44 protein-coding genes (2 of these 44 running past the window's edge) are annotated in these 57,671 nt (G+C 52.4%); 16 read left to right on the forward strand and 28 right to left on the reverse strand.

Annotated features, from left to right (window positions below):
* From TSP01S_RS06925 to miaB, 4 genes are all read left to right on the forward strand, one after another.
* Window positions 1-124, forward strand: partial view of an SDR family oxidoreductase gene (locus tag TSP01S_RS06925; protein WP_041077376.1) — the final stretch only. It extends 701 nt beyond the left edge of the window; the window shows 124 of its 825 coding nt (coding positions 702-825); its start codon lies beyond the left edge, outside the window; it ends in the stop codon at window positions 122-124.
* Window positions 125-139: 15 nt separating this feature from the next.
* Entirely contained in the window at window positions 140-1,417 is a 1,278-nt protein-coding gene (locus tag TSP01S_RS06930; RefSeq protein ID WP_041077377.1) for a lactate racemase domain-containing protein, read from the forward strand.
* 155 nt (window positions 1,418-1,572) lie between these two features.
* Window positions 1,573-2,373, forward strand: a complete 801-nt coding sequence (gene rpsB / locus TSP01S_RS06935; RefSeq protein WP_041077378.1) for a 30S ribosomal protein S2 — start codon at window positions 1,573-1,575, stop codon at window positions 2,371-2,373.
* 27 nt (window positions 2,374-2,400) lie between these two features.
* Complete coding sequence (gene miaB, locus TSP01S_RS06940; RefSeq protein ID WP_041077379.1) at window positions 2,401-3,699, forward strand: tRNA (N6-isopentenyl adenosine(37)-C2)-methylthiotransferase MiaB; 1,299 nt, start codon at window positions 2,401-2,403, stop codon at window positions 3,697-3,699.
* A gap of 220 nt (window positions 3,700-3,919) precedes the next feature.
* On the opposite strand, the gene TSP01S_RS06945 is transcribed toward miaB, so the two are convergent.
* Window positions 3,920-5,254 (reverse strand): cyclic 2,3-diphosphoglycerate synthase, encoded by a 1,335-nt coding sequence (locus TSP01S_RS06945; protein ID WP_231848536.1) that lies wholly within the window; start codon window positions 5,252-5,254, stop codon window positions 3,920-3,922.
* A 218-nt stretch (window positions 5,255-5,472) separates the two neighbouring features.
* On the opposite strand from TSP01S_RS06945, the gene TSP01S_RS06950 reads away from it, so the two are divergent.
* The 4 genes from TSP01S_RS06950 to bgaS are packed head-to-tail and all read left to right on the forward strand — an operon-like array spanning window position 5,473 to window position 11,075.
* Window positions 5,473-6,303, forward strand: a complete 831-nt coding sequence (locus TSP01S_RS06950) for a DMT family transporter (RefSeq protein ID WP_041077381.1) — start codon at window positions 5,473-5,475, stop codon at window positions 6,301-6,303.
* 33 nt (window positions 6,304-6,336) lie between these two features.
* Window positions 6,337-8,286 carry an HD domain-containing phosphohydrolase gene (locus tag TSP01S_RS10180; protein WP_070098362.1) on the forward strand — a complete coding sequence of 650 codons (1,950 nt, stop codon included), beginning with the start codon at window positions 6,337-6,339 and terminating at the stop codon, window positions 8,284-8,286.
* 16 nt (window positions 8,287-8,302) lie between these two features.
* Window positions 8,303-9,580 (forward strand): MFS transporter, encoded by a 1,278-nt coding sequence (locus tag TSP01S_RS06960; RefSeq protein WP_041078589.1) that lies wholly within the window; start codon window positions 8,303-8,305, stop codon window positions 9,578-9,580.
* Window positions 9,581-9,593: 13 nt separating this feature from the next.
* Window positions 9,594-11,075, forward strand: coding sequence for a beta-galactosidase BgaS (gene bgaS, locus TSP01S_RS06965; protein ID WP_041077382.1), 1,482 nt, complete (start codon window positions 9,594-9,596; stop codon window positions 11,073-11,075).
* On the opposite strand, the gene TSP01S_RS06970 is transcribed toward bgaS, so the two are convergent.
* The 26 genes from TSP01S_RS06970 to TSP01S_RS07095 all read right to left on the reverse strand — a co-directional run bounded on the left by TSP01S_RS06970 (window position 11,026) and on the right by TSP01S_RS07095 (window position 45,126).
* Window positions 11,026-12,930, reverse strand: a complete 1,905-nt coding sequence (locus TSP01S_RS06970; protein WP_052463539.1) for a heavy metal translocating P-type ATPase — start codon at window positions 12,928-12,930, stop codon at window positions 11,026-11,028. The two genes, bgaS and TSP01S_RS06970, sit on opposite strands and share 50 nt — an antisense overlap.
* Before the next feature lie 7 nt (window positions 12,931-12,937).
* The gene (locus tag TSP01S_RS06975; protein WP_041077383.1) at window positions 12,938-13,285 is read right to left on the reverse strand and encodes an ArsR/SmtB family transcription factor; all 348 of its coding nucleotides are present in this window, start codon (window positions 13,283-13,285) and stop codon (window positions 12,938-12,940) included.
* 84 nt (window positions 13,286-13,369) lie between these two features.
* Window positions 13,370-15,820, reverse strand: coding sequence for a glycoside hydrolase family 38 N-terminal domain-containing protein (locus tag TSP01S_RS06980; protein ID WP_041077384.1), 2,451 nt, complete (start codon window positions 15,818-15,820; stop codon window positions 13,370-13,372).
* A complete protein-coding gene (locus tag TSP01S_RS10105; RefSeq protein ID WP_052463540.1) occupies window positions 15,817-17,067 on the reverse strand; it encodes a CehA/McbA family metallohydrolase in 1,251 nt (416 codons plus the stop codon). Before TSP01S_RS10105 ends, TSP01S_RS06980 begins: the two co-directional genes overlap by 4 nt.
* Window positions 17,064-18,137, reverse strand: a complete 1,074-nt coding sequence (locus TSP01S_RS06990) for an ABC transporter ATP-binding protein (RefSeq protein WP_041077385.1) — start codon at window positions 18,135-18,137, stop codon at window positions 17,064-17,066. The genes TSP01S_RS10105 and TSP01S_RS06990 overlap by 4 nt, the downstream gene beginning before the upstream one ends.
* A 13-nt stretch (window positions 18,138-18,150) precedes the next feature.
* Entirely contained in the window at window positions 18,151-18,972 is an 822-nt protein-coding gene (locus TSP01S_RS06995; protein ID WP_041077386.1) for a carbohydrate ABC transporter permease, read from the reverse strand.
* Window positions 18,969-19,844: a carbohydrate ABC transporter permease gene (locus tag TSP01S_RS07000; protein WP_041077387.1), complete on the reverse strand. Its 876-nt coding sequence runs from the start codon at window positions 19,842-19,844 to the stop codon at window positions 18,969-18,971. The genes TSP01S_RS06995 and TSP01S_RS07000 overlap by 4 nt, the downstream gene beginning before the upstream one ends.
* 46 nt (window positions 19,845-19,890) lie before the next feature.
* Window positions 19,891-21,216 carry an extracellular solute-binding protein gene (locus TSP01S_RS07005; protein ID WP_041077388.1) on the reverse strand — a complete coding sequence of 442 codons (1,326 nt, stop codon included), beginning with the start codon at window positions 21,214-21,216 and terminating at the stop codon, window positions 19,891-19,893.
* A 12-nt stretch (window positions 21,217-21,228) separates the two neighbouring features.
* Window positions 21,229-22,299: a GntR family transcriptional regulator gene (locus tag TSP01S_RS07010; protein ID WP_041077389.1), complete on the reverse strand. Its 1,071-nt coding sequence runs from the start codon at window positions 22,297-22,299 to the stop codon at window positions 21,229-21,231.
* Between the two features lie 139 nt (window positions 22,300-22,438).
* The gene (locus tag TSP01S_RS07015; RefSeq protein ID WP_041078595.1) at window positions 22,439-24,475 is read right to left on the reverse strand and encodes an alpha-glucuronidase family glycosyl hydrolase; all 2,037 of its coding nucleotides are present in this window, start codon (window positions 24,473-24,475) and stop codon (window positions 22,439-22,441) included.
* 10 nt (window positions 24,476-24,485) lie between these two features.
* Window positions 24,486-26,510 (reverse strand): beta-galactosidase, encoded by a 2,025-nt coding sequence (locus tag TSP01S_RS07020; RefSeq protein ID WP_041078597.1) that lies wholly within the window; start codon window positions 26,508-26,510, stop codon window positions 24,486-24,488.
* Between the two features lie 81 nt (window positions 26,511-26,591).
* Window positions 26,592-28,553: an ABC transporter substrate-binding protein gene (locus TSP01S_RS07025; RefSeq protein WP_041077390.1), complete on the reverse strand. Its 1,962-nt coding sequence runs from the start codon at window positions 28,551-28,553 to the stop codon at window positions 26,592-26,594.
* Between the two features lie 14 nt (window positions 28,554-28,567).
* Entirely contained in the window at window positions 28,568-29,593 is a 1,026-nt protein-coding gene (locus TSP01S_RS07030; protein WP_231848537.1) for an ABC transporter ATP-binding protein, read from the reverse strand.
* Window position 29,594: 1 nt separating this feature from the next.
* Window positions 29,595-30,584 (reverse strand): ABC transporter ATP-binding protein, encoded by a 990-nt coding sequence (locus tag TSP01S_RS07035; protein ID WP_041077392.1) that lies wholly within the window; start codon window positions 30,582-30,584, stop codon window positions 29,595-29,597.
* Between the two features lie 9 nt (window positions 30,585-30,593).
* A complete protein-coding gene (locus tag TSP01S_RS07040) occupies window positions 30,594-31,703 on the reverse strand; it encodes an ABC transporter permease (protein ID WP_041077393.1) in 1,110 nt (369 codons plus the stop codon).
* 10 nt (window positions 31,704-31,713) lie between these two features.
* Window positions 31,714-32,697 carry an ABC transporter permease gene (locus tag TSP01S_RS07045; RefSeq protein WP_041077394.1) on the reverse strand — a complete coding sequence of 328 codons (984 nt, stop codon included), beginning with the start codon at window positions 32,695-32,697 and terminating at the stop codon, window positions 31,714-31,716.
* Window positions 32,698-32,910: 213 nt separating this feature from the next.
* Window positions 32,911-33,291 (reverse strand): hypothetical protein, encoded by a 381-nt coding sequence (locus TSP01S_RS07050; protein WP_144380646.1) that lies wholly within the window; start codon window positions 33,289-33,291, stop codon window positions 32,911-32,913.
* A 38-nt stretch (window positions 33,292-33,329) separates the two neighbouring features.
* On the reverse strand, window positions 33,330-34,814 hold the full coding sequence (gene xylB, locus TSP01S_RS07055) for a xylulokinase (protein ID WP_041077396.1): 1,485 nt from the start codon (window positions 34,812-34,814) through the stop codon (window positions 33,330-33,332).
* A gap of 10 nt (window positions 34,815-34,824) precedes the next feature.
* Complete coding sequence (locus TSP01S_RS07060; RefSeq protein WP_041077397.1) at window positions 34,825-35,961, reverse strand: ROK family transcriptional regulator; 1,137 nt, start codon at window positions 35,959-35,961, stop codon at window positions 34,825-34,827.
* Window positions 35,962-35,964: 3 nt separating this feature from the next.
* Window positions 35,965-36,945, reverse strand: a complete 981-nt coding sequence (locus TSP01S_RS07065; protein WP_041077398.1) for an acetylxylan esterase — start codon at window positions 36,943-36,945, stop codon at window positions 35,965-35,967.
* 1 nt (window position 36,946) lies between these two features.
* Window positions 36,947-39,262, reverse strand: coding sequence for a glycoside hydrolase family 3 N-terminal domain-containing protein (locus tag TSP01S_RS07070; protein ID WP_041078598.1), 2,316 nt, complete (start codon window positions 39,260-39,262; stop codon window positions 36,947-36,949).
* An 86-nt stretch (window positions 39,263-39,348) separates the two neighbouring features.
* Entirely contained in the window at window positions 39,349-40,305 is a 957-nt protein-coding gene (locus TSP01S_RS07075) for an ABC transporter ATP-binding protein (protein ID WP_041077399.1), read from the reverse strand.
* On the reverse strand, window positions 40,302-41,291 hold the full coding sequence (locus tag TSP01S_RS07080; protein WP_041077400.1) for an ABC transporter ATP-binding protein: 990 nt from the start codon (window positions 41,289-41,291) through the stop codon (window positions 40,302-40,304). The genes TSP01S_RS07075 and TSP01S_RS07080 overlap by 4 nt, the downstream gene beginning before the upstream one ends.
* Window positions 41,292-41,301: 10 nt before the next feature.
* Window positions 41,302-42,156 carry an ABC transporter permease gene (locus tag TSP01S_RS07085; protein ID WP_041077401.1) on the reverse strand — a complete coding sequence of 285 codons (855 nt, stop codon included), beginning with the start codon at window positions 42,154-42,156 and terminating at the stop codon, window positions 41,302-41,304.
* Window positions 42,157-42,171: 15 nt separating this feature from the next.
* On the reverse strand, window positions 42,172-43,179 hold the full coding sequence (locus TSP01S_RS07090) for an ABC transporter permease (protein ID WP_041078599.1): 1,008 nt from the start codon (window positions 43,177-43,179) through the stop codon (window positions 42,172-42,174).
* A gap of 72 nt (window positions 43,180-43,251) precedes the next feature.
* A complete protein-coding gene (locus TSP01S_RS07095) occupies window positions 43,252-45,126 on the reverse strand; it encodes an ABC transporter substrate-binding protein (RefSeq protein ID WP_041077402.1) in 1,875 nt (624 codons plus the stop codon).
* 233 nt (window positions 45,127-45,359) lie between these two features.
* Here TSP01S_RS07095 and TSP01S_RS07100 point away from each other — a divergent pair, with 233 nt between their 5' ends.
* The 5 genes from TSP01S_RS07100 (at window position 45,360) to TSP01S_RS07120 (ending at window position 53,695) form a co-directional block, all read left to right on the forward strand.
* A complete protein-coding gene (locus TSP01S_RS07100; protein WP_231848539.1) occupies window positions 45,360-46,412 on the forward strand; it encodes an endo-1,4-beta-xylanase in 1,053 nt (350 codons plus the stop codon).
* A gap of 73 nt (window positions 46,413-46,485) precedes the next feature.
* A complete protein-coding gene (gene rgy, locus TSP01S_RS07105; protein ID WP_041077404.1) occupies window positions 46,486-49,812 on the forward strand; it encodes a reverse gyrase in 3,327 nt (1,108 codons plus the stop codon).
* A 50-nt stretch (window positions 49,813-49,862) separates the two neighbouring features.
* Window positions 49,863-50,786, forward strand: coding sequence for an inorganic phosphate transporter (locus tag TSP01S_RS07110; RefSeq protein WP_041077405.1), 924 nt, complete (start codon window positions 49,863-49,865; stop codon window positions 50,784-50,786).
* A 50-nt stretch (window positions 50,787-50,836) separates the two neighbouring features.
* Entirely contained in the window at window positions 50,837-51,799 is a 963-nt protein-coding gene (locus TSP01S_RS07115) for a TAXI family TRAP transporter solute-binding subunit (protein WP_041077406.1), read from the forward strand.
* Between the two features lie 45 nt (window positions 51,800-51,844).
* Window positions 51,845-53,695 carry a TRAP transporter permease gene (locus TSP01S_RS07120; RefSeq protein WP_041077407.1) on the forward strand — a complete coding sequence of 617 codons (1,851 nt, stop codon included), beginning with the start codon at window positions 51,845-51,847 and terminating at the stop codon, window positions 53,693-53,695.
* A gap of 24 nt (window positions 53,696-53,719) precedes the next feature.
* Here the strand turns inward: TSP01S_RS07120 and TSP01S_RS07125 are convergent, their stop codons facing one another.
* Window positions 53,720-54,526, reverse strand: coding sequence for a sugar phosphate isomerase/epimerase family protein (locus TSP01S_RS07125; protein WP_171816813.1), 807 nt, complete (start codon window positions 54,524-54,526; stop codon window positions 53,720-53,722).
* Window positions 54,527-54,661: 135 nt separating this feature from the next.
* On the opposite strand from TSP01S_RS07125, the gene TSP01S_RS07130 reads away from it, so the two are divergent.
* The 3 genes in view from TSP01S_RS07130 to TSP01S_RS07140 are tightly spaced (at most 31 nt apart) and all read left to right on the forward strand, a layout consistent with a single transcriptional unit that may run on beyond the window.
* Window positions 54,662-55,930 (forward strand): exopolysaccharide biosynthesis polyprenyl glycosylphosphotransferase, encoded by a 1,269-nt coding sequence (locus tag TSP01S_RS07130; RefSeq protein ID WP_041077408.1) that lies wholly within the window; start codon window positions 54,662-54,664, stop codon window positions 55,928-55,930.
* The gene (locus TSP01S_RS07135) at window positions 55,930-56,919 is read left to right on the forward strand and encodes a mannose-1-phosphate guanylyltransferase (protein ID WP_041077409.1); all 990 of its coding nucleotides are present in this window, start codon (window positions 55,930-55,932) and stop codon (window positions 56,917-56,919) included. Before TSP01S_RS07130 ends, TSP01S_RS07135 begins: the two co-directional genes overlap by 1 nt.
* A 31-nt stretch (window positions 56,920-56,950) precedes the next feature.
* Window positions 56,951-57,671: the 5' portion of a glycosyltransferase family 2 protein gene (locus TSP01S_RS07140; protein ID WP_041077410.1), read on the forward strand. Its footprint extends 98 nt past the window's final position; the window shows 721 of its 819 coding nt (coding positions 1-721); its start codon is at window positions 56,951-56,953; its stop codon lies beyond the right edge, outside the window.

A 57,671-nucleotide genomic window follows, 5' to 3' on the forward strand; every position in this document is an offset into this window, starting at 1 on the left:
TAGGTTCGGCGATCCTGAAGACCTGATCGGTGCCTGCGTGTGGCTCGCTTCGGACGCTTCCAAGTTCGTCACAGGTGCGGTCATCCCAATCGACGGAGGCTTCAACGCGTACGCCGGTGTGTGAGCAGAGGTGTTTGGAATGAAATACGTAGAAAAGTTGCAGGACAGACTCAACGAAACGGAATTGAAACAGCTCGTCGAGTCGACGCTACCTGACAGAAAGCTCGAAAAAGTCTTGCTCATCCATCCAGATTACACGCGCGTGGATTTTTCACACGTGCTCGTCCCGATCATCTACAGAGAATTGAAGAAGAGGGGATTGAAGGTCCTTCACACGCTCAACGCGAGTGGAACACACAGAGCCATGACGGAAAAGGAGATCAGAAAGAAACTGGGCCTGCTCGAAGAAGATTTGGTCATGTTCAACCACGAGTACGCGAATCCCAACGCCCTGCTTTACGTGGGCGAACTGAGCGCCGAATTCGTCAGCGAGAAAACGATGGGAGACCTTCAGCAGCCCTTCCCCGTCACGCTCAACAAACTCTTCTTCGAAAAGTACGATCTCATCATCGTGCTGAGTGGAACGTCGCCACACGAATCGACTGGCTTTTCCGGTGGGCTGAAGTCCATCATACCGGGCATCGCGGGCCCCGACGTTGTGGGACTTTTCCACTGGGCCGCGGTGCTGATCGGTATCCCCAGACTGATCGGACTCGTGGACAATCCGGCTCGAGACGTGATCAACGAGGCGAGCAAACTGGCTTTCAAAAAGGTACGATCTGACGTCATTTTCTACAACATGGTCTACGAGGAAACCGATTCGGGTGTTGTGGCGAAGGGATTGTACTCTGGAGAAGGTTTCGAAGGCGCCCTTGAGGCTTACAGACGCGCAGCTGAGGCGAGCAAGCAGGTGCACATCGTCTACATAGACAAGCCTGTCAAGCGCGCCGTGCAGGTCATAGATGAGAACTACGACGAGGTTTGGACTGCAGGTAAAGGGTCTTACAAACTGCAACGGCCCGGCGTGATAGAACCAGGTGGTGAAATCATCATCTACGCACCGCACATAAAAATATTCCATTCCAACAAACAGATGGACCAGGCCATAAGGCAGATAGGCTATCACTGCAAAGACTACGTGAAGGAATTCCTGAAAAAACACCCCAATTTCGACAGAAACGTTGCGGCACACGTGATAAACGTGCGTGGCGATGGGAAGTACGATCCGATCACTGGCAAGGAAGAGTTCCTGTTCAACGTCACGCTCGCCACGAGCATAAGCAAGGAAGATTGTGAGGCCGTGTCGCTGGGTTACAGACCGTACCAGTCGATACGGCGTGAAGATTTCATGGACGAAGATTCGCTGTGGATAGAACACGGAGGGAAATTTCTCTACGAACTCCGTAAAGGACAATGAGTTTCATTCTATGAAAACCAGCATTTAACATTGGCGCGCAATAATATCTTGGCTCAAAAAGCACGCCTTCCGATCCCGAGCCTCGGTGCCCCGTCACGGGGTCGGCGAGGGAGATGACGAAGGCGGAAGTTTCAACCAAATCAGGAGGTGTTCTGATGCCGGTTGTCACGATGAAACAGCTGCTGGAAGCAGGAGCGCACTTTGGTCACCGTACCAGACGCTGGAATCCCAAGATGGCGCCGTACATCTACGGCAGCCGAAAAGGAATCTACATAATCGATCTGCAGAAGACGCTCAAACTCATCGAAGAAGCGTGCGAGTTCGTTCGATCCAAGGCGAGCGAAGGCGGAACCATGATCATGGTCGGGACCAAGAAACAGGCACAAAAAGTCATCGAAGAAGAAGCCAAAAGGTGCGGAGCGTTCTACGTCAACAACAGGTGGCTCGGCGGTCTGCTGACGAATTTCAAGACGATCAAGTCGAGGATCGACAAGCTCGTCGAGATCGAGCAGATGGAAGAGAGCGGAGAACTGGCGAAGCTGCCAAAGAAAGAACAGAGCAGATTGAGGAAAGTGCTCGAAAAGCTTCGCAAGAACCTCGGTGGTCTCAAGGGCATGGAAAGACTGCCGGACATCGTGTTCGTGGTTGACCCGCGCAAAGAAAAGAACGCGGTGGCCGAGGCAAACATCCTTGGTATACCGGTCGTTGCGATCGTCGATACGAACTGCGATCCTGATCCCATCGACTACGTGATCCCGGCCAACGATGACGCGATAAGATCGATCAAACTGATCGTTTCGAAGATTGCGGACGCCTATCTGGAAGGTAGAGAAGGTGTCTCGTTCGCAGAACCCGAAACACAGCAGCCCAAGACGGAAGCAGCCGAAGAGAAAGAAAGCGAAATAGACATCTCGGACCTTTTCGAGGACACCGATCTCGAAGAGGAGGAAGAATGAGGGGGGATCGGTCCCCCTCTTTTCTATATGAAGGTGTACTTCAAGACTTACGGCTGCCAGATGAACGAGAACGACACAGAAGTCATGGCTGGAATACTGCTGAAAGAAGGTTTTGAAATCGTCGATCAGGTGGAACTTGCCGATGTGGTCATACTGAACACGTGTGTGGTGAGACAGAAATCTCAGGACAAATACCATTCTGCATTGGGCCAGCTCGTAAAGTTGAAGAAGGAAGGAAAGATAAAACTCGTCGGTGTGGCGGGTTGTGGTTCCAACCTCGAAGGAGAAGAATTGATAGCACTCGGTGCTGACTTCGTGATCGGCTCACGTTCCATAGTGGATATAGCCGATGTGCTGAGACGCGCCGCCGCGGGAGAAAAACCCATCCATCTGGAAGACAGAGTGCCCCTGCTGAACGCAGACTTGCCGAGGTTCCGTACCGTGAAACACCACGCATGGATAACCATCATCCACGGCTGCAACAGATTCTGCACCTACTGCATCGTACCGTACACGCGCGGTCGTGAGCGTAGCAGGCCGATGAGCGACGTGCTGAAAGAGATCGAGAAGCTGATCGCTGAAGGCACCATCGAGATCACGTTCCTCGGCCAGAACGTTGATGCGTACGGGAAAGACTTGAAAGACGGTACGAGCCTCGCGAGACTCATCGAAGAAGCGAGCAAATTCGAACAGATCAGAAGGATTTGGTTTTTGACCTCTTATCCGACCGACATCACCGACGAACTCATAGAAACCGTCGCTGAGAACCCCAAGGCTGCGAAGTCGTTCCACATACCGGTGCAGTCCGGCAGCGATCGCATCCTGAGAATGATGAACCGTCGCTACACGTCGGCACAGTTTTTGGAACTCGTGGAAAAGATACGTTCAAAGATTCCGGACGTTTCTGTGAGCAGCGACGTCATCGTTGGTTTTCCAACCGAAACCGAAGAAGACTACAGGCAAACGGTGGATCTGGTCAAGAGAGCGAAGTTCGAACGCCTCAACCTCGCCGTCTATTCTCCCCGGCCGGGCACGGTGGCCGCGAAATACTTCAAAGACGATGTGCCTAAGAGCGTGAAGATCAAAAGATTGAACGAACTTCTGGAAATTCAAAAGCAGATCAACGCAGAGCTGAACAGAGCTTACCTCGGCAGGTCTGTCGAGATCATCGTCGAAGGTAGAACTAAGGATGGTTCGTACTACGGCCGGGACATCAGGAACAAGATCGTGATCTTCACGAGTGATGAAGAACTCAGAAATGGTGAGACCGTTCGCGTCAAGGTGGAAAGAACGACGGCCGGTCCGGTCTACGGAAGGAAGGAATAGAAAATGCGGGCCCTGGTGGGCCCGCCAAAGCCGTGGGGGGTGTATCTCAAGGGGGATAGGGGGGTTCCTGTGTTCAGTTTCCAACTACATTGTAAGGGTTACAAGTTACATTATCTATCAGTTTATGTTCCTGTGTGACAACGTTTGTGTTAACAAATCTCTGACCAAACTGGTCTAGCTTTCCTTCCACTATTATCGACGTCCCAACCCTTCAAACGGTTCAAACCCTTCGAACCTTCTCTGCGATGAACCGATCGAGCACATCTTCGAGATTGGGTTTTCCTATTTCCTGCAACTCGTACCTCACCCTTACGGCAGGTTTGTTGAGTTTCATCACCCTCCGCAGATCGATCGGCGTACCGATGATCACCACATCGGCTTCGGCTCTGTTTATCGTTTCTTCCAGTTCCCTTATCTGTTTTTCTCCATAACCCATCGCCGGCAGTATCAAATCCAGGTGCGTGTACTTCTTGTAAGTCTCCAGAATGGAACCTACAGCGTAGGGTCTCGGGTCGACTATCTGTGACGCGCCGAATTTTTTCGCCGCCACGAATCCTGCCCCATAACGCATCTCACCGTGCGTTAGAGTTGGACCGTCCTCCACCACTAAAGCCCTCTTTCCTTTGATCAAACCAGGATCTTCGACGAATATCGGTGATGCCGCATCTATCACTGTGGCTCTCGGGTTCCACTTTTCGATGTTCTTTCTCACCGTTTCTATCGCCTCCGGTGCGGCGGTTTCTTCTTTGTTGATGACTATCACATCGGCCATCAGAAGGTTGGTCATTCCTGGATGGTAAGAAACCTCGTGACCAGCCCTGTGCGGGTCTGCAACCACGATCAACAGATCGGGTTTGTAGAACGGAAAGTCGTTGTTACCACCATCCCACAGAATCACGTCTGGGTTCTCAGCTTCGGCACTCTCCAGTATGGCCTGATAATCAACTCCAGCATAGATCACAGACCTTCTATCTATGTGGGGTTCGTACTCCTCCCTCTCCTCGATCGTGCACTTGTGCTTGTCCAGATCCTCGTAAGTGGCGAACCTCTGAACCTTCTGCGCCACGAGATCTCCGTACGGCATGGGATGTCTTATCGATACGACCTTCAGGCCTCTGGATCTGAGTATGTCGAGAACGCGTCGCGTCGTCTGGCTTTTACCACAGCCTGTTCTCACGGCACAGACTGCCACAACCGGCTTCTTCGACTTGAGCATCGTGTGCGTCGGACCCATGAGTTTGAAATCTGCGCCCGCTGCGAGAACGATTGCAGCCCTTTCCATCACGTACTGGTGCGACAGGTCACTGTAAGCCAAGATTACCTCGTCCACGTTGTATTTCTTGATCAGTTCGACGAGTTTGGACTCTGGCTCGATCGGTATGCCGTTCGGATAGAGCTTCCCTGCGAGTTCTGGTGGGTATACTCTGCCTTCGATGTCGGGTATCTGTGTTGCCGTGAAGGCCACAACCTCGTATTCTTCGTTGTCCCTGAAGTAAACGTTGAAGTTGTGAAAGTCTCTACCTGCTGCACCCATGATGATGACGCGTTTACGCACCTTCAACACCTCCTACCGGTTCGTGATTCCTTGTGCCTGGATTAATATACCAAGTAAGCTCACCTTTGTCACGCACGAAACTAACTGTGTATCGTCTTCGACGAGCGATTAGTTCCTGGTCAGATACCAGTTTTTTGAGTATGCTCACGTATGCGCGAGTATGCTTCGCCGTGTACTTTTTGATATACTCTGTTCAGCGAGCGAAGAGGTGATGAACGGTGCACTATCTTTATCTGCTGGTCACACTCCTGTTCTTCTCTTCCCTCGAGGTCGTCACCAAACCCATATCTGGAAGAGTCGATCCTTTCTTCCTCACCTTTTTCAGATTCATCGTTGGTGGAACTTTTTTGATCCTGCTCGCCGCCCTCTCAAAGAGAAGAACAGAGCGTAACGATTTCCCCAAACTCGCACTCGTTGGATGCCTCAACGGTGTAATATCGATGAGCCTACTCCAGTTGTCCGTGAAATATTCGAACGCCTCCACCGCAGCGACACTGGTCGCCATGAACCCTCTGTTCGTGGGTGTTTTTGCCCAGCTCCTTGGGAAGGACAGGATCAGCAAGAAGAAATGGCTCGCGATGGCGCTCGGTGCGCTGGGTGTAATCGTTCTGTCTTCTGCAAACGTTTCAGGAGACAGCACTTTCGGAATAATCTGTGGAATTCTGGCGGCGATCAGCTTCGCGCTCTACACCGTCCTGATGAAAGATTTCTCCAGCAAGTACGGTGCACTGCTCGCCACAGCTGTGTCCACCTTCTCTGCCGGTGTCGTTTATGGCGTTCTGCTCGCCATCTTTCGTAGACTTTCACTACCACACTTGACGTGGCCTGAAACTTTTATCCTGCTCTATGTAGGTATCGGCGTGACAGGTGTTGCCTACGTCACCTTCTTCAAGGCCATTCAGCGTTTCGGTCCAGTGAAGACCAGCGTGATCTTCTACCTCAAACCGGTTGTTGCGAGCCTCTTGGCGCTCCTGCTGCTGTCTGAAACGATGAATGTTCAGAAAATCGTTGGTACCGCGATCGTGGTGGTGTCTTTGTTTTTGAAATGAAAATGTGGTATCATCGTAAACGAGGTAAAATGGGTGAAACGAGCACTCCTGCTTTGCTTAATTGTTTGTTCTGTTTCCTTCGCCCTCTCCATAAAAGTGGGAATCTACGACAATCCACCGCAGGTATTCCTCAAAGACGGCCAACCTGCGGGTCTGTACATCGAAGTGCTCCAGAAGATCGCTGAGGAGAACGGCTGGAAACTGGAATACGTCTTCGCTACCTTCCCGGAACATCTTGAGAATCTGAAAGACGGCAAGATAGACCTGCTTGTCTCCATCGCCTACACACAGGAAAGGGAGAAGCTATACGATTACAACACGGAAGCACTGTTACTGAACTGGGGGGTACTGTGCGTTCACAAGAGTTTTGACTACGGGGACATAACCGACCTCGCCGGCCAGACGATCGCGATCTCGAAAGGCGACGTGTACGGCCAAGCGTTCATGAAAGAGATACAGCGTTACTCGGTGTCTGTGAACTGGCTTGAAGTACCGGATTATCCAGACGTGCTGAGAGCAGTTCAGGAAAAACGTGCCGTGGGCGGTGTGGTGAGCAGGATATACGCCGCGCAAAATCACCAGAAATTCGATGCGAAGATCACCGGAACGATCTTTTCACCCGTTGAACTGAGATTCGCTTTTCCGAAGGGAGCCGAGCTGAACAGCGTTCTGATAGAAAAAATCGACGAGTACCTGCGAAAACTCAAAAGCAACTACCAGAACTACAACGAACTGCTCGCGAAGTACCTCGGTGTGGAGAAAGGAGTCGTTCCTGCCTGGCTGGCGACACTGTTCCTGATAGTCGGTGTGGGTCTGGTACTGTTCGCCGCCTGGTCGCTGAGTCTGAGGGCTTTAGTGAAACAGCGGACCAGACAGCTACAGAAGGCGAACGAGGAGCTGAAGGAGTACAACGAAGAGATCTTCGCACAACAACAGGAACTTGCCGCGTTGAATGAACAACTTCAAAACGCGTACACCCAGCTCGAAAGTTCGATGAAGAGGTTCAGCAACATGCTGGGCTTTCTTTCAAACGTCTCGCCAGAAACACCACATGAAGACTTCTATTCGAGCTTCCTGTTCGCCGCACACAGGTTCGAACCTGTTGCCACCACGGTGCTGATCGACGATGATGAGTGTTACGTCCTCGAAGATGGCACCATCAAACGAACGAAATTGAATTGCTCGCTACAGCTCAACGATGAGGAACTCGTCGAACTGGCGAAGGAAACATTGTCACTACCCCAGACGAAGGCTGTGTGTTACAGATCGAAAGATACGGGAATTTCCCTTCTCTTCTTCTACAACGATTCTTCCTCGAAGATGGTAGAGGAAGATCTCATCAAAGCACTCTATTCGGTGCTGAACATGTACGTGAAGCTCAAGAGGCACGAAGAAACTTTAGCTTCGTTGAGTGAGGGGGTTGCGCGTGCCTTCCTTCAGGCGCTCGAGTTCCACGAGCAATACACCGCAAAGCATTCCGAAACGGTTCGAGACTACGCCGTCAAGATGGCCAGAAAACTTGGACTCACAGAGCGGGAAACCCAGCTCATCGCGTGCGCCGCTTTGGTGCACGATCTTGGCAAGCTCGCAGTTCCAAGTTCGATTCTGAACAAGCCTGCGAAACTTTCGGCAGAAGAGCTCGCGCTCGTCAGGCAGCACCCCGTAGTTGCGGCCAACATATTACAGCGCATCAAGGGTTTGGAAGAGGTTGCCAGGATAGTCCGGCATCACCACGAAAGATGGGACGGCAATGGATATCCAGACGGCCTGCTCGGTGAAGAGATTCCCATTGGCTCCAGGATCATAAGCATCGCTGACGCATTCGAAGCGATGACTTCAGACAGACCTTACAGGAAAGCACTGAGCATTGAGAAAGCAGTGTCTGAACTTCTGGACAACGTCGCTAAACAGTTCGACCCGGATTTGGTCAAAATCTTTCTTGAAATACTCGCCGAAGAAGGGGTGATCGTTCTTGAAAGGTGAAAAGTCTCGCGTGGCCCTGTCCATGTTCTTCATCGTGATACTCATCGTCCTTCTGAACGCCGATCAAATGGTGATGTCTCCGAACATAGGCAAGATCGAGGAAGAGTTCGGTGTGGACGATGCACAGATAGGGCTCGTCGGTGCGGTGTTCACCGTGATAGGTGCGGTGATCAGCCTTGTGTGGGGTTATTTCGCGGACAGATACAGTCGAAAACGCCTGCTGATCTATTCCATACTCGTTGGGGAAATTCCTTGCTTCATGACGGCGTTCTCCATGAATTTCGGACAGTTCTTCTTCTGGAGAATACTCACAGGCATCGGTGTCGGTGCGTCCTTCCCGATCGTTTTCTCCTTAATCGGTGACATGTTCGATGAAGTGAACCGCGCCAAAGTTGCGGCACTCATGGGCGCGGCGATCAGTGTCGGGAACATTCTGGGCATGATCGTGGGCGGTTTCGTGGGTCCTACCTTCGGATGGCGCATACCTTTCGTGCTGGTCTCACTGCCGAACGTGGTGCTGGCCATCGTGGCACTGTTCGTCCTTCAGGAACCTGCGAGAGGAGCCTTCGAAAAAGGCATAGGAGAGCTGGTCAGGGCGGGATACGCGTATCCCAAGATGCCGAAGCTCGAAGATTACGCCAAGCTCGTGAGGGTGAAGACGAATCTGCTTCTCTTCTTGCAAGGTATAGCTGGGACCATCCCCTGGGGTGCGATACCTTACTTTCTCGTCGAGTTCTTCAGAAGAGAAAGGGGACTCTCTGTGGAGCTCGCGACTCTCGTGTTCATCGTCTTCGGTGTCGGGAACATACTCGGTACCATCGTTGGTGGCTGGATCGGTGCGATGCTGTACAAAAGATCGAAATCCACCGTGCCTCTCTTCTGCAGTTTGACAACGGCGATCGGAGTCTGGTTGACGGTGCTGACATTCAGTTACTCGAACACCACCAACTCCGGGCTTTACGTTCTCATGCTGCTCGGATTGCTCGCCTCGCTCACCGACAGCCTCACCGGTCCAAACGTGAAGATGATGCTGCTGAACGTGAACGAGCCTCAGGATCGGGGCAGGATCTTTTCTATCTTCAACCTCACCGATTCCTTGGGTACGGGTATCGGAAGATGGATAGGTGGCTTGCTGTCCGTCGGGCTCGGGTCTCTCGGTGCAGCGATGAAGGTTTCGGCGTACTTCTGGCTGATCTGTTCTTTCTTCCTTTTCCTACTCGTTTTCAAATTCGCCAAGGACGTCGAATCGCTCGAGTCTCGCATGGAACTTCTGGCCCAACAGATGAAGGGATGAGGGGGTGTGAAAGATGTTTCCAAAGGATTTTCTCTTCGGAGCGTCGATGTCAGGTTTTCAGGTCGAGATGGGTTACGCGAAGGGCGATACCGATGCCAACACGGACTGGTTCGTGTGGGTGAGAGAACCTGAAAATCTCATCAACGGCGTCGTGAGCGGACATCTGCCCGAGTACGGCGTGGGTTACTGGTACAACTTCCCCACGATCCACAAACTCGCAAGCGATTTCGGAATGAACGTTCTTCGAACGAACATCGAGTGGTCCCGCATTTTTCCCAATCCCACGTTCGACGTGAAAGTTGGAGTCGAACGGACCGAATCTGGGATCGTGTCGGTGCGGATCGACGAACGGGCCCTAAAGCAACTGGACGAGCTCGCCAGCAGAGAAGCGGTGGAGCATTACCGTGAGATCTTCTCGGACATGAGAAAGAGAGGTTTGAAAGTTTTCGTCAATCTCATCCATTTCACGTTGCCTGTCTGGTTGCACGATCCGATCGCCGTGCACAGAAGACAACCGACCGATAAACTCGGATGGGCGAGTGAAAACAGCATCATCGAATTTGCGAAATTCGCTGCGTACGTCGTCTGGAAGTTCGACGATCTCATCGACATGTACAGTACCTTCAACGAGCCGAACGTTGTGAGTCAGATGGGCTACGTAATGAGCGTGTCCGGTTTTCCGCCTGGAATCTTCGACACAGAAAAATTCTTCAGCAGCTTCGTGAACCAGATCGTCGCGCACGCGCGTGCCTACGATGCGATGAAGAAATTGACGAAAAAGCCGATTGGCCTGATCTACTCGGCATCGGTGTACGAATCGACGAACGGCGACGTCGAACTCGAAGAGAGCGTGACCCATTTCATGAACTTCTTCTTCCTCGACGCCCTGCACAGCGGGGCCATGTTCTTCCAGACGAGGGAAGATTTGGCGGGCAGACTCGATTTCATCGGACTGAACTATTACACGCGTACCGTGATCCAGAGATCGCCACAGGAACTGAGCTTCGGTCCTGTGAGTATGAATTGGTCCATCGTGCCGGGCTACGGTTACGCGTGCCAGCCAGCTGGTTTCTCGAAAGATGCGAGGCCCGTGAGTGACTTCGGCTGGGAAACTTATCCCGAAGGTCTGCTGAAACTCCTGCGTGCTTTCAACGAACGTTACGCGCTGCCCATCTATGTGACGGAGAACGGTCTGGCCGACGCGCGGGACTGGCTCAGGCCTTACCATCTTGTGGCACACATGCACGCCGTCGAGAAGGCGATCGAGGAGGGTGTGAACGTCAAAGGGTATCTGCACTGGTCGATAGTCGACAACTACGAATGGGCGAAGGGTTACCACATGAGGTTCGGCCTGGCCGAGACGAACTACCAGACGAAGGCGTACACCCCGAGGCCTTCGATGTACATCTTCAGAGAGATCGTGAAAGATCTGTCCACGGAGAAGTTCAGAAACTATCTGCAGTCACCGTACCAGATTTGGAAACAGGACGTTTGAAGCGATCGAAGAACAATCTCAACGAGTTCAGAGCGCACAGGACCATCACACCCGTGTCGGCGAAGACACCCTGCCACATCGTGGCTTTACCCGTCGCGGCCAGTAATATGAACAACACCTTCGTACCGATCGCAAAGACGATGTTCTGAACAACGATACTCCTCGTTTTCCTTGAGATCGAAAACAGCTGCCAGACCTGGATCGGCTCTGCGTTCATCAACACAACGTCGGCGATCTCCATCACGGCGTCGTTCCCGAGCGAGTTCATCGCTACACCGACATCGCTCCGTGAGAGTGCCGGCGCATCGTTGATGCCATCACCCACGAAGACCGTGGTACCGTCTTTCATGATCCTTTCCTCCAGGAGCGTCAGCTTGTCCTCTGGTTTCAGCTCTGCGAAGTATTCAACGTGTTTCAACTCCTCCGCCACGTCCCGCACCGCACCCTTTCTATCTCCACTCATGACGTACACCTTCAAACCTGCCTTCTTCAACTTACTGACCGCTTCCTGTGCTGTTTCTTTCAACCTCTCTTTGAAAACAAGCGTACCTGCGTATTTTCTGTCGATGCACAGATTGACCATTTTCGCGTCGCTTCTGCAAACGCTCTCAGGATGATCGATGTTTTCTTCATGCAGGAACCTGTCGTTGCCGAGGTGCACGAGCCTGTCCCTCACGATCGCTCTCACTCCGAGGCCCGGAAATTCCCTGGCTTCCTTTAAAAATTCCGCGCTCACCCTGAGCTCTCCAGAAAGCGCTCTCGAAAGTGGGTGGTTCGAACCTAAACCCGCATGCGCCGCGAAAAAGAGAACTTCGTCTTTCGAGAAACCGTTGTGAGGTTCAACGCGCACAAGCTTTGGGTCAGTCTCGGTGAGTGTTCCGGTTTTGTCGAAGACGACGTTCTTGGCGCTCGCGATCGTGTCAAAATACTGTGCACCTTTCACGAATATACCCCTTCTGGAAGCTTTAGCGAGTGCCGCCACGTAGGTCAGAGGTACGCTGAGCGCCAGGGCACACGGGCAGGAAATCACGAGCAGAACGAGAGATCTGTAAAGAGATTCGGAAAAGCTGAGTCGTGCGAAGAGAAAGAGTACCACCGTCAACGCGATCGCACTCACGACCACAGCTGGTGTGTAGTACCTCGCGAACTTCGTGACGAACCTCTCCGCCTTTGCTTTCCTTTCCTGAGCTTTCTGAACCAGTTCGGTAACCTTTGCCATCGATGATTCTGAGTACTCTTTCAAAATCTGAACCTTCACGGTGCCGCTCTCCACAATGGAGCCCGCAAAAACTTTTTCGCCTTCGAACACGGACTGTGGCAGGTGTTCCCCCGTCAGGTGTGACACGTTGATCTGGGCCGTTCCTTCCACCAGAACACCGTCGCTCGGCACCTTTTCACCGGGCCTCACCAAAACGATGTCTCCAGGCTTCAACTCTTCCACACGAACTTTCTTGATCGTACCCTGCTCGATCTTCCACGCGTACCTCGGTGATTCACTGAGCAGTCTTTTCATTTCCCTGTTCGACCGCTCGAACACGTAGTGTTCTATCAACTCGCCCATTCTGTAGAGCACCATCACCGTGGCTGCCTCCGGGAACTCCTTCAGAACGATGGCGCCCACGCTCGCAACACTCATCAGGCTGTTTTCGTCGAAGAACCTCGACTTTGAAAAATTCACCAGCGCCCTCTTCAGCACTTCCCAACCTGATAAAAGATAAGCCACCACAGCGAGCCACGGTGTCTTCGCGAACACGGAGACCAGAAGGATCACACCGGAGGCGATCAACAGCACCAGATCCCGAAAATGATGTTCCTCTTCTTCGTGGTGAACGTGACAGACGCTGCAGTTGTCCAACGTACACTCACTCCTTCGCGTGCTCGAGAGCGGAAGAGATGAGCTCGAGCACGTGTTTGTCTTTCAGTCTGTAAACAACCTGCTTTCCAACACGCTGTGCATCCACGAGGTTCGACAACTTTAAAACTCTCAGCTGGTGGGATATCGCGGAAGTGGAGAGTGAAAGTATGTTCGACAGGTCACAGGTGCACAGATCGGATTTGGAAAGCGCGAGGAGTATTTTCAAACGCGTTTCGTCGGCGCACGCACGGAGCAGTTTCACCATGTTCTCGACGATCTCTTTGGGCTCGAACTCACGCTTGATTTTCTCAACGAGTTCTCTGCGTTCGTGTTTCTCGCCACAGGTGTCCTTCACAAATCCACCTCACTTTTGAACAACTGTTCAATTGTTATTGTACCACAAAAACACGCAGCGTACCACTTCTGTGGGGAACTTCTTTCAGTGGACCAACCAGGTTCTCACGTGCTCTATCTTCGTCCTTTCGCTCAACGGCCTTTCCGCGAGATCCAGCTCGATGGTCTGGCGAACTGTTTTCATCGAGGGACGAGAACCGTCTGGGCAGAACAGTCTCAGGATCACGCCCGATTCAGCGGGCTTAAAGGTGGAAACAAAACCTTTCTCGATCTGGATAGCTATCTTCTCTGGAATTTTCTCGAACCTTCCCTGGACGGCGAACGGAACAATGGTACACTGTCTGGCAGCTTCGTAGATCCTGTCGATACCGTAATCATCGTGGAGCACGATCGAAAAGCTCACCCTGTGCTCGCCCAATCCTTGTGCGTTCGGTGTTTCGAAGGCGGGCCCCGCGTGACCGGGTCGTGTGATCAGATCGTTCCTCGAAAGCCAACCCACACTCCTGAGGATCGTCAAATGCAAGCCAGACTCGTCCACGAAGACTTCTCTGAGCCCCTTCGGGACGATGGTCAATCTGTACTCCGGCACGCTCACGAACCAGTAAGTGGGAAACTGGTTTTCAGGCAGTTCCGCCCAGGAAGAACAATCTTCCTCGAACCTTTCGATCTTCCTCTCAACCGGCCCGAAGTAACCGTCCGTGATCAATTTGGTCAGACCTTTCAGAGGGAACACGACGCTCAGCCTGTGGTCCTTCGCCGCGTTGGTGAAGTGAACGTCCACATCGACCCTCTTCTCGTCTCGGTAGAAGGTGTAGACGAACCTGAACGGTATCGTGACGGTCTCTTCAGATCTGCTCCTTCTATCTTCGGCGATCCTGGCAGGAACGTTCATCGAAAAGGTCGCTTCTATTTTTTTCACGAAGGCTGAATCGAGCAAGGTGCGAACCTTCGCGACACAGTTCCTCGAGTCGTACCTCTCCCGGCACACGTAGCTGTAATTGTATTCGTCTCCCACATCTTCAACGTCTTCAACATAGCACAAACCATCGAGCAGTTCTCCACCGTGCTCGACCTTCAGCGTGGCGTTCTCCAGCACCTCGAAGATGGGTGTGAAACTGCGCGGCTTTTCATCCTTACCTGTAACGAATCTGAACTGTTTGAAAGATAGTCCTTCGAGAGATGTCTTTGCGAAGCATTTATACCAGCGACCCTGGCCTGCGAAAACACTGCTGGTCGAACGGTGAGCGTAGAACTCCACGAGCAGGTTCGTATCCATCTCGAAGCGGTCCAGAGGAACCAGGACAGATTCGACTTCGTTTCCCTCTTCATCTACCAATTTCCACTCACCTTCTGGCAAACGCACGTTCAACTCGATCACACCGTCGTACTGCCTTTCTGCAGGATTGAAAACTGTGATGCCATGTTTGTCGATCATCCTTCCACAGAGATCGAGCAGTGTCCTTATCAAGAGTGCACGGCCGTGGTTGATGGCCCTCCTCAATCTGTCCTGAACGTTGCCGTGTACCTCATCGACGCTGCAACCACAGATGCTGTCGTGTGGATGACACTGCAGAATCAGTTTCCAGCCGTACCACAAACTTTCCTGTGGCACCGCTTTTCCTTCCAGCTTCGCTACAGCAGTGAGCGGTTCCAGATAGTGCAGATACAGCTTTTCAGCCTCGAACTGTAGAAGTTTTTCCCAGATCCTCGCCGAAAGCACGTCCTTCAAAATGGGTGCGTGCCTTGGGCTCCTCAGCTCTCCGATCAACTTTTCTTCAGGCTTCTTCAAATGTGAGACGTATTCCTGGAGCGAAGCGTGAACGAACTCGAACTCTTCGTTGTGGATCTCTTTGAGGATTTTTCCCACATCGCGCCTGGGAATCTCGTGGTCCGTTCCATTCATCAAGAGCGGTGGATTCTCAGGATCGAGCTCTGCCAGATTCTTCGCTTCCTTCAGCAGCTGGGATTTGAACCTCTCTTCGTCGTGGTCCCAGTGCGCCGCGTTGGAGTAACTGTGAACGAGATAGACCGTGTCTATCGATTCGCCTGTCGGTGAACTCCACAGAAAAGTTGTACCTTTCACGTTGTTCACTCCGCGCCACACTACTGCCCAGTCCATCCCGAGGCCCTTCAGCACCGTGGGGGTGTACGCGTTGTGGCCGAACATGTCTGGCAGGTACGCGATGCTGCTCAGAGGAAGATCGAACTTCTTCGCAAGCCTCTGACTGTACAGATAGTTCCTTATCAACGATTCGCCGCTTATCAAGAACTCGTCCGGAAGTACGTACCACGGTCCGACGGAGATCTTTCCTTCACGGACGAGTTTGAAGAACTCTTCCTTGATCCCGTCGTTCTCGATGAAGTCTTCTATCACGACCGTCTGACCATCCAGATGGAAGTGCTTGAAAGAATCTTCAGACTTGAAGATGGACATGAGCTCGTTCAGGAGGATCGAAAGCCTCTGCCGGTAGATTTCAAACGTCGTGTACCATTCCCTGTCCCAGTGCGTGTGCGTCACGACAAAGACTTTTTTCATGAAGGATCACCTCGAATCAAGAAGATTGGGTTGACTATCAGGGCGGGTCTAACTTCGCTGTCGAATCCCATCAGGATCAGCACATCCTCTGGTTCTTCTACATCGATCTTCTTTTCAAAGCTTCCACACACATCGAATCGCTGTACTTCTCTCTTTCTCACAACGAGCAAGCTCAGTCTGGGCAGGTTTTCCACCCTCAACACTACTGATCCTCTATGGAAAACCGTATCACCGACACTCTTTCCGGAGACATCTATCTTTATCTCTCCAACAGAGGACAGGTACACTCTGCCAGACTTGATCGCCCACAGGATCTCCGAAAGTTCCATCCCCCTCGCCGAAACGTAATTCGACATCCAGTCGGATTCGTCCCGTTTGTGAAGATCCCTTCCTGCCGTAGCCGTTATTCTTTTCCCGCTCCTCACCGCCTTCAGCCAATTTCCAACCGCCTCGTAGTTGAGTTCAACTCTGGACAGGTCCGCGTTCCAAACTTCTACGAAGTCCAAACTGAAGGGATCAAACGCGTATGTCCATTTGCATCCCACACACACGGGGTCTCCCATCGCAAACGGATGAGCCACACCAACGAGAGCTCCCTGACCGTGTACCTCACGAACGATCGTAGAAAAATCTTTTTCCTGACCCTCTTCGTCTTTCCAGTCCACGAAGGTTTTTGCACCCAAAACGAGCGCGTGGCCTTTGAAGGTGTTCAATTCCTGACCCGGGAAACCTACAGCTCCAGCCACACTGCCCAGTTCTCGCCAGCCCGAGACGTTGCTGTGGTCGGTTAGAAAAAAGAAATCGAAACCCTTCTTCTTCAAAAATGTCGAAAGTTCTTCCACACTGAGCAATCCATCGCTGTGTCGTGAATGCGTGTGGAGTTCACCTTTGAATGTGTGGAACTCCTCGTTCCCTTCGACCACGATCTCGAGTTTGTAACGAACATCGCAGAAAAGTTGATGGTTCTCGAAAAACACCGTCCACTTTCCAGGAAGGGGTTTACCTCTGACGGCGGCTTCACTTGCATCCAGGCCTACGACGAAGTTTTTCGTACCTCTGTCGTACCTACCCATGAACCTTCCGAGCGAGTCGTGAAAGAGAAGATTCACATGGTTCTGGAGCGGACCAATAGACGTGGGGGAATATTCAAAACGTACGATGAGTTCACTTGCATTAGTGGGCACGTCGAAGATGATCTTTTTCACTGTTTTGCTTTCGCAGAGTTCTATTTTTCCTTCGAAGATCACAGTTCATCTCTCCTAAGTATCCGCACACCGTTCTCATCGAACACGTGCAACTTATCTTTCCTCAGCCTCAGGAATACTTTATCACCAGTCTTATAGGGTACATCTTCGAAAACCAAAACTTTCACGGAACAGCTGTTTATCTTCACTGTCACGATCGTTTCAAAACCGAGTGGCTCGACCACGTACACTTCACCGGCAATCTCTCCGTTCTTTGCATCCAAAAGTACGTTCTCAGGTCTTATGCCTATGAATCCCTTCCCTCTCGGAAACGCGACCAGGGATAGTTCCGAAAGGTCGATCCTTCGGCCCTCCAGAACACACGTTGAACCATCGAAGTAACATTCAATGATGTTCATCGGTGGATTACCAATAAAAGATGCCACGAAAGTGTTGATCGGTTTATCGTAAATCTCTCTCGGTGTACCTACTTGCAGCACACGGCCTTGGTTCATCACAGCTATTTTCGTTGAGAGTGCCATCGCTTCGGACTGATCGTGCGTCACGTAAACAACGCTCGTTCCAAGTTCCATACTCAATCTCTTGAGAAAACTCCTCGCTTCTATTCTCAGCTTTGCGTCGAGGTTACTCAAAGGTTCGTCGAGGAGAAAAACGTTGGGCGTCTGAATCACCGCCCGTGCCAGCGCTACTCTCTGTTGCTGACCCCCACTGATCTGTTGAGGGTATCTGTCGAGCAGTTCAGAGATCTGCAGGCTCTCCGCGACGAAGGCGACTTTCTTTCTGACTTCGTCCTTGGGAATCTTTCTCACAACGAGAGGATAAGCGATGTTTTCCCTCACCGTCATGTGAGGATAGAGCGCATAATTCTGAAAGACCATCGCCACGTTTCTGTGCTTTGGAAGCTCCATCGTCACGTCCCTACCGGCGATGTATATTCGCCCCTCGTCTGGAAACTCGAGGCCTGCGATCAACCTGAGAGTCGTCGTCTTACCGCAACCGGATGGACCGAGCAGCGTGAAAAAGTCTTGCTTTTCTATCTGTAAGCTCACACTCTGTACGGCAACGACATTCGAAAATCGCTTCGTTACATTCTCCAGCACGATCCAGGACAAGACTCTTCCCTCCTCAACCTTTGATGCCGCCGTAAAAGGAAAAACCGAACTTTCTCTCAATCAGCACGTATGTGAATATCACTGGTAACGTGTAAAGGAGCGAGTACGCTGATATCATCCCGATGTCCGGGACACCCACTTCGCTGAAGAAGGTGTATATCGCCACAGAAACGGGATATTTACTCGCGGACCTCAACAGGACAAAGGGTATGAGGAAGTTGCTCCACGATTGCGCGAACACGAGCATTGCGATGACTATTATGCCCTTGCTCGATAGCGGCAAGAAAATGCGGAACATCACCTGCATGGGAGAACTGCCATCGACGAGAGCAGCCTCTTCGTAAGTTCTCGGAATCGAGTCGAAGAAGTCCTTCAAGATGAACAACGCCGTCGGCATGATGCCCCCGGAAAGCGTGAGAATCACGCCGAGCTCTTTGTTAACAAGGCCGAGTCTGAGATTCAGCACGAATATGGGAACCATCGCAGCCGCACCGCTGACCACGCTCGAAAAAAGCACCAGTACATACAAAAGGACGTTTCTTCCCCTGAAATCGTGCCTGGAAAACACGTAAGCTGCGAACAGAGCACACGTTGTCACAAGAGCGACCACTGACACCGAAATGACCAAGCTGTTGCGGAAGGCGATGATCGCTGTCCTGTTTTGAAAGACTCTCACAAAATTGTTCAGTGTGAACCCATCGAAAGAAATGAAGAGAGAAGGTCTGACGGAAAAGGGCGTTACGAAAAGCCAGACGATCGGAGAAATGAAGAAAGCAAGTATAGGAGCAAGCAATATGTAGGAAACGATTCTACTGAACCTTCGAGGATCTTTCATGCCTTTTTCCTCCTTGAAAGACTCAGATAAAACATGGCGAGCGCGAAGTTGATCAGAAGCGCAATGGTTGCGATCGATGCACCATAACCCAGCTTGAAGTACCTGAAGGCGGTTCTGTAGATGTATATCGACAGAAGTTCTGTTCTGAACGACGGCCCCCCGCCCGTGAGCAAGTAGGGAGTGAACACGTTGAAGGTCCAGAGGGTGATGAGAATCAGATCTGTCAGGGTGTATGACTTTATGTTGGGGAATATGATGTCTTTGAACTTTCTCCAAGCAGAAACACCAATGACGTCGGCCGTTTCGAGATAAGACGGAGGAATCGTTTCCAACGCAGCTGAAAACAAGAGCATCGAATAGGCCGTACCACGCCAAATGTTGAAAGTGATGATGGTGGGCAACGGATACTCGTAAAACCAGTTCACCTTTCTCAAACCCAGAACAGAGAGCAGCATGTTCAGTGTCCCATAATCTTTGTCGAGGAAAGCGATCCAGAGGTACGCCACCACGACCTCGGGAATGATCCACGCCAGAATCACAACGCTTTGAACGAAACTTCTGAGTTTCCTTTTTCTGTAAGTCAACAGTGCGAGCGAAAGTCCGAGCCCTGCTTGACCAACGATCGCGGACCCAAGAACGAAAAGCAAGGTCACTCGCAGCGCGTTGTAGAAAAATCTATCGCTCAGAACCTTCGCGTAATTTTCAAAACCAACGAAATCAGGATTTCGTGCCTTTGCCCCGGTGAGTGTTTCGTTCGTCATGCCGATTTTCAAGACCCAGAGACCTGGCAGGATGAGAAAAATAAAGATCAGTGCGAGGGCAGGTATCAACAGAAGGACAACGACTTTCTTCCCCATCAACGATTTTCTCACTCGATCCACCTCGAAAAGGGCGGGCAATGCCCGCCCTTCGTCTTCCTCACGGTTTCTCTATGACATTTTCTTTCCCAACGATCCTCGTGACCTCTTTTGCAAATTCCTCGATGGCTTTATCAACGCTCATCTGACCCGTGACGACTCTCTCAGTCAGAAGCTGAGCCTGGAAGGAAATCTCAGGATAAACGGGGAACGCCGGTCTGAACGTTGTGTACTTGACCAGTGCACGGCTCGTCTCCGCAATGAATTTATCCTTGTTCACAGTCCAGCAGGAATCTGCGAGATCGGATCTCGGAGACACGAAAGGTTTCATTTCGAAGTAAGACAGCTGTGGCTCGATGTAAAGTAATCTCTTCAGCACTTCCGCAACCAGTTTTGGATTCTTGCAGTTGATGTTAACAGCAAAACCCGTACCGCCAGAGATAGAAACAAACTCCGGATCACCCGGCTTACCGCGGCCTGGCATCGCAGCCCATCCGATGCGCTCATCCCTATCTGGGAAGCCCCAGGACGGGTTGTTGGGATTCAACACGGACGTGTAGAACCAGGTTCCTTCAACATACATGGCGATCTTTTCCTGCCTGAACAGTTCAAACGTTTTCTCTCTCGCGCCGGCCGAAACTTGCAGAGCCGCATCCCCAAGCTTCTCGTCAACGTAGATCCGCTTGTAAAAGTTAAGGGTGTCACGCAAAGCGCTACTCTTGATGATCCACTTTCCGGTTTCCCAGTCGTACAGGTTGCCACCCGCACCGAGCAGGACCATGAAGAAACCCTGCATTGTCGTTGCTTCACCCATTTCTGTACCTGCGTTCAGCTGGATCGGTATCACACCGGGCAATTTTTCCTTGATGATCCTCGCCGTTTTGATGATGTCTTCCCAGCTCCTGGGCTGCCATGGTATGGGTATTCCAGCCTTCTTGAACAACTCCTTGTTGTAGTAGATCATCCTCACATCAGTGCTTGCGGGTATCAGATACGTTTTACCTTTGTAGCTTCCCATCGCTTTCATGGAGTCATAGTAGTACTTCCACGCCGGTATCTCGGCGAGGATGTCATCGATGGGTCTCAGATATCCCGCCTCAACGAATTCCGGGACCCAGAAACCATCGATCCAGAGTATGTCCGCTCCACCGCCACCTTTGATGTCGAGGACGATCCTTGCTTTGAAGTCTTCATCCTTTATACCGGTCTGAATCAGTTCGATGTCTATTCCGAGTTCTTTCTCGATCTCTGGTATGTACTTTTCGAACCAGTCAACCACCTGGGTGTTTTTTCCACCCTTGATCGCGTTGGCGATGATTGTTACCTTCTCACCAAAGATGAAAGCAGCCATGGCTAACACGAGGACCAGCACCAGCAACCTCTTCATAAAAACACCCCCTCACGAATGCGGGTGTTCCATGCACCCGCAAGAATTTCTCACAACCAGTTTCGTCGGAACATAATGTTTCTTGATCGGAACGTCTCCCCAGCTCAACAGTGAGAGCAGTATCGCCGCAGCCTTTTCCCCCATCCGTTCGGGGTATTGTCTGACAGTCGTTAGACTTGGGCGCACGAAATCGCTGAAGAGTAGGTCGTCGAACCCTACCACAGCGATATCTTTCGGAACATTCATTCCAAGCATCTGTAGTCCAGATATGACCTCGACGGCCAGAAGATCTGTACACGCAAAAACGGCGTCAAAACTCTTCAGCGCCTTGCATTGTTCTCTTACGCTACCTCTGCGTACTTCGATCAGTGTCAGGCTCGCGTTCGATTCGCTACAAGCTAAACTGGCTCCGCGAAATCTGTCTCTTACACTACTCACTTTCGTCGTCTCCCACGTGACGAAAGCTATCTTTTTACACCCGTGCACCTCGATCAAGTGTTTCGTAACATCGTAAGCCCCTTTCTGGTTGTCCGATTCGACCGAATATCCATCTAATCCCTCCACCGTCCTGTCTACGAAGACAATCGGTCGGCGTTCTGTGAGAAGCTGCTTGATTAGCTCGTTCTGCGACATGCTCAGGTGTGGAAACACTATGAAACCGGACACGTTCAGTTCCAGGAATTTTTTAAACTTCTCCCACTCCGAAGAGCTGTTTTCGTCTGCGAACTGAACCACGGCGTGGAAACCCAGGCTCGAGATGTGTTGTTCGATGCCTTTGAGTATCCCAATACTCAGAAGATCAGAGGCCGAACTGAGAAAAACACCGATCAGGTTCGATGTCTGTCCCATCTCTTCCTTCTTCTTCACGAAGCTTCCTATACCTTGCAACCTGTAAAGATAACCCTCTATCACCAGCTCGTCTATGGCTTTTCTGACCGTAATTCTGCTCACCTGAAACATGTCCATTAACTCTTTTTCAGACGGGATCCTGTCGTCTGGCATCAACTCTCCTGTCTTTATTTTGTTCAGCAGGTACTCCTTTACCACCCTGTACATGGGTTTCTGTCTGGCGGCACTCATCATGACATATCATATCATGTTATTGCAAAAGTGTCAACTATTTCGTCAAATATGTTCCACGTACGCTAAGATCGTGTTTCTCACGTCGTCGAAATGAGGCGGGCAAAAAGCGGCGCTCAGTTTGTCAAATTCCACCAGTACGTCACGGATAAATCTTTCTCCCTCTCTCGTCTGGTATGCCCGTTCTTCGGTAAAAGTACGTGTTGATGACGTCCCTCCATTCTTTTGCATGTTCCAGCTGCATCGTCAATCTCTCGAGCACACGTTTGTACCTGACCGGATCGATCCTGCCTTCGAGTTCCTGCCATTTCTTCACGAATTCTTCGACTTCTTCAACTCCTTCGAAGTGCAGATCGTACATCGCCTGGATCAGGGTCTTACCGGATTTCAACCTGTGATCGTAGCGGACCCGATGGAAAAACAGAAGGAGATCTTCCGGACACGTTTCTATGCTGTCGAAGATCTCGCGCCAGGGTGAGCGATACTGGAGCGTGAAACCTGTTCCTCTCGACGTTCTATCGACCCCGATCGCCTCCCAGTTTGCCCTGTGGTACGTGCCCCACTTCGAGTATTCGTAACCTTCGGGATTCGGACCGTAGTGATGGTTCGGATTCACCATCCAGCCGAGCCCGAACGGGGTCGTGTACTTCTCGTAAGTTCTGTGAGATTTCATCAGCATGTACTCGATGTTGTTCATCACTTTTTCATCGTTACCGAAAGTCAGAACAATCCATTCCCTCACGATCTTCTCCACGCGCTCATCAGGGTTCCACGCGAGTCTTCCAAAGGTGTACAGGTTGGCCTGCGCAAGGTCGTGTCCCGTCCAGTTCGGATCCGTACCAACGTTCGAAACGCCAGCCACACCGCAGAGCTTCCTTCCGAAGAGCGTACCGTCCACGATCCTCTTGACGAAGGATCCCTCTCCCTTCGCAAAGGTGTCAAAGTCGAGCACTTCCTTCCAGAACGTTCCAAGATAACACAGATGTACCTGCTGACCGGTGTACTCCTGCGTGATCTGAAGTTCGAGCATTTGGTTGGTCCGCTCCAGTGCCCCGAACAGCGGCGAAACGGGCTCCCTCACCTGAAAGTCCATCGGTCCAAACTTGGTCTGAAGGATCACGTTGTCGCTGAACTGACCATCGAGAGGCTTGAAATTGTCGTAGGCTGCCTTCGCCCTGTCAGTTGAATGGTCCCTCCAGTCCTGCAGACAGTTGTAAACGAACGTGCGCCAGATCACGACGCCCCCGAACGGCTCGAGCGCTTCGGCCAGCATGTTCGCCCCATCCACGTGCGTTCTACCGAAAAAGTGTGGACCTGGGTTGAATTCTGAATCTGCCTTGACGAGAAAACCGCCGAAGTCTGGTACGAAGCTGTAGATCTTCTTAGCCTGATTCTTCCACCAATTTCTGACTCTTCGATCCAGCGGATCTGCCGTTTCCAGACCGCCGAGGATCATCGGTGAAGCGAAATTCACACTGAGATAGATCTTTATGCCATAATCTCTGAACAGATCTGCCAGCGCTGACAGCTTCCTCAGATATCTTTCATCGTCGATCAGTTTCACAGCTTCATTTCTCACGTTCACGTTGTTCAACACCACGCCGTTGATACCGATCGAAGCGAGCAATCTGGCGTAATCCCTGGTCCTTCGGTTCATCACGATGCGACCGTTTTCGAAGAAAATCGATCTTCCAGCGTACCCTCTTTCGACCGAACCGTCCATATTGTCCCAGTGGTTGACCATCCTTAAAGGCATCGCCGGCTCAGAGATCACGTTCATCGTCTCTACGCGTTCGCCCAGCCTAACGCGCTTGATGAGTTCAAACACAGCGTGGACAAAACCTGACGATCTTTCCGCTCCAACAACGAGCGATTCCGTGCCATGAACGTTCCTGTGGAGAATGAAGAAACCTTCTTCGTGCAGCTCTGGCGTCTCAAAGAGTTCGGCGAGTTTCCCGATCCGACCGAGCACTAACGCCTTTTTCTTCTTGAAGCTGTGTTCGATCGAAGGTTCAAGATCGAGCGCACACTTGGCAAACAGTTTCAGCTCGGTGAGCGCAGTCTTCACCTCTTCACGATCGGCGAGCAGAACGATCCTTTTGAACCATTCTCTGTACCAGGAAAGTTCCTCCTCTGGCAGTTTTTTGTATTCGAGCCAGCACATTTCGTACTGATCCATCTTCATCACCTCATTGATCGATCCTTTCCAGAACCAGAACGTCCTCAGCATCCAGAACCAACTTCTCGGAGAACAGCTGACCGCTCAGAATGTCCCGCCACCTTCCTTCTTTCAAACAGATCTCTTTTCGCTCCTTACTGAAATTCATGACGAACAGATAAGTTCTTCCATCTTCGCTCCGTCTTTTGACGATCTCGAGGCCGTCGGACGGTCCATCGCAAACAGTTTCAATACCGTGCTGTTCGATCACGTAGCGCACAAAGTCGTTACAGAATTCCTGTGAGGCGCAGGACGCGATGTAGTACGCTGTGCCAGAGCCATACCCGTTCACTGTTACACAGGGCTGGTTCGCATAGATACCATCTACGTAAGTGCCAAGCACGCTTGCTCCTTCGACCTTTATCAAACTCTCGAGCAGTTTCACAACATAGCTTTTTCCCATGAAGGTCATTTTTCTTTCTTCGTCGGGTGGGAAGGCGTCGAACTCCTCGATCCGCACTCCAAAAACATCGTTCAGTGACGCCAGATAACCTCCCAGCCACGCGAGGTTGTTCTCGTCGACGATTCCACTCATCGTTGTGGCAACGAACACTCCACCAGCTTCAACGTACTCTCTGATTTTTCTGGCCGTTTTCTCGTTCAGCATGAACAGTGCCGGCGCGAAGATGGCTCTGTACTTGCTGAAATCCTGTTCTACCGAGAGGATGTCCACACCAGTGTTCATCCTCAGCAGGGCTCTGTAGTACTTCTCAACTTCCTGAAGGTAGGTGAAGTCGATGTTTGGCCCCGGACTGTCCTCCAGCGCCCACCAGCTGTTCCAGTCGAACAGAACGGCAGTCCGCGAGTGAACCCGCGTGCCAAGGATTTCTGGTTCGAGCCTGCTCAGATCCTGTCCAACACGCTTGACAGCTCTGAAGACCCGGGTCTCGTTGCTGTTGGCATGTGTTATCACGGCTCCATGGAAGCGTTCACATCCTCCCCGAGACTGGCGGATCTGAAAATAGAGTGCTCCGTCCGCACCGTGGGCGATGGTTTGAAACGTATGTAGCCTCAGAGCCGATTCAGATTTCTGGTGGTTGTACCATTTCCAGATCGCCTGCGAGGGTGATTGCTCCATGAGCAAGACAGGTTTTCCGTCTGCGGCTCCCCTCATGAGCGCGCATCTCAAAGATACCTTCGCATAGTCTTCGGTGTAATCCGGATAGCTGTCCCAGGATATCACGTCCATTTTTCTGGCCCAGAGGAAGTAATCGAGCGGTTTGAAGGTGGCCATGAGGTTCGTGGTGATCGGTACGTGCGGTGTGTGCTTTTTCAAGGCCTGGTATTCCAACTCGAAGCATTCGAGCAGGCTCTCGTTCATGAACCTTCTGTAATCCTGATAGATCGCGGGATTGATCGACTGAAATCTGTCCTTTCTGAACAGCAGAAGGTTCCGTGCTGTCGGTACAGTGATCTCTTCCCAGTCGTAGATCGTCTGACCCCAGAACTGGGTGTACCAGCTTCTGTTCAACTCTTCCAGCGAGCCGTACTTCTTTTTCAACCATTCTCTGAACTTCCGTTCGCACACTTCACAGTAACAGTAGTTCGCGTACTCGTTGTTCACATGCCAGAGGATCAAAGGTTTATAACTTTTGTACCTCTCAGCCAGTTTTTCGGCGATGTTCGCAGCGAACTGTCTGTATTTTTCGCTGTTCGGACAGAAGTTCGCCCTGCCCCCAGGAGTTCTTCTGTGACCGTTCGCATCAACCGCAAGGATCTCGGGGTACTTTCGGGTCATCCACAAAGGTGGAGCAGCCGTCGGTGTCGCCAAGCAAACGAAGAAACCTTCTTTCTCCAGAATTTCGAGTGCTCTGTCCAGAAAGGAAAAATCGTAGCTGTTCTCGTCTCTCTGTATCAAGGACCAGCAGAACACCCCTACGGTTGCGATGTTCATGTGCGCCTCTTTCATCCACTTCAAATCCTTCCTGAAGATTTCCTCGTTCCACTGTTCCGGGTAGCACTCTCCACCGTACAGAAACTCCTCTTGTCCAGGCATTATCAAGGCACATCACCACCTTCAAGATTTTAAAAAGGGCCTACCGTCCGGGTAGGCCCCCAGATTGAACACACAAAAGGATCACTTCTGCTTGATGAAGAACTGCATGGGCATGGCGTTGAGCGGGCTTCTCAGCACGTCGTCGGTCACGATCTTTTCCGGAACGTTTCTGAAGTTGTTCTTCACCACGGCTGGAGACAGATCTTCACCCACCGTGCCTATGAGCCACAGGTTCTCTCTGTGGATCTTCGTAACTTCCCTCATGTATTCTTTGATCTCTTCGTCGCTCGTGGCTGTCTGTATCTTGAGCCACAGATCCACGAGTCTTATCACATCTTCAGGCGGGACCTCCGCATCGGCTGGAGGTGTTTCACCCTTCAGATACGCCTGGATCCAGGTGGTCCATGGTGCGTACCACCAATCACTGTACACAGTCACGCCGGGGAAGGTGAGCATCGGGGAAGCGAGCGGTTGGGCTGCTCTGTCGAACGCCCACACGGCCGCATCGTATTCGCCGGTACCCATCCTGGTTTCGAGCAGGGACCTTTCGATGTTGTTCACTTCGATCCACACACCTATCTTCTTCCAGTGCTCCTTCACCATCGTCCAGATGTCTGCGTGCATCTGTCCTGTGACTTCGACCGTGAACCTCAGCGGTCTTCCATCCGGGAGCAATCTGTACTCGTGCTTTGCATCCCATTTCAAACCCATTTCATCGAGCAGTTTGTTCGCCTGGTCTGGATCGTAGTCTGCGTAGGCTTTCTCCCACTCGGGATCGTAGTAAGCTGAACCGCTGACAAACGAAGCCTGCCTCGGTTTGGCCATACCATTGAACAGCACTTCGCTGATCTCTTCCCTGTTGATCGCCAGAGACAGGGCCCTTCTGAACCTCACATCGTTGAACACCTGTCTCAAAACTGGATCGGGATGTGCCGGGTTCAACGACACCCTGCTGACGGACCCGTTGGCTGCGATCCAGTTCAGAACCCTGTAATCGCCTTTCTTCTCATTCTCCTTGAGCAGTGTGTAGTTGCCGGCTCCCGACGCGAGACCACCTATGTGCCTCCACTGCATGTCGATTTGACCGGACACCGCCCTCAACAGGATGATTTCGTTGTCTGTCACGTATTCGTGTCTGATGTAGTCGATGTACGGCAGCTGGTTACCCTCGATGTCCACCGCCCAGAAGTACGGATTTCTCTCCAGCACGTAGAAGGGTTCCGACGGATCGGTGATGGCTTTCCAGGTTCCCAGCACCGGCAGTTCCACGTTCCTCACGATGTTGTTCTTCTGGTTGAAGAGATCGACCCACGTGTTGACGCCGGCAACTTTCCGCATCTCTTCCTGAATCTTCTCCATGGGTGTGTACTTCGGATGGAACTGCTTGAGATAATGTTTCGGAGCGCCAGTGAACCCGGTGCTGTACGCTACCTGGGGCATGAACAGTGCGTAAGGCTTACCGAATTCGAATTTGATCGTGTAATCGTCGATCTTGGTGACCTTGGTTTGCACGCCACCGATCTTGAACCATTCTGGCTTGGTCGGTGTGAGCTCATCGTTCCCGACGATGTCCTCGACCCAGAAGAGGATGTCATCGGCTGTGTAAGGATGTCCATCCGACCACTTGACGCCTTTCCTCAGATAGAAGATGTATATTCTTCCGTTCTCGAGTATGTCCCACGCCTTGGCAAGACCGGGCAGGAAGGAACCACCTTCCATGTCCCAGTACACCAGGTGCGGCTCCACGATCTTGTAGATTCCCCACTGGTCTGCCAGACCCTTCCAGACTCTCCTCCACGTTCCACCGAACTGGCCAACCTCTTCGTGTGGTATGACCACCAGAGGTTCTTCCGGGAGTCTCTGCTCAACTGGTGGCAACTTTCCCTGCTTGACAAGCTCCGTCAGCATCGGAGACTCCTTGTACTGCGTGATCTTTTTGCCCGTCAACTTCTCCATCTCGGCAGGCGTCGCGTACACACCCCAACCGAAGGCCCAGACCACGGCCATTGTCAGGACTAACATCAGCAGCAGGCGAACCTTCATGAAAATCCCCCCTTCTAAAGTTGTCGCACACTCCTTAGAGAGAGTTTTTCTGCGAAGTGGCAGGCCACATAGTGTGGGACTTCCTCCGAACCAACGTTGCGGAACTCCGGTACCACGGTTCTGCAGACTTCTTCCGCGTACGGACATCTCGGATGAAAATGGCATCCGGGTGGTGGGTTGATGGGGCTCGGTACCTCTCCCTCGATAGGTTTCAACTCTCCAGCCGCATCCGGATCAGGTTTTGGAACCGACAGTAGCAAGGACTCAGTGTAAGGATGCTTCGGCGAGTTGAACAGCTCCTCCGTGTGCGCCAGTTCAACGATCCTTCCGAGGTACATCACCGCTACCCGGTCGCTCACGTGCTGGACAACGCTCAAATCGTGCGAGATGAACAGGTACGTCAGTTTGAACTTTTCCTGAAGTTCCATGAGCAAGTTGAGAATCTGAGCGCGAATCGACACATCCAATGCGGCCACTGGTTCGTCGCAGATGACGAGCTTCGGCCTGAGAGCCAGCGCCCTGGCGATGACGATCCTCTGTCTCTGACCACCGCTGAACGCGTGGGGATACCTGATCATGTATTCCGGTCTGAGGCCAACAGCTTCCAGCAACTCGGCAACTTTTTCCTCGAGTTCCTTACCCTTGGCTATTCTGTTCACGAGCAGAGGCTCTCCGACGATCTCCTTGACCTTCAAACGCGGGTTGAGGGACGTGTACGGGTTCTGAAAGATCAGCTGCATGTACCTTCTCAGAGGTTTCAGCTCTTTCTTCGACAGTTTCGCCACGTCGACCACTTTCCCATCGACGTTGAGCAGTATCTCGCCTTCAGTTGGATCGATCGCTCGCAGTATGCAGCGCGCCGTGGTCGTCTTACCGCAACCGGATTCTCCCACAAGGGCGAGCGTCTCACCTTCGAAGAGATCGAAGCTTATTCCATCGACCGCCTTGACATAACCCACAACTTTTTTGAAGAGACCCTTTTCGATCGGAAAGTACTTTTTCAGATTCCTCACTTCGAGCAACTTCTGGCCCGTTTTCAACTCACTTACCTCCATACAGGAAGCACTTCACCATGTGTTCTTCTCCAACTTCCACTTCGATCGGTTCCTGTTTATCACAGAGTCCTTCGATGAAACTGTCACACCTGTTGTGGTACCTGCAACCAGCGGGAAGGTTGTAAGGGTCCGGCACGATCCCTTTGATGGCTTCCAGCTTCGTCTTCCTTTGAGCCAGCCGCGGTATGGATTTCAAAAGTGCGCGCGTGTAAGGGTGCATTGGGTTTCGGAAAAGATCTTTCACCCTCGCCGTCTCAACTATGTGACCGAGATACATGACTGCCACCCTGTCGGCGATCTGAGCGATCACGCCCATATCGTGTGTGATCCACATGATGGCCGATCTGTACTCCTTTTGAAGCTGTTTCACCAGGTACAGAATCTGCGCCTGGATCGTCACGTCGAGCGCCGTGGTCGGCTCGTCGGCTATCAGGACCTTCGGATTCAGTGCCAGGGCCATGGCGATCATGCACCTCTGCAGCATCCCTCCCGAAAGCTGGAACGGGTACCGATCCAGAACCTGTTCCGGATTCGGTATCCTGACCTTCTCCAGCATCCTCAGAGCCAACCTTCTGGCTTCTTGCTTTGACATGTTTTCGTGCAACGTTATGGCTTCGATCATCTGGGCACCGACCGTGTACACCGGTGCGAAACACGCCGCCGGTTCCTGAAAGATCATGGCTATGTCCTTTCCCCTCATGTTTCTCATTTCTTCTCCATCGGCGTCCAGTTTCGCCAGGTCAAGAACACCCTTCTCGTTCCAGAACAGGATCTCTCCGTCCACTATCCTGGCCGACTTTGGCAGTATCCTCATGATGGAGAGTGCCGTGACGCTCTTGCCACAGCCCGATTCGCCGACGATACCGAGGACTTCTCCCTCGTTCAGCTGGAGATTGACACCGTCGACGGCTCTAACCTTGCCTTCAACCAGTTCGAAGTAAGTCCGCAGGTTCCTGACCTCTAAAACCTTCCTCATGCCATCCCCTCAAGTTTTGTAAGGATCCGCCGCGTCCCTCAAACCGTCGCCGACAAAATTGAAACACAGGACCGTCAGTATGACGAAGAACGCGGGCGAGAGAAGCCACGGATACAAAGCGACCGTTCTTATGTTCTGAGCCTCCTGGAGCAACACGCCCCAGCTTATCGCAGGAGATCTGAGACCCAGTCCAAGGAAACTCAGGCCCGTTTCACCCAGGATCATGCCAGGTATCGCGAGCGTTACAGAAGCGATGAGATGGCTGGTGAGCGCTGGCAACATGTGTTTGAAGATGACTCTGAACTCGCTGGCACCTGCGAGCCTCGCCGCAACGACGAAGTCCTCTTCCTTGAGTGCGAGGAACTTGCTCCGAACGACGCGTGCCAGTCCCGTCCAACCCACGAGAGAAAGGATCACAGTGATACCGAAATAAACCCTGATCTGTGACCAGTACCGTGGCAGTGCCGCAGCGAGTGCCATCCACAGTGGTATCGTGGGGATACTCCTGATGAACTCGATCGATCTCTGCACGAAATTGTCCACCCAGCCACCGTAATAACCCGAGATCCCACCTATGAGGATGCCCAGCAACATGCTCAGAAAGACTCCAACCAGACCTATCGTGGTCGATATCCTCGCTCCGTACAGCACGCGAGACAGAACGTCACGACCCATTCGGTCTGTCCCGAGCAAGAACATCGTTCCCCGTTCGACACCGAAGAAGTGTATGTTCGTCTTCCACACGCCCCAGAATTTGTACTCATCGCCTCTCACGAAGAACTTGATCGGGTAAACTTTGGAAGGATCTTCTTTGTATATCTTTCTGAGTGTCTGTGGGTCGCGTTCGACTTTGAACCCGTAGACGAACGGCCTTGTGAGCTTTCCATCCTTGAAGAAGTGTATCCGCTGTGGAGGGGCATACACGTACATCGAATAGATCTTCTCGGGATTGTAGGGTGCGAAGAACTCACAGAAGATTCCAAGAATGTACAGCACGAACAGAACGATGAGTCCAAAGACGGCGAGTTTGTTTTTCTTGAACCTCCACCAGATCAGTTTCCATTCAGAGGCAAGGTATATCTCTTCGGTCTTGATTTTTTCCTTTTTCTTCCCCACCATCGTCGATACCTCACTCGAACCGTATCCTGGGATCCAGCCAGGCGAGGATGATATCCGAAATGATCGTTCCAACGATAGTGAATATGCTCAAAAACATCACCAGACTCCCGGCAAGGTACATGTCCTGGGATCTGAGTGCATCGAGCAATATCACACCCACGGTCGGAAGGTTCAGGACGATCCCGGTCACGACCGCTCCAGAAACGATTTCAGGCAACACCCATCCCGCGGTGCTCGCGAACGGAATGACCGCGACACGAAGCGGGTACTTCCAGTAAAGTTCCTTCTCCGGTACACCCCTCGCTCTCGCCGCGACCACGTAAGGTTTTTCCAGCTCGTCCAGCAAATTGGCCCGCAGGATCCTTATCAAACCAGCCATGCTCCCGGTACCTATCACGATCACGGGCAACCATATGTGCTTCAACAGGTCCACGAATTTCGCCCAGCTCCACGGAGCGTTCGCGTACTCCGGTGAGAACAGACCGCCCAGGCTGACACCAAACGTCGTGTAGACAGCCCAAAGCAGTATCAGGGCGAGCAAGAAGTTTGGTGTTGCAAGCCCTATGTAACCGAGCACCGTGAAGGTATAATCGCCTATCGAGTACTGGTGTATACCAGAATAAACACCGATGAGAAAGCCGAAGGCCCACGCGAACACAGTCGACAGCACAGAGATGAGCACGGTGTACCAGAGCTTGGGACCTATGAGCTCGCTGACAGGCTTTTCCCACATGAACGAGTAGCCGAAATCGCCCTTCAGCACACCCTTGAACCAGATGAAGAACCTTACCAGGAGTGGTTTGTCGAGCCCGTAGCGAGTCCTCAGCACTTGTAGAGCTGCTTCATCGATCGCCTCACCGCTCTGTTTCAGGTTCATCACGTAGACTGTCAAATAATCTCCTGGCGGCAACTCGATGATGATGAAAGAAACCACCGCTATGACGAAAAGCAATGGTATCGCAAACAGGAGCCTTCTCAAAAGGTACGTGAGCATGGATCAACCCCCATTTTTTCTTTACCGGCCGGAATTATCTTGACACAATCGTTATGCTCATGTCAAGGTTGTTCGCGCAGATCTTTCCAACTTTAACCAGAACAACGCGGTTTATGGAATAGTTTTTTCGCTCGTTCCTCACTCTTACTCTCTTGCTTTTCCTTTTTCGCGATTTTACATGTCAATCTAACTCGATTCATTCCTGGTTAAAGCTCAGTGACTGTGCTTTGAACTGAGGCTCAACGAAGAGAGCACGAGCAGGAGACCGAGCGCAGGTTTGATGAAATATTTCACATACTCCGCCCAGCCGAGCCTGTAACCCAGTGTGAAAAAGAACGGACTCTGAAACAGGGCGATCAGGAGCAGCTGAATCCCGGAGAAGATGAAAAAGCGTGCCAGCAACTTTTTTGAACCCTTCTCAGATGCGCTCCTGTAACGATCTTCGAAGTAAACCATCATCCCTATGAGGACCACACCAAATACAACGATGAAAAACTTGCCCAGGGCGTTCATGAGCTCCGGTTTCATGCCAAACAGAGCCGCGACGGTGTAAAAAAACCTGTACGCTTCGAAAAGCGTGTAGAAGCAAAGCAACACGTTGATCAGCAGGAAAAGGTAGACCAGCGTGCGCCTCAGTTCTGCCCCTCCCTGAACATGTCCTTCAAAGTTGAATAAAGTTTTCTGAACGTCTGGTAGAACTTTTCATATCTATCGCCGTTCTTGCGATCTGGTCTGGTCGATTCCTTCAGTTTGAACCACTCTCTGGATATCTTCCTGACGTCCAGGTTGAAATAACCTGAACACGCCAGCATCGCCGCACCGTACGAAGCGCCTTCGTCCACGAAGGGCTTTTCTATCTCAACACCCAGCGCGTCCGCGATCATCTGGTTCCACACTCTGCTCTTCGATCCTCCGCCAGCGATGCGCACGCGCTTTGGATTCAACCCCAGTTCTTTGAGTATTTCGAAGGAATCCTTGATTCCAAACGCCACACCTTCGAAGATCGCCCGCACCACGTCCCATTTGGAATGGAAGGAGGAGAGTCCGAAGAACACACCCCTCGCGTGTGGATCTCTGTGCGGAGTTCTTTCACCGTTCAGATAAGGCAGAAACAGAATTCCGTTCGATCCGATCGGCACCTGCGCCACCTGTTCGTTTATCTCATCGTAGTTCTCACTCAGGAATCTCTCTTTGAACCACTCCAGCGAATACGTCGCCGTCAGCATCACACCCATGTGGTACCTCACGTTCGGCACGGTGTGCGCAAAGAAGTGAACCCTTCCTTTCGGGTCGAAAGAGCCTGTGAGCGTTGGTGCGACCACCGTCCCAGAAGTCCCCAGGCTCACCATCACGTCACCCGGTTCGATCACACCGACACCGAGCGCCGCACACGCGTTGTCCGCACCACCCGCGACGACGACTGTATCTTTCAGGTTGAGCTCTTCAGCGATCTCGCGCTTCACCTTGCCAACGATTCCGTTGGAAGGCAAAATTTCAGGAAGGATCTCTTTCTTTATTTTCAGAACCGAAAGCACATCGTCGTTCCAGCACATTTTCGAAACGTTGTACATCGTCGTGCCCGATGCGTCCGAATGCTCCGTCGTGACGTTGCCCGTGAGCATGAAATTGATGAAGTCCTTCGGAAGCATCATCTTGTGGATCTTCTCGTACACTTCGGGTTCGTTCTTTCTCAACCAGAGAAGTTTCGGCAGCGTGAAGCCCGTCAGGATCGGGTTACCCACCATCTTCAGAACCTGTTCTTCGCCTCCCAGCAGGTTCGTCGCTTCCTCGCATTCAGCGTAGGTTCTCTGATCGCACCACAGTATCGCATCCCTGAGCACACGGTTCTCTCGGTCGATGATCACAAGGCTGTGCATCTGCCCACTCGTGGCGAGGGCTCTTATCGTTCCACCGATCCTCGAAGCTTCACTCGAGAGCGCCTTCAGCACTTTCACAACCGCATTCCACCAGTCGTGAGGATCCTGCTCCGCCCAGGCTGGCCTGGGTGTCGAGAGGGACAACTTTTCACCGTGTATCGCCAGAATCTTCCCCTCAGCGTCCACCAGTAAGCCCTTAACACCCGTCGTACCGAGATCCAGACCGACGAACAGTTCCACGGCCATCACCTCACGTCACGTTCTCGATGATGTTTTCCACCGCGAGGACCGCAGCTCCAACGAGGTTCGAACTCACGGTCCCAAAGATCGAGGGCCTTATCTTCAGCTCTTTGGTTGCGTCTTTCAGCGCCCTGCGTTTGACCTCCTCCTCGATGATCCTGTAGAAATATTCGCCGAGGTCCTGAACCTCCCCACCAAGGATGACGATCTGTGGATTGAGAATGTTCACGATGTTCACCACACCGATCGCGATGTTCTCGGCGAGTTTCTCCAGAACCTTCCTGCTGTCCTGTTTCTTTTTCAAAGACGCGAACTTCTCGATCGCGTTCTTTCCTTCGAGCTTACCTTCGTAGTGCTGTATGGCCCAGTTGATCGAAGCGAACAGTTCCCAGCAACCTCTGTTCGAACAGTGACAGCGTTTGTCCGAACGCATGTCCACGGTCATGTGGCCCGCTTCACCGGCGGTGTAAGTTGGGCCGCGGTAGAGTTTTCCATCGATCAGCACTCCCGTACCGACACCTTCTCTGATCACTATGAACACTGCTTCCTTCACGTCCTTCATATCTTCTGAGTGGTACTTCTCCGCCAGTACAGAAAGGTTGGCCTCGTTGTCCGCCAGGATCGGAATGTCAAGTTTCAGAAAATCGTTTATCACCACATCGCGCCAGCCGAGGTTCGGTGCCATGAGGATCCGGTTCTCTTCCATGTCCACCATGCCGGGCACCGAAAGCGAAACGCGGTTGATCTTCTTGGTTGCAGAGTACCTGTCGAAGATCTCTTTGACTTTCTCGAAGAACTTTTCTGGGGCTTTCGGAGTCTCGAACGATCCACCGAGTGTAACGGTCCCGTCGAAGTAACCGAGACCATATGTGGTCACGTTCACGCCAACATCGAAGACGAGGCTGATGAACGCATCGCTCTTGATGTCGAGCAGGATTCGGCGCCTTCCAGGGGAATTCTTTCCCTCGGAACCGACTTCCTGTACGAAGCCTTCCTCTATCAGTTCCTTCGTGATCCTCGTGACGCTGCTCGGGGTCAAACCCGTGATTTCGGAGATCTCCGATCGCGAAAGGGGTCGGTTTTCGTGGACTATCTTCAGGACGTTTCTTTTATTGAGAACCTTGATCCACGGCGAGTTGTATTTCAAGTTCTATACCCCCTTGCGGTAAAAGATCTCTTTCAAAAATTCTATCTTCTTTTTCGTCTGGTGTGATCCCCCTCCCTCGTGACCGGCGAACGGATAGATCTCGATCCGCTTGGGACCCGCGTAATGATTGTAGGCGGCGAAGATTGTCGACGGTGGGCATATGTCGTCCATGAGGGCAACGGAGAAGAGCGCCGGACACTTCGCCCTTGCAGCGAAGTTCACACCGTCGAAGTAAGAGAGCGTCCTGAAAACAGTTTCCGTTTTATCTGGATGGATCTTGCAGTACCTGCTGATCTCGGCGTACGGTGTGGTGTCCACAAGTTTGACGGCGCGCTCGAAATGGCACAGAAACGGTACGTCGCAGACCAGTCCCTTCACCCCTTGAGAAAGAGCCGCGGCGGCGAGCGCTATGCCGCCGCCCTGGCTCATACCCCCCACGGCGATCCTTTCTGCGTCGATTTGTTCGAGATGCCGAACGGATTCAACCGCCATTACTGCGTCCGTGAATACCCTCCTGTAGTAGTAGGTCTTCGGGTCGAGTATTCCCCTCGTCATGAAACCGGGATACTGTGGCCCATAGGAAGGTTCATAATCCGGCGTATCACCTTTGAGCCAGCCACTGCCCTGTCCCCGCGTGTCCATGACGAAATGCCCGAAGTTCGCACACGCGTACAGCAACCAGTCGTACGGGTAACCCCTGCCCCCACCGTAACCGATGAACTCAACCACGCACGGCAGTTTCTCCCGGGCATTTTTCGGGAGGATCAGCCACGCCTTGATCTTCTGCCCCATGTACCCGCTGAACGTCACATCGTAAGTATCGAGAAGATCCAACCCAAAGTCCACCTTTTCCAATCGTGGTGGTTCGAAACGGCTCAGACTCTCCTCTATGGTCTGACGCCAGAAGTCATCGAAGTCTGGTTCTTCTTTTCTTTCCGGAAGGTACTGTCGCAACTGTTCTAAGGGCAGATCGTACTGAGGCATATCAGAATACCTCCACTTCGCTGAAGAACTTCCTCATGGTCGGAACCTTTCTTTCCTCACCCGTGAGCTCGACTTCACCAGAATACTTTATGTCCACAGACGAAGCCCCGACCATGAACCTGTACACACCTGGTTCGACGACGAGTTCCATGCGTTTGTTGTAGTACGCCAGCACGTCGGTGTGTACCTTGAACGTGACCGTTTTCTTCTCACCGGGCTTGAGGTGCACCCTGGCGAAGCCTTTCAGTTCCTTCACCGGCCTTGTGACCGATGCGTACTCCCGGCCAACGTAGAGCTGAACAACTTCTTCTCCTTCCACGTCACCCACGTTTTTCACATCGACCTTGATGACGATCTGATCTCCCGTTGGAACCTTGGCGGGTTGAATTTTGAAGTTGCTGTATTCGAACTTCGTGTAGGAAAGTCCGTGTCCAAACGGATAGAGCGGTTCGACAGGTTCGTCCACGTAGTCTTTGTGCCAGTGTGACCTTCCACCCGACGGTTTCACGTAATGGAAGACGGGAAGTTGACCGGCACTCCTCGGGAAACTGATCGGAAGCTTTCCAGAAGGATTCACCTTTCCGAGCAACACCTCCGCGATCGCCTGTCCTCCAGCCTCACCGGGCAACCAGGCTTCCACTATCGCGTTGACTCTGTCTACAAAATCACTCAGCGCGTAAGGCCTGCCCGTGATGAGCACCAGCACGATGGGTTTGCCCGTCTTTGCGAGTTCCGAGAGCAGCTTCTCCTGCAAGCCTGGCAGTCTCAGATTCGCGCTGTCTCTCGATTCACCAGATGTGCAATCTTTTGTCAGACCCGCTCTGTCGCCCAGCACGGCCACAACCACATCGCACCGCTCCGCCAGCTTCACCGCCTCGCGAATGTCTTGTTCAGTTCCTTCGAGCACGCCACAGCCTTCCGCCCATTCCACATCCACGCCTTCCTGTTTCAGCGCATCGTAGACGCTCATGATTCTTGAAAGCTCCTTGTTGACCATTTCCTCTACCTTCTTGAGGTTGAACCTCGGCGCGTTTATGTCCGCGAAGTTCACCGTGTCGAGCAGTCCCCTTATGTGCGTGTAGTAAGAATAATCACCGAACAGGTTGCGTACGTTCTTCGCGTTCGGTCCCACGAGTGCAACTTTGAGCCCTTTCTTCAGTGGCAACGTTCCATCGTTCTTCAGAAGGACGATCGATTTTCTCGCCGTTTCGAGCGCAAGATCGTAGTGCCTCGGGAGCGATTCACAGTCTTCCACGTAAGGATTCTCGAACAGTCCGAGCTTGAACTTCATCAAAAGCACCCTGTAGACTGCTTCGTCGAGCACAGTTTCAGAAAGTTCTCCAGTTTCGACGAGCCTCTTCAGCTCGCGGTAGCAATCGATGCCCGGAAGTTCTATATCGATGCCCGCTTCCAGGGCGAGCTTTGCCGCCTGCGCTTTGTCCTTCGCAACTCTGTGATAACTCCTGAGCACGTCCACCGCGAAATAGTCAGAAACGACTATGCCTTTGAAGCCCCACTCTTTTCTGAGCGTTTCGGTCAAAAGTTCTTCCGAACATGCGCATGGAACACCATCGATCTCGCTGTAAGCGTTCATCACGGACAGCACGTTCGCACACTTCACTGCCGCTTCGAACGGCAGCATGAACACTTCGCGCAGTTCTCGTGGACTCACGTTGCTTGGAGCCCAGTTCCTGCCGCCTTCCGAAGCACCGTAAGCCACAAAATGTTTCGTGGTGGCCACAACACCATTCTCCTGTATCCCCTGCACGTAAGCAGTCGTCATGCGCGCCACGAGATAAGGCGATTCACCGAAAGTTTCTTCCGTCCTTCCCCACCTGGGGTCTCTCACCACGTCCGCAACGGGTGCCAGACCCTGGTGAGCCCCCACCTTTCTCAGATCGCTACCGATGGCCCTCGCCACGCGGTTGACAAGTTCAGGATCCCACGTGCTCGCCATCGCTATGGGTTGCGGGAAGTTCGTTGCGCCCAGGCCCATGTACCCCGCGAGACACTCCTCGTGTATCATCGCTGGAATGCCAAGCCTGGTGTTTTCAACCAGGTACTTCTGAATCTGGTTAACGAATTTGACCACTTCCGCCGGTTCCAGGTTCGTCGCCCCACCGGGTCTGGTTATCTGTCCTATGCCGTGTTTCAGCAGCTGGTTGGCCCTCTGCTCGGAGAAGTTTCCCTTTTCGTCGAGCAACTCGTAACCCCAGACCGACCCGAGCTGTGCGATCTTTTCATCGAGAGTCATCCTCGAAAGCAGATCCTTCGCCCTCATCTCCGCCGGGACATCGGCTCTCCTGTAAAGCTCCATATTCCCAACCTCCCTGAAAGATGCCTTCAGCACTATCGATACCGTGATGATCGAAGCAATAGCAACCAAAACCACCCAGTAGCGTTTCATCTGTACAGGAAACATTTCACCTGGACCCCATTGACCTCAAAATAAGGAGGTGATTCCTTCTTGCAGATTTCCATAGCGTTCGGACACCTTCCAGCGAACTTGCACCCTGTTCTCAGATACTCTTCGTGCTCCTGATCCGCGAGGACCACCTTCGTCGTCCAGCGTCTGGATGGATCGGGCTCTGGCACCGATTCTCGGAGCAGACGCGTGTAAGGATGTTTCGGCTCCTGCAACACTTTTTCTGCAGGACCGAGCTCGACGATCTCGCCGCGGAACATTATCGCCATTCGATCGCTCACGTAGTAAGCTGTGGCGAGATCGTGTGTGATGTACAGCACGCTCAAACCGTACTTGTCTCTCAGATCTTTGAACAGGTTCACTATGGACATCCTCAGAGACGCGTCCACCATGGACACGGGCTCGTCCGCCACGAGCAGTTTCGGATTCGTGAGGAGTGCCCTCGCGATGGAGATTCTCTGGAGCTGTCCTCCGGAGAACTCGCTCGGATACTTTTCACAGAATTCCTCGAAGGCTATACCCACGGCCTCGAGCTTTTCTTCTATGATCCTTCTCGCTTCTTCTCGTTCTTGAGCCACACCGAGATTGAACAACGTGTCGTAGAAATAGCTCTCGACCTTTCTGAGCGGATTGAAAGTGGAGAACGGGTTCTGAAACACCGCCTGTATCTCTTTCAAAAGCCGTCTTCTCTCCTCCGTTTTCAGATTGTCTATCCTCTTTCCCTTGTAGTGGATCTCTCCCGATGTTGGCTCTTCAAAGCCAAGGATGATCCTCGCGGTCGTCGTCTTGCCACATCCACTCTCTCCGGCGAGCGTGAATATCTCCGCCTCGTTGATCTCGAACGTCACGTTATCAACCGCGAGAATCTTCAATCTCGAAAAAATGCTTCCTATGGTGAAAACTTTCGTCAGTCTCTTCACTTGCAACAGGCTCATCTCTTTCCCTCCTGAACGAGCCAGCAGGCTGCCATGTGGTCTTTTTCACATTCGATGAGTGCTGGCGTTTCCTCAGTGCACCTGTCGAAGACGTGTGGGCACCTCGGGTGGAACGCGCAACCGCTCGGGAGCTTCTCCAAAGAAGGAGGACTGCCTGGGACACTCTCTCTCCTCATTCTGTCTCCAAACTTCGGCAGGGAACGTATCAGATACCTGGTGTAAGGATGCGTGGGATTGTTGAAGATCGCTTCGGTGGGTCCTTCTTCGATGATCTTACCCGCGTACATGATCGCTATCCTGTCCGAAATGTTGGCGTGCACGCCCATATCGTGCGTGACCAGAATCAGCGTGTTCCTGTTGGCCTTCTGAATATCCCTCAGAAGCTGTATGACACCCCTCTGGGTCACGACGTCGAGCGCCGTCGTCGGCTCGTCTGCCATGATCACCTTAGGTGACAGGACCGTTGCCAGTGCAATGGTCACCCTCTGCCTCATGCCCCCAGAGAGCTGGTGAGGATAGGCGTCCAGCAACGTGACGGGCAATCCGAGCTCCCTTATGTGAACTTTCGCCATTTCGTATGCTTCGTCTTTCGTTTTTCCTTTCACGTGACTTTCAATGAAATCCTTGAAGGTTTCCTTTATCTTCACAACCGGATTCAGCACGCTCATGGAACCCTGTGGAACGTACGAGATGAATCTCCAGCGAAGCTTCCTCCTTTCCTCCTCGCTGAGTGAATACACGTCCACGGCCTGCCCGTCGACGAAGTAGTAAAGCCTTCCACCGAATATCTTCTGTGGTGGCTCTATCGCAGCGAAGATGGCTTTCAAAAGCGTGCTCTTACCACAGCCACTCTCCCCCGCTATGCCGTAGATCTGATTCTCATCGACGGACAAACTCACATCGTCCACAGCTTTGATGATTCTTTTCCGGCCGAAGATCTCCAGCACATAATAAGATTTGAGCTGCTCCGTCCTCAACATTTCCATCGATCTCACCTCAAGCCTGTCCTATTCTCTGTATCCTCATCCTCGGGTCGAGATACGCGCTGATACTGATCGATATCAAATACAGCGCTATGAAGAGGAACACGGACGTCACCACCGGTGTCAGCACCCACCACCAGTACCCCAGAAGAAGCGCCTGGTAGTTTATCGCCCACTGGAGCATCGTTCCGAGCGTGGGCAACATGAGGTTTGAAACTCCCAGAAACGCGAGAGTGACCTCCATACCTATCGCCCAGGACATGTTTCCTATGAGCGTGGCGAAGATGAGCGGGACCAAAAACGGAAGGTACTCTTTTGAGACAACCGAGAACGCCTTCAAACCAGAAAGAACGGCGGTGTATGTGAAATCCCTTTCTCTCAAACTCAGAACCTGGGACCTTATGACTCTTGCATCCCACGCCCAACCGAACACTCCAAGCAACAGTCCGAGCATGGGCAGGCTCATCCTTCCCTTCGTTATGGTTGCCACGAGGACGATGATGATGAACAGAGGCACCACGAGGAAAGTATCACAGAGAAACGTCAAGATCCTGTCCACGAGACCTCCTTTGTACCCGGCGATCACACCTATGATGATCGCGATGACTCTGGAAATCAAAGCGGCGATGAGGGCCATGACGAGAGAATTCCTCACCGCGAAGGTGAGCTGCCAGAAAATGTCCTGACCGAGGGAGTTGGTCCCCAGAATGTGTGGCCATTTTGGAGGTAGATCGCGCATCAACGGATTGCGTTCGTAAGGACCGTACGGGGAGAAGAACGAAAGTACGGAAAGGAACACTAGGACCAGGAGCACAGAGAAACCGAACGCAAAGCGACCGTCTCTGAGAAGGTCTTTCAGCACACGCATGCTTTCACTCCTTCCTCATCTGTATCTCACTCTCGGGTCGAAGAGTGGATAAAGCAGGTCTATCAAAAGAATGCTCGTCGTAACCAGAAGAATGGAAAGCGTGCTCGCACCCAGCAAGAGATTGTAATCGCCGGAGAAGATGGCACTGTACATGAGCATTCCGATGCCCGGATATGAGAACACTATTTCGGTGATCAAAGCACCACTGAATATCTGGCCTAAGGACAGTGCAAGACCCGTTATCTGAGGAAGCATCGCGTTCCTTATGACGTACTTGCTGACGATCCTGTTCTCCTCTATTCCACCCATCTTCGCGTACTTGACATAATCTTCCGACCTGACCCCCTGGACGATGAGTTTCATGCCCTGGAACCAGGCGAACGTGCCGATCAGCACCAGAGACAGCGCCGGGAGAAACGCGTACTTGAGAAGTATCAGCACGTTCTCCAGGGTGAAAGTGAACTTCGTGCCTATCCTGAAGCCTCCACCGATGGGGAAAACGGGGATCACGTAGGCCAGCAGGATCAGGAGCGCGAGTGCTAAGATGTAGTAAGGCATGGGTCTTATCACCATCGCGATGCCGTCGAGCACCTTACCCCAGTTTCTATCGGAATAGTACCCCGCGAGTCCTCCGAGAATGTTTCCGACGATCCAGGAAATCAGGGTGGTCACGAGGAGCAACCCAGCCGTCCACGGCAGAGATTGTTTTATGAGTACGATGACAGGTGTTGGAAATTGAAAGTACGACGGACCAAAGTTTCCCGTGAAGAGTCGCTTCCAGAATCCCACGTACTGCTCCCAGAGGGTTCCTTCAAGACCGTAGAGCTGTCTCAGAGTTCTTATCGTCTCCTGTACTGCCGCCGGGTCCCAGTAAGTACCCTGTGAAGACAGACGGTCTATAAAGCTCTGAACCGGGTCTGTAGGGAGGAAACGGGGAATGAAGAACACCATGGTGATACCCAGCCAGATGACGAGAACGTAAGTCACTAAACGAGGAAGGAGATAACGTTTGACGAAGCTCAAAACTTTCAACCTCCTTGTCTGCGTTTTTAAAAGGGCCGGGGTCGCCCCGGCCCTTCATCAAGGATCAGATCATCACTTCTTTCCTGTCGGTTTCAGGAACGGCAACATGTACTTGAAGTTCGGCCAGTGTGGATAAGGCTGTGCGTACATGTTCTCAGCACCCGGGAAGTTCGTCCAGTAGTATTCGTCCCACGCGATGACGCCAGGATAGTTGAAGGTTGGTATCGTTGGCATCTTCTCGACCAGGATCTTGAGAGCCTCGATACCGAGCTCGATCAACTTCTCAGTATCGTTCCAGTCAGTTACCTGCAGTTCTTCGATGATCTTGTCCATTCTCGGATCGGTGAAGCGTGCGTAGTTACCCCACGGTGCACCTTCACCAAGCGCTGGTACGTACGCAGAATAGTACGGCGTGAGTGTTCTGGACAGATCCGGATGACCACCCCACGGCTCTGCAGCGGGCCAATCTGTCGACACTTCGAACTCACCCTGCGCGTTCTGTGCAATTTCCAGCGACTGTGCGACAACGTCGATACCGAACTTCGTCCACGCCTGAACGGCAGCGAAGGCGTTCCTCTCAGCTGGCCCAGCAGGGTTGTTACCCGTGTTGATCGTGATCTTCCAGAGCTCGCCGTTGGGCAGGCGCCATTTTCCTTGCGCGTCTCTGTAGAAACCGTTCTTCTTGAGGAGCTTCTCCGCAACGTCGGGTGCGTACTTCCACCAGCCGGGTCCGAAGATCTTCTTGATCTGTTCAGGATCGTCGGGTACAGGATAACCTCTCTTCTTCGCGTACTCTGCGAGCCTCAGACCCGCTGTTGGATCGTAAGGTTTGAACTTTTCACCGTTTCCAAGATCGAGTTCGAAGTTCATCAGCCACTCTTCCATGCGCTTGTAGTACCACTCGTAGTATGCTGGCACGAGCGGGATGTGTATCGGTGACAGCGTGACGGCTCCGTCGAACGCATTGGCGGCGTATTCGACGATGTCGATCGCCAGCGTGAGTGCCCATCTGACCTCAGGATTGTTGAAGGGTTCTATTGCGTTGTTCAAGTGCAAACCGGTGACGCACGGATCGATGTTCACCGTCCACGGGAAGTCTTTTCTCCACGCGCGTGCGGTCTTGACCCTCCTGAGAACCACCTGCAGGGCCTCGTAGGAGAAGTCAGAGATGTCGAGGTTGTGTTGCGCCATGGCAAGCACTCTCTTTTCTGCAGCGCTGTAGAACACCATCAACACGTACTTCGGTTGTGGCATACCGTACAGCATACCGGTGGGTGTTCTCTGCCAGTCATCTCTCCTCTGCCACAGTATCCAGTATCCGCCTGGATCGTAAGAGTGGAGCACGTATGGGCCTGTACCGACTGGTGGGTTGAAGTTGAAGCTCAGAGGATCTTCAACCTTTTCGAATATGTGTTTCGGGAGTGGTCTGAACGCTCCCCATCTGTCGACGAAGTTGATGTGGAACCTCGAATTCGGTTTCTCAAGTTTGATGAGCACCGTGTAGTCGTCGATCTTGACCATCTCTTTCACCTGCTGCATCTGGGTGTGATAGCCGAAGCCACTCGTTTTCTTGGACAGTTCGATCGTGTAAATCAGATCGTCTGCGGTGAACGGCACGCCATCGCTCCAGTAGACACCCTTCCTCAACTTGATCGTCAGTTGCGTGAAGTCTGGACTGTAGATTGGAGGTTCTGCCGCCAGGGCGTTGATGACCTCTCCAACCGCGTACTCCATGCACCACAGCGGCTCGAGCAACAGGTTCTGAATTCCCCTGTCGTTCCAGACCCACGTCGCCCAGATGTTGAAGTTTCCAGGGTTCGCAGCCCTTCCCGTCAACCATTGAGCGATGAGAGTTTCGTTCCTTGGAATGCCTGGAGGCAACTCCTGCGAGAGGGAAAGACCTGCGAACAATGCCAGCACCAAACCGATGAGGAGAACCTTCTTCATCCACGCTCACCCCCTGAATGATGTGATGCTTTTTTTCCTTTCTGGAAGTATCTTAAGAAAACACCGTTTAAAAATCAAGGCGCGTTTTCCGGGATTTTCGGTGATCGCCGGGAAATATTCCCGGTTTCTGTCACTTATCTCAAGGTTTCTTGATCTTTGATGAAAAATCACGAAAAACCGCCGCTTGTTACATGGAGCTGAATAAATTATCCTTAAAGATGGGGGTGAAGAGCGTGAAAAAACTGCTGGTTGCGTTTCTGTTGTCTCTTTTGACATTGGGACTTGCATCGAACGGATTGGAGGGAGAAACTTTGAGATCCTTAGCGGAAAAGTTGGGAATCTACGTCGGTTTTGCGTCGATCAACAACTTCTGGGTCCTCGCAGATGGCAGCACGTACATGGAGGTTGCAAAGCGAGAGTTCAACATACTGACGCCTGAGAACCACATGAAGTGGGACAGCATACACCCGGAGCGTGACAGGTACGATTTTTCGAAGGCCGAAAGACACGTCAAGTTCGCGCTCGAGAACGGCATGGTCGTCCACGGTCACACCTTAGTCTGGCACAACCAGCTCCCACCCTGGTTGAACAAGGAATGGACGAAAGAAGAACTGCTCCAGGTTCTTGAAGAACATATAAAGACAGTCGTGGGATATTTCAAAGGAAAAGTCAAGATATGGGACGTTGTGAACGAGGCGGTCAGCGACGCTGGGAGGTACCGGGAAACGATCTGGTACAAAGTCATAGGCCCGGAGTACATAGAAAAGGCCTTCATCTGGGCCAGGGAAGCGGATCCAGACGCCACTCTCATATACAACGACTACAACATAGAAACGATCAATCCCAAGTCGAATTTCGTTTACCAGCTCGTGAAAGAGCTCAAAGAGAAGGGCGTACCGATCGACGGCGTGGGCTTTCAGATGCACATAGACATCAACGGGATCAACTACGAGAGCTTCAGGAACAATTTGAAGAGGTTTGCCGACCTGGGACTCAAACTCTACATCACCGAGATGGACGTGAGGATTCCCAAAAACGCCACGCAGGAGCATCTACAAAAGCAGGCCGAGATATACGCGAAAATATTCGAAATCTGCCTCGAAAATCCGGCGGTCGAAGCCATACAGTTCTGGGGCTTCACCGACAAATACTCCTGGGTGCCGGGCTTCTTCACAGGCTACGATCACGCTCTGATTTTCGACAGAGACTACAATCCCAAACCTGCGTACTTCGCGATAAAACAGGTTCTTGCGAAGAAGCTGGAAGAAAAGCTGAAGGGTAAATGAAGTGAGCTTCTCATTTTCTCGCCCCGCTCCCGGCGGGGCTTTTTTGCTACAATCGTGAGAGTGAGGTGACAACATGCCACTCGCCGTTTACGATGCGCTCTGTCCAAACTGCGGTGGCAGGATCGAAGCGGAAAGGCTCCAGGAGGGTCTGGCCTGCGAAAAGTGCCTCCCGGAAATCGAAAAGGGAGACCTGTGTGAACTTTTGAAAGAAAAAAAGTTCTACAGCTTCGTGTGCGAACTTGCAGAGAAAGAGCGACAGTTTGCGGAATTTTTTGAAGAAAGGGTGGGCAATCCTCCGTGGTCACTGCAGAGGCTCTGGGCGAAGCGCGTCTTTCAGAAACAAAGCTTCGCCATCGTTGCACCCACGGGTGTGGGAAAAACCACCTTCGGTGCGGCCATGGCGAGTTTCCTCGATGGCAAATCTTACATACTCGTTCCGACGCGGATGCTCGTTGAACAGGTGAAAAACAGATGCGAATCCTTCACGAACAAAAGGGTGGTTGCCTACACAGGCAAAGAGAACGAAAAGAAAAAGATCGAGCAGGGCGACTTCGACATCCTCATCACCACGAACATGTTCCTCGCGCAGAATTTCGACATACTCGAAGATAAAAGGTTCGAATTCATCTTCGTTGACGACACAGACTCGCTGCTGAAGTCAGGAAAGAATGTGGACAAAGTTCTGAGGCTACTCGGCTTCGATCAGTCCCACATCGAACTGGCGCTGAAGAATCAGCTCGAAAGCCCACCTGAGAACACGGCGGTGCTCGTCGTGTCTTCCGCGACCTTGAAGCCCAGGACGAACCGCGTGGTGCTGTTCAGAAAGCTTCTCGGTTTCGATGTCTCGCCCGTTCGGATCTCGGTGAGGAACGTTTTAGACAGTTTCGTCGAGGTGGAAGACGAAGAAACGGCTCGCGCGCAGCTTCTTGATTGGATCGAGAGGTTCGGAAGAGGCGGGCTCGTTTACGTGAGTTCCAGATTTGGCAAAGAAGGGGTCGAAGAACTCGTATCGTGGTTGAAAGAACACGGGGTGCGGGCGGTCAGCTACGAAGACTTCGATCCAGAAAGTTTCAGAAAAGGAGAATTCGAAGTCGCCGTAGGGATCGCCCTGCCCAACAACAGCCTGGTCAGGGGGCTCGACCTGCCAGACACGATCCGCTACGCGATATTCTTCGACGTTCCCCACCTCACCTTTCCGCTCAAACTCGAGAACGAGAACGTTCAGCGCTCACTGCTTCTCGCATTGAGAAATTTTGTGAACGACGAGCGGATCGAAAAATATCTGAAGGTCCTGTCCGGACGCGTTTCACTGGCCCAGAGACAACAGATCGAGAACTTTCTTGCAGAACTTTTGGAAAAGAACGAAACCGTCGAAAAGCTCAAGAACTCAGAGGACATATTGATAGGGGAAAGGGAAGAAGGACTGTACGTGAGCTTCGCGGACGCCGCGACGTACCTGCAGGCTTCCGGTAGAACCTCGCGCATGTTCGCCGGCGGCGTGAGCAGGGGGATAAGCCTGATCGTCCACTGGAACGAGAGACTGTTCAAGAACCTCAAAAAGAGGCTCAGACTCTTCTTCGACGATGTCGACTTCATCGACGCGAAAGAAATAGACTGGCAGCAGGAACTGAAAAGAGTCGACGAAGACCGTGCAACGATCGTGAAGGTCCTCTCATCAAAAGCTGCGACGCAGATCTCTGTGAAATCGACCCTCGTGGTTGTGGAATCGCCGAACAAGGCGAGGACCATCGCCCGCTTCTTCGGAACACCGCAGATGAGGTTCGTCGACGATGTTCCGGTCTGGGAGACGACCACGGGTGATCGGCTGATCGCCATCACCGCATCGCTCGGTCACGTTTTCGATCTGGTCGAGGATGAGGGCATCTACGGCGTGGTTGAGAAGGACGGCGAATACGTTCCCGTCTACACGAGCATAAAGGTCTGCGAAGAGTGCAACGAACAGACGACCGCACAAACCTGTTCGAAAAAGCATACCAAGATGAAGGACAAACTGAACCTGGTGAACGCCTTCAGAAAACTCGCCGTACAGTTCGACGAAATATTGATCGCCACGGACCCGGACGCGGAAGGTGAAAAGATCGCCTACGATCTGACCATGGCGCTGAAACCCTTCAACCGAAACATCAGGCGCGCCGAGTTCCACGAGGTAACCAAGCCCGCGTTCAGACGCGCCATAGATGCCCCGAGAACGATCGATCTTAATTTGGTGAAGGCTCAGCTGGCGCGCCGGATCCTGGACAGGTGGGTCGGGTTCTCACTGTCCAGCAAGCTGTGGCGCGCTTTCAAGAGGTACGATCTGTCCGCCGGCAGGGTCCAGACCCCCGTGCTTGGATGGATCATCGAACGGGACGAGCTCGCGAAACAGAAGAAGGCCATCGTCAGGCTCTTCGCGAAAGATGAGAAAAACAACGGCGTGTGGCTCAATCTCGAGCTGGAAGATGCGAGCCACGTGAAAAACCTGTTGAACAAACTCGCGGGAAAGAAGATCGAGCTCGTCGAAAGTTTTGAGGAAGAAATACACCCGCCCTTACCTTACAACACCGCGTCCCTGCTGAGCGAGCTGGGTGGAAGGCTCGGTTGCTCGACCCTCATGGACATCCTTCAGGAACTCTTCGAACAGGGTCTGATCACCTACCACAGAACCGACAGTTTCACCGTCTCGGAGATCGGGATAAAACTCGCCGAACAGATCATCCTTGAAGAATTCTCCAGAGAACTCTTTTTCCCACGAAGAAATCCATCCGCCAGGGCGCACGAGTGTATCAGGATCACGAAGCGTCTGAAACCGGAAGAGCTCAGGCTCTGGATCGAGCTTGGAAGGGTGCAACTGTCCCTTCCGAAACAGGCCCAGCTCGTTTACGGTGCGATCTACAGAAGGTTCCTCGCCTCTCAGATGAAGCCCGTCAAAGTGTTGAAGAAAAAATTCAAGCTCACACTCGGTTCACAGACCTTCGAATGGGAACTGATCGACACAGTTCTGGAACACGGCTTCGATCTGATCATGCCACTGAAGACTCAGCACACCGAAGGCGATGTGACGATAGTTTCAGCGAACGTGAGGTTCGTCCCGAAAGTCCTTCCGTTCACACAGGGAACCCTCACGAAGCAGATGCAGGAAAGAGGGCTGGGCAGGCCCTCAACCTACGCGAAGATCGTTCAAACCCTGCTCGATCGTGGCTACGTGGTTCAGAAAGGTGAGTACCTCTTCCCCACCGAGCTGGGTGTGAGGGTCTTCGCCTGGTTGAAACGGCATTATCCTGCGTTCGCCGCCGAGTCCCTGACACACGAGCTCGAAGAGAAATCCGACCTCATAGAGCGCGGTGAGATGGACTATCAGCAGCTCATCAGATCGCTCAGGAACAGTGAACTTTTCTCCTGACGCGTGCTAAAATACTATTCACACGGTTCTGAATCGAGAGGTGTTAAAAGATGCTGTACGTGGCCGCGGCAGTTTTTCTCGGCTGGATCCTCGGGGCGAACAACACCGCGTCCATCCTTGGACCCGCTATCGCCACGGGAGTGTTTCACCATAGAAAGATCACGCTGATCGCTTCCATCTTCGTCGTGCTCGGAGCGCTCGTGAACGGTCATGAAGGTTTGAGAAACGTTTCCTCGCTGGGTTCAGCTGGCCCGTACGACGGTGTGATCGTGCTTCTCTGTGCCGGTATTTCGATGTTGCTTCTGACCAGGCTCGGCTTTCCCGCCTCGGCCTCACAGACGGTTTTCGGCGGCTTGGTCGGAGTTGGCCTGGTAAGGATCGGTGCCGAAAGTATGAACTGGCACACGATCGTGAAATTCATGGTGAGCTGGATCTTGACACCCTTTTTCGCCGCCATGATCGCTTTTTTCATCTACCACGTACTCGCACTCTGGTTTCGCACGATCCACAAAACGCACCTGCAGGACCTCTTCATCTACGCCGCATCGTGGCTCGCGGGCCTGTACGATGCCTACGCGCTCGGTGCCAACAACGTTGCCAACGTGACGGGCCCCGTGCTGACTCACTTCAACTCGATCGAACTCGCGGCTTTCCTCGGAGGTTTATCCATAGCCTTCGGAGTCCTCACCAGCAGCAGGCGGGTCATCGACACGGTCGGAAAACAGATCGTTGCGCTCGATCATTTCTCCTCAGTCGTTGCGATGCTCGCGCAGGCGACCACCCTCTTCACCTTCAGCTTCATCGGAGTACCGGTGGCCGCATCCCAGGCCATCGTGGGCGGTGTGATCGGTGCAGGTTACGCGAGGGGCGTGAAACTGTCGAGTGGAAAGACCGTGCTGTGGATGGTGAGCGCGTGGCTCCTCGCCCCGATAGTTTCAGGTGTGTTCGCCGCGTCGCTGTGCAGAATTCTCTGACCGGGTTGATATAATTCTTTTGATCTTTCAACCTTTCGGGAGGTGAGCGTATGAAGAAGTTGTTGATCTTCGTACTGATGTTCAGTCTGCTGAGTTTGGTCCTGGCAGAAAAGTGGCCCGCGCAGTTGAGGTTCGTCTCTGGACCGTCCGGTGGAACGTGGTTCGCCCTCGGTGGTACACTCGCTGGAATGTGGACTCAGAACGTCATACCAACGACCAGCGGTACGGGTGGTGGAACGTCTAACATCGTCACCATCTCCAAAGGTCAGGCCGACATAGGACTGACCACGCTTTCTGTGTTCAACGCGGCTGTGAAAGGGATCGACCCGTTCAGCGAACCGATCAAGGGCACGGTGCTGTTCGCGAACCTCTACAGACAGTACGCATACTTCATCATGAGGAAAGACTACGCCACCAAGAACAACATCAAAACCCTCGGAGATGTTATCAAGAAAAAGCTGCCGATCAGGTTCGCCACCCTTACGCCCGGTACCGCTTCCGAATTTGTCATCAGGTTGCTCTTCGAAAAGGGCTACGGCGTGAGCTGGTCGGACATCAAGTCCTGGGGCGGTAGAGTTTCGTTCGCATCGTACACGGACGGCGCAAACCAGCTGTGTGACAACCAGCTGGACATGTTCGCGTTCCAGATAAGCAGGGTTGCGTCGGTGATCATGGACATCGAAAGCCGAACGGACGTCGTCATACTGCCCGTGGACGAGGAAGCCATTCAGGCCCTCGCGGATTATCTTGGCACGACCAAGTTCTACATCGAACCAGGAGTGTACAAGAGCGTCACCGAGCCCATCCCGACCGTTGGAGATTACACCTGTCTCGTGATCAGAGAAAACCTGCCTGAAGACCTCGTGTACAAGCTCGCAGAAGCCCTCTGGAAGAACAAGGAACAGATCGCCAAAGCCTTCGCCGACATGGCCGAACTGAACCCGAAAGAAGCCGTCGCCGGGAACGTCCCGACGCATCCCGGCGCCCTGAAGTTCTGGTCGGAGCAGAAGTGAATCCCGAGGGGGCTTTTGCCCCCTCATTTTGACGGGGTGATGAAGATGCGCAAGCTCCACGGGGCAACGTACTATTTCGCGTTCTTCTCGCTCGTCGCGATGGCCATTTTTCACATATACACCGCAGTTTTTGGCACCCTCGAAGCTTACCTGCAGAGGAACATACACTTGGCCTTCGCCCTGCCTCTCGCGTTCATCTTCTATCCTGCGACGAAGAACAGCCCGAAGGACAGAGTCCCCTGGTACGACTGGCTCCTTGCAACACTCGCTCTGCTGCCGTGTTTGTACGCCATCGTGAACTACGAAACGATCATCTACAGAATGGTCCAGGTGGACGAGGTCACACCCGTTCAGATCCTGCTCGGCACGATCCTGGTGATCACGATCCTCGAGGCAACCCGAAGGATCGTCGGTCTGGCGCTGACCATCCTCGCAGCGGCATCGGTCTTTTACATGTACATAGGCCACCTTCTGCCGGGCGAGTTCAAGGGCATGTACGTCACTTACGACAGGATCATAGAGCATCTGTATCTGACGGGTGAGGGAATCTTCTCCACGCCACTCGGAGTTTCCGCCACGCTCGTCATGATGTTCCTGATCCTCGGCGGTTTTCTCGAGCACAGCGGTGTGGGCGAATACTTCATGGACCTGTCGAAAGCCCTGGCCGGTAAGGCTGTGGGAGGACCCGCAAAGATCGCGGTGGTGAGCTCTGGATTGTTCGGAAGCATCTCTGGCTCAGCCGTTGCGAACGTGTACGCGACTGGCACCTTCACCATACCGATGATGAAACAGCTCGGCTTTTCTCCCGTTTTCGCGGGTGCGGTCGAGGCCGTCGCAAGCAGCGGTGGACAGATCATGCCTCCCATCATGGGAGCTGCAGCGTTCATAATGGCTTCGTTTTTGGGAATTCCTTACAGGCAGGTGATGATCGCCGCCCTGATTCCTGCCGTCCTTTACTATTTCTATGTGTTCATGTCGGTCCACGCGAGGGCCGTCAAGCTCGGCTTGAGGGGCCTTCCCGACGAGATGATCCCCAGCGTGAAGTACGTGTTGAAAAAACTCTACGTGCTCGCACCGATCGTCGTACTCGTCATCATGATCATGAGAGGTTATACTCCAATGAGATCAGCGTTGACAGCCCTGATCGTGAGCTGGCTCGTTTCTCTCCTCGATAAGAGATACCGCATGGGTCCGAAGAGAATTCTGAACGCTTTGTTCGACGGTTCCAAAAACATCTTCGTCGTGGCGATCGCCTGTGCCGCTGCGGGTATCGTCGTGGGCGCCGTCACCCTGACGGGCATCGGGTTCAAGCTGGTCAGCTTCATATTCAGTCTCGCTCAGAACGTTCCCTTCATGGCGCTGATCATGGTCATGCTGATGGCCATAGTGCTCGGAATGGGTCTGCCGACGACGGCAGCCTACATAGTCGCTTCTGCCCTGGCTGTTCCTGCGCTGATAAATCTCGGCTTCAAACCTTTGGCATCACACATGTTCGTCTTCTACTACGCCGTCTTCTCAGCGATCACGCCACCCGTGGCGCTCGCAGCCTACGCGGCCAGTTCGATCTCCGGAGCGAAGCCTTCCGACACGGGTTATCAGGCGTTCCGTCTGGGTATGATCGCCATGATCATCCCGTTCGCGTTCATGTACGATGCCGGCTTTCTGCTCCAATCGAACTGGTTGAACAACCTTTTTGCGATCGTGGCGGGTCTGGTTTCTGCGATGGCGCTGAGCTACGCGATCGAAGGCTATTTCAAAACCAAGCTCACACTCGCGATGAGATCGTTACTGGCCGCGCTCGGAGTTCTGGTGCTCTTACCTGTGCTCTGGCTCAGGATCGTCTGCATCTTGGCCTTCGTGCTGGTCTACACGATGTTCACGATCAAAAAAGCTTGAAGGCGCCGCGGGCGCCTTCTTCATTCAGCTGTTCTGTACAAAGACTTTGAGTTTCTCGAAGGCTTCCCTCGCCACCTCGCACGCGTTCAACTGCCAGTAGCGCTCGTTGAACAGCTCCACACTCACAGGACCAGAATAACCTATCTTTCTCAAGGTCTTGAAAAAATCCCTCAGCGGCAAGATCCCGTCGCCCGGCATGAGTCTGTCAGAGTCTTTCACATCTTCGAGCTTCGGCAGATCGTTGACGTGCACGATGACGATCTTCGAAGCGTCTATCCGTTCAAGATCTTCCAGCTTCGAACCACCCGCGAAGAAGTGACACGTATCGATTATCAGATCGACGTTGTCTTCACCAACCTGCTCGACGATCTTCCAGGCGAGAACGAGCGTGTTCACCGAACAGTCTGGAAATCCGAGGAACTCGAAACCAAGTTTCACCTTGAACCTTCCCGCGATGCGTGCCATCTGTTTGAGCACCTCAACGGATTCCTTCACGACCGTTCCCTCATCGAGCCTTTCTCTGACAAATCCCGGCACGACCACGATGGCTTCCACGTTCAGCGTGTTCGCAAGTTCGCACAGCCTTTCACACTCTTTGAACTTTTCTTCTCTGTTCGAAAACGTCGCTTGCTCGATCGAATTGATCGTCACGGGTTTCAACGCGTTCTGCTCGAACAATTCTTTCACCGCTTCGACGCCGTCACTCTCGATCGTGTCAAACAGCTTGCTCTTCCATATCTCGAGCATCTCGAAACCAGCCTTCTTTGCACAAACGATGTCTTCGGCGAGGTTCGCCCCCATCGTCGTTGCCCCGTTGAACGCGAACTTCAAACGCTTCACCCCCAACACTATCATAGCTCAGCACGTGGAACGATCCCGGGATCTCACTTCCAGACGATCGAAGCCCGAAAAAGGGTGTGTTAAAATTCAGGATGGATCGTAAAAAAAACGCTTGGGGGAAGATGGGTGAAGAGATACAGCTCCTTTGCGCTCTATCTATCGAACTACGTCGCCCTGGCGCTCATCTATCTGATCCTGACCAGATCGCTCGCAGGTTCAATCCTGACCGCCATCACCGCGTGCATTTCTCTGTTTTCCTTCAGAGTCTTCGACAAAGAAAATCTGAGCGATTTCAACCAGCTCATCGTGAGATCTTTCATCGCGCTGCTGTTTGCAAACGTTGTGAACTACGTGATCGCCCGCCTGATCTATCTGTCCTTCTTCGGTGGAGTAGGTAGAGTGAGGCTGGCCCCACTGGGCGTGCACACGATCGTTTCAACCTTCGCAGTATCGCTCCTCAGTTATTATCTTTTCAAATTCCTCAAAAAAAGAGTTAGGCCAGGAAACTGCGCCGTGATCGGCCGCAAGGACGAACTCGATGAACTGCTCAGAGAAATAGAGCAGAAGAGCGATGAGTACAGGTTCGTTCAGTTCATCGAGAGCGAGGAAGATCTCAAAAAGATTCGAGACGATGTAACGGGCGTAGTCGTGGCGGATTACTCGATGTACGAATCGCTCCGATCACGCCTTTCCACAATGAACAATCTTGAAATCGTCTTTCTCCCACACATCGCCGAAAGCGTTTTGAAGAGAATCCCGCTCGCCCTGGTGGACAGGTTCAAAGCTTACTACGAAACTTCTTTCAACCGCGTCGTGGAGAGCGCACCGAAGAGAATTCTGGACGCTGTCTTCGCCACCCTGGGTCTGATCGTCACATCACCCGTGATGCTGATCATCGCCATCCTGATCCTTCTGGAAGACGGAAGGCCTGTCATCTACAGACAGAAACGTGTGGGCAGAGACTCTAAGGAATTCGAATTCATAAAGTTCCGCTCGCTCAAGCAGGAAGGTTTCGATCCGTCCGATCCGAACAGAAACATAGAACAGAGAGTGCTCAAAATCGGCAAATTCATTCGAAAATACAGACTCGACGAACTGCCCCAGCTATGGCTGGTGCTCAAAGGCACGATGAGCCTGGTCGGACCCCGTCCGGAGATGGTAGAATACCATCTGCAGTGTGCAAACAAAATACCCTACTATCTCTACAGGCTCAAGCTCAAACCCGGCCTCACTGGCTGGGCGCAGATAAACTATCGGCACACCACTACTTTGGAAGAGTACAGAACCAAGCTCGAGTACGATCTTTACTACGTTAAGAACCATTCTGTGTGGCTGGATCTGAACATCGTGCTCAGAACTTTTGAGGCCGTGATCTTCAAGCGAGGTGCGCGGTGATGAAATGTGTCATCCTGGCGGGGGGTAGTGGGGAGCGATTCTGGCCTCTGTCGACGAAAGAAACTCCGAAGCAGTTCTTGAAGCTCTTTTCGAACAAAACCCTTTTGAGGGAAACCTTCGAAAGGATATCCTTCAGGTTGAAACCACAGGACATCTACATCGTCACGAACCATTCTTACGCCGAAGCCACCTACAGAGAAATACCCGAACTTCCGAAAGAAAACGTACTGCTCGAACCGGCGAAGAAGAACACTGCTCCCGCATGCACGTACGCGACTCTGATGTTCGCTCCGGAAGAGATCGTGTTCATCGTTCCATCGGACCACTACATACCAGAGACTGAGAAATTCTGGCGGTGCGTGGAGATCGCCGAGCGGTTTTTACAAACGCACGAAGGTATCATCACCTTCGGAGTAGTTCCGAGTCGTGTCGAAACGGCCTACGGTTACATTGAGGCGGGTGAGCAGATCGAACCGGGCATCTTCAAAGCTAAAAAATTCCACGAGAAACCGGACCGTGACACCGCCTCCATCTACATAGAACGGGGCAACTACTTTTGGAACAGTGGTATGTTCATGTACAGGGTGAGCTACTTCATCGAGCAGATGAAGAAGCACGCACCGCAGGTGATAGGACCTTTCTTGACGGAGAAAGACACGAAAAAGATCTACGAACAAACACCATCCATAAGCATAGACTACGCCCTCATGGAAAAAGCCGACAGGATCTTCATGGTGAGAGCAGATTTTGTCTGGTCGGACGTTGGCAGTTTCAGATCGCTGAAAGAACTCGGTGTGGCCAATTCGAAGCGAGCGGTCGTGATGAACGGAGAAAATCTGTTCGTGAAAACGAGCAAACCAACGATCGTGATAGGCGTCAGCGATGTCGCTGTGGTCGAGAGTGAGCACGGAATACTGGTCTGCAGGATGGACCAGCTGGATAAATTGAGAGAAGCGCTGAAAATGCTTGAAACAGATGCATCAACGTAGCGTTGAAGCAGACAACGCAGGAGGTATTCCCTTGGAAACGTTGATCAGCATCGTTACACCAACCTACAACGTAAAAGAAGAACTGCTCGACACACTTTTATGCGTGTCTGAGATAAAAAGGCTCGATCCATCGATCGAGTATCTGATCATCGATGGAAACTCACAGGACGGCACGCTGGAACTCATCACCGAGTACCATCGAAAAGGCGTGGTCGACAGATTCATCTCCGAGAGAGACAGCGGTGTGTACAACGCGCTGAACAAAGGCATAAAGATGAGCGCTGGAAAATACATCCTGATCGTCGGGGCTGGCGACACGCTCGTTCCAAGCAAGTTCAAGAAAGTCATGGAGATAGTCCGTGAAGAAGCACCTGACGTCGTCTACGGCGATCAGCTCATGATAGATCCAGAAACGAAAAAGGTTCGCAGATGTTTCATCCCTGGACCTTTCTCGATAGAAAAACTGAACTTCGGCTGGCATCCACCGCACGCGAGTACGCTTGTGAGAGCAGACCTTTTGAAATCCATAGGCGGTTTCGACGAAAGGTACCGAATAGCGTCCGACATAAAGATGCACTGGCAGGTGTTTTCGAAGGCAAACACTGTGGTGTACGTACCCGAAGTTTTATCGATATTCCGTCTCGGCGGCATGAGCAACGCGAGCCTCAAAAACATCGTGAAGGCGAACGTTGAAAGCTACAGGATAGCGAAGGAACTCAAATTCAAATTCCCGGCGTTCGTCGTGCTCGGCA

It is taken from the genome of Thermotoga caldifontis AZM44c09, from assembly GCF_000828655.1.
GTDB lineage: Bacteria > Thermotogota > Thermotogae > Thermotogales > DSM-5069 > Pseudothermotoga_A > Pseudothermotoga_A caldifontis.

Coding starts and splice junctions, on each gene's coding strand:
- TSP01S_RS06930 (WP_041077377.1), top strand. CDS start 140: ATGAAATACGTAGAAAAGTTGCAGGACAGACTCAACGAAACGGAATTG.
- rpsB (WP_041077378.1), top strand. CDS start 1,573: ATGCCGGTTGTCACGATGAAACAGCTGCTGGAAGCAGGAGCGCACTTT.
- miaB (WP_041077379.1), top strand. CDS start 2,401: ATGAAGGTGTACTTCAAGACTTACGGCTGCCAGATGAACGAGAACGAC.
- bgaS (WP_041077382.1), top strand. CDS start 9,594: ATGTTTCCAAAGGATTTTCTCTTCGGAGCGTCGATGTCAGGTTTTCAG.
- TSP01S_RS06980 (WP_041077384.1), bottom strand. CDS start 15,820: ATGAAAAAAGTCTTTGTCGTGACGCACACGCACTGGGACAGGGAATGG.
- TSP01S_RS06995 (WP_041077386.1), bottom strand. CDS start 18,972: ATGAAAGATCCTCGAAGGTTCAGTAGAATCGTTTCCTACATATTGCTT.
- TSP01S_RS07005 (WP_041077388.1), bottom strand. CDS start 21,216: ATGAAGAGGTTGCTGGTGCTGGTCCTCGTGTTAGCCATGGCTGCTTTC.
- TSP01S_RS07010 (WP_041077389.1), bottom strand. CDS start 22,299: ATGATGAGTGCCGCCAGACAGAAACCCATGTACAGGGTGGTAAAGGAG.
- TSP01S_RS07015 (WP_041078595.1), bottom strand. CDS start 24,475: ATGGATCAGTACGAAATGTGCTGGCTCGAATACAAAAAACTGCCAGAG.
- TSP01S_RS07020 (WP_041078597.1), bottom strand. CDS start 26,510: ATGCCTGGACAAGAGGAGTTTCTGTACGGTGGAGAGTGCTACCCGGAA.
- TSP01S_RS07025 (WP_041077390.1), bottom strand. CDS start 28,553: ATGAAGGTTCGCCTGCTGCTGATGTTAGTCCTGACAATGGCCGTGGTC.
- TSP01S_RS07035 (WP_041077392.1), bottom strand. CDS start 30,584: ATGAGGAAGGTTTTAGAGGTCAGGAACCTGCGGACTTACTTCGAACTG.
- TSP01S_RS07040 (WP_041077393.1), bottom strand. CDS start 31,703: ATGGTGGGGAAGAAAAAGGAAAAAATCAAGACCGAAGAGATATACCTT.
- TSP01S_RS07045 (WP_041077394.1), bottom strand. CDS start 32,697: ATGCTCACGTACCTTTTGAGAAGGCTCCTGTTTGCGATACCATTGCTT.
- TSP01S_RS07065 (WP_041077398.1), bottom strand. CDS start 36,945: ATGCCTCAGTACGATCTGCCCTTAGAACAGTTGCGACAGTACCTTCCG.
- TSP01S_RS07070 (WP_041078598.1), bottom strand. CDS start 39,262: ATGGAGCTTTACAGGAGAGCCGATGTCCCGGCGGAGATGAGGGCGAAG.
- TSP01S_RS07075 (WP_041077399.1), bottom strand. CDS start 40,305: ATGAGCCTGTTGCAAGTGAAGAGACTGACGAAAGTTTTCACCATAGGA.
- TSP01S_RS07080 (WP_041077400.1), bottom strand. CDS start 41,291: ATGGAAATGTTGAGGACGGAGCAGCTCAAATCTTATTATGTGCTGGAG.
- TSP01S_RS07085 (WP_041077401.1), bottom strand. CDS start 42,156: ATGCGTGTGCTGAAAGACCTTCTCAGAGACGGTCGCTTTGCGTTCGGT.
- TSP01S_RS07095 (WP_041077402.1), bottom strand. CDS start 45,126: ATGAAGAAGGTTCTCCTCATCGGTTTGGTGCTGGCATTGTTCGCAGGT.
- rgy (WP_041077404.1), top strand. CDS start 46,486: ATGCCACTCGCCGTTTACGATGCGCTCTGTCCAAACTGCGGTGGCAGG.
- TSP01S_RS07110 (WP_041077405.1), top strand. CDS start 49,863: ATGCTGTACGTGGCCGCGGCAGTTTTTCTCGGCTGGATCCTCGGGGCG.
- TSP01S_RS07115 (WP_041077406.1), top strand. CDS start 50,837: ATGAAGAAGTTGTTGATCTTCGTACTGATGTTCAGTCTGCTGAGTTTG.
- TSP01S_RS07120 (WP_041077407.1), top strand. CDS start 51,845: ATGCGCAAGCTCCACGGGGCAACGTACTATTTCGCGTTCTTCTCGCTC.
- TSP01S_RS07135 (WP_041077409.1), top strand. CDS start 55,930: ATGAAATGTGTCATCCTGGCGGGGGGTAGTGGGGAGCGATTCTGGCCT.